This is a genomic window from Micromonospora sp. DT44, from assembly GCF_049841635.1.
Taxonomy (GTDB): Bacteria; Actinomycetota; Actinomycetes; order Mycobacteriales; family Micromonosporaceae; genus Micromonospora.
Genome location: NZ_JBNCKS010000019.1, coordinates 56,105 through 104,872 on the forward strand (window position 1 = coordinate 56,105; position 48,768 = coordinate 104,872).

Annotated in this window: 39 protein-coding genes and 4 pseudogenes (1 of these 43 running past the window's edge); 17 read left to right on the top strand and 26 right to left on the bottom strand. The window is 73.0% G+C overall.

Annotated features, from left to right (window positions below):
* The 12 genes and pseudogenes from ftsZ to mraZ all read right to left on the bottom strand — a co-directional run.
* Positions 1–1,079, bottom strand: the 5' portion of a protein-coding gene (gene ftsZ / locus ACLQ25_RS13515) for a cell division protein FtsZ (RefSeq protein WP_425731221.1). It extends 37 nt beyond the left edge of the window; 1,079 of the gene's 1,116 nt are visible here — the first part of the coding sequence; it begins with the start codon at positions 1,077–1,079; its stop codon lies off the left edge, out of view.
* A 246-nt stretch (positions 1,080–1,325) separates the two neighbouring features.
* Positions 1,326–2,144 (bottom strand): cell division protein FtsQ/DivIB, encoded by an 819-nt coding sequence (locus ACLQ25_RS13520; protein WP_425731222.1) that lies wholly within the window; start codon positions 2,142–2,144, stop codon positions 1,326–1,328.
* A complete protein-coding gene (murC, locus tag ACLQ25_RS13525; protein ID WP_425731223.1) occupies positions 2,141–3,703 on the bottom strand; it encodes a UDP-N-acetylmuramate--L-alanine ligase in 1,563 nt (520 codons plus the stop codon). Before murC ends, ACLQ25_RS13520 begins: the two co-directional genes overlap by 4 nt.
* Positions 3,700–4,806 carry an undecaprenyldiphospho-muramoylpentapeptide beta-N-acetylglucosaminyltransferase gene (murG, locus tag ACLQ25_RS13530; RefSeq protein WP_425731224.1) on the bottom strand — a complete coding sequence of 369 codons (1,107 nt, stop codon included), beginning with the start codon at positions 4,804–4,806 and terminating at the stop codon, positions 3,700–3,702. Before murG ends, murC begins: the two co-directional genes overlap by 4 nt.
* A complete protein-coding gene (locus ACLQ25_RS13535; protein WP_425731252.1) occupies positions 4,806–6,218 on the bottom strand; it encodes an FtsW/RodA/SpoVE family cell cycle protein in 1,413 nt (470 codons plus the stop codon). The genes murG and ACLQ25_RS13535 overlap by 1 nt, the downstream gene beginning before the upstream one ends.
* 278 nt (positions 6,219–6,496) lie before the next feature.
* Positions 6,497–7,621: a phospho-N-acetylmuramoyl-pentapeptide-transferase gene (mraY, locus tag ACLQ25_RS13540; protein ID WP_425731225.1), complete on the bottom strand. Its 1,125-nt coding sequence runs from the start codon at positions 7,619–7,621 to the stop codon at positions 6,497–6,499.
* The gene (locus ACLQ25_RS13545; protein WP_425731226.1) at positions 7,618–9,015 is read right to left on the bottom strand and encodes a UDP-N-acetylmuramoyl-tripeptide--D-alanyl-D-alanine ligase; all 1,398 of its coding nucleotides are present in this window, start codon (positions 9,013–9,015) and stop codon (positions 7,618–7,620) included. Before ACLQ25_RS13545 ends, mraY begins: the two co-directional genes overlap by 4 nt.
* Positions 9,012–10,574, bottom strand: a complete 1,563-nt coding sequence (locus ACLQ25_RS13550) for a UDP-N-acetylmuramoyl-L-alanyl-D-glutamate--2,6-diaminopimelate ligase (protein WP_425731227.1) — start codon at positions 10,572–10,574, stop codon at positions 9,012–9,014. Before ACLQ25_RS13550 ends, ACLQ25_RS13545 begins: the two co-directional genes overlap by 4 nt.
* 52 nt (positions 10,575–10,626) lie before the next feature.
* Complete coding sequence (locus tag ACLQ25_RS13555) at positions 10,627–12,855, bottom strand: peptidoglycan D,D-transpeptidase FtsI family protein (RefSeq protein WP_425731228.1); 2,229 nt, start codon at positions 12,853–12,855, stop codon at positions 10,627–10,629.
* A 3-nt stretch (positions 12,856–12,858) separates the two neighbouring features.
* Entirely contained in the window at positions 12,859–13,464 is a 606-nt protein-coding gene (locus ACLQ25_RS13560; RefSeq protein ID WP_425731229.1) for a septum formation initiator family protein, read from the bottom strand.
* Positions 13,454–14,563, bottom strand: a pseudogene (rsmH, locus tag ACLQ25_RS13565) (16S rRNA (cytosine(1402)-N(4))-methyltransferase RsmH). Before rsmH ends, ACLQ25_RS13560 begins: the two are co-directional and overlap by 11 nt.
* A 205-nt stretch (positions 14,564–14,768) precedes the next feature.
* Positions 14,769–15,200, bottom strand: coding sequence for a division/cell wall cluster transcriptional repressor MraZ (mraZ, locus tag ACLQ25_RS13570; protein WP_355049459.1), 432 nt, complete (start codon positions 15,198–15,200; stop codon positions 14,769–14,771).
* 355 nt (positions 15,201–15,555) lie between these two features.
* Here mraZ and ACLQ25_RS13575 point away from each other — a divergent pair, with 355 nt between their 5' ends.
* The 3 genes from ACLQ25_RS13575 to ACLQ25_RS13585 are packed head-to-tail and all read left to right on the top strand — an operon-like array spanning position 15,556 to position 18,192.
* Complete coding sequence (locus tag ACLQ25_RS13575; RefSeq protein ID WP_425731253.1) at positions 15,556–16,803, top strand: MurT ligase domain-containing protein; 1,248 nt, start codon at positions 15,556–15,558, stop codon at positions 16,801–16,803.
* Positions 16,793–17,512: a type 1 glutamine amidotransferase gene (locus tag ACLQ25_RS13580; RefSeq protein ID WP_425731230.1), complete on the top strand. Its 720-nt coding sequence runs from the start codon at positions 16,793–16,795 to the stop codon at positions 17,510–17,512. The genes ACLQ25_RS13575 and ACLQ25_RS13580 overlap by 11 nt, the downstream gene beginning before the upstream one ends.
* Positions 17,509–18,192, top strand: coding sequence for a TVP38/TMEM64 family protein (locus ACLQ25_RS13585; protein WP_425731231.1), 684 nt, complete (start codon positions 17,509–17,511; stop codon positions 18,190–18,192). Before ACLQ25_RS13580 ends, ACLQ25_RS13585 begins: the two co-directional genes overlap by 4 nt.
* Positions 18,193–18,306: 114 nt before the next feature.
* Here the strand turns inward: ACLQ25_RS13585 and leuS are convergent, their stop codons facing one another.
* Positions 18,307–21,147, bottom strand: coding sequence for a leucine--tRNA ligase (gene leuS / locus ACLQ25_RS13590; RefSeq protein WP_425731232.1), 2,841 nt, complete (start codon positions 21,145–21,147; stop codon positions 18,307–18,309).
* 401 nt (positions 21,148–21,548) lie between these two features.
* Here leuS and ACLQ25_RS13595 point away from each other — a divergent pair, with 401 nt between their 5' ends.
* Genes ACLQ25_RS13595 through ACLQ25_RS13605 form a run of 3 tightly spaced genes read left to right on the top strand, consistent with a single transcriptional unit; the run spans position 21,549 to position 26,398 of the window.
* Positions 21,549–22,607, top strand: a complete 1,059-nt coding sequence (locus ACLQ25_RS13595; protein WP_425731233.1) for an AAA family ATPase — start codon at positions 21,549–21,551, stop codon at positions 22,605–22,607.
* A 1-nt stretch (position 22,608) separates the two neighbouring features.
* Positions 22,609–23,907 (top strand): DUF58 domain-containing protein, encoded by a 1,299-nt coding sequence (locus ACLQ25_RS13600; RefSeq protein WP_425731234.1) that lies wholly within the window; start codon positions 22,609–22,611, stop codon positions 23,905–23,907.
* Positions 23,908–23,923: 16 nt separating this feature from the next.
* On the top strand, positions 23,924–26,398 hold the full coding sequence (locus ACLQ25_RS13605; protein ID WP_425731235.1) for a transglutaminase TgpA family protein: 2,475 nt from the start codon (positions 23,924–23,926) through the stop codon (positions 26,396–26,398).
* Positions 26,399–26,681: 283 nt separating this feature from the next.
* Here the strand turns inward: ACLQ25_RS13605 and ACLQ25_RS13610 are convergent, their stop codons facing one another.
* The 10 genes and pseudogenes from ACLQ25_RS13610 to ACLQ25_RS13655 all read right to left on the bottom strand — a co-directional run bounded on the left by ACLQ25_RS13610 (position 26,682) and on the right by ACLQ25_RS13655 (position 37,343).
* Positions 26,682–27,080 (bottom strand): DUF3040 domain-containing protein, encoded by a 399-nt coding sequence (locus ACLQ25_RS13610; protein WP_007463044.1) that lies wholly within the window; start codon positions 27,078–27,080, stop codon positions 26,682–26,684.
* Between the two features lie 115 nt (positions 27,081–27,195).
* Positions 27,196–28,455 carry a DNA polymerase IV gene (locus tag ACLQ25_RS13615; RefSeq protein WP_425731236.1) on the bottom strand — a complete coding sequence of 420 codons (1,260 nt, stop codon included), beginning with the start codon at positions 28,453–28,455 and terminating at the stop codon, positions 27,196–27,198.
* Between the two features lie 62 nt (positions 28,456–28,517).
* Positions 28,518–29,764: pseudogene (locus ACLQ25_RS13620) on the bottom strand (alkaline phosphatase family protein); the annotation flags it as partial.
* A 9-nt stretch (positions 29,765–29,773) separates the two neighbouring features.
* Positions 29,774–30,544: a methyltransferase domain-containing protein gene (locus ACLQ25_RS13625; RefSeq protein WP_425731254.1), complete on the bottom strand. Its 771-nt coding sequence runs from the start codon at positions 30,542–30,544 to the stop codon at positions 29,774–29,776.
* Positions 30,541–30,720, bottom strand: a complete 180-nt coding sequence (locus ACLQ25_RS13630; protein ID WP_425731255.1) for a hypothetical protein — start codon at positions 30,718–30,720, stop codon at positions 30,541–30,543. Before ACLQ25_RS13630 ends, ACLQ25_RS13625 begins: the two co-directional genes overlap by 4 nt.
* Positions 30,721–30,813: 93 nt before the next feature.
* Positions 30,814–34,179, bottom strand: coding sequence for an error-prone DNA polymerase (locus ACLQ25_RS13635; protein WP_425731237.1), 3,366 nt, complete (start codon positions 34,177–34,179; stop codon positions 30,814–30,816).
* Between the two features lie 123 nt (positions 34,180–34,302).
* A pseudogene (locus tag ACLQ25_RS13640) lies at positions 34,303–34,635 on the bottom strand (DNA polymerase Y family protein); the annotation flags it as partial.
* A gap of 192 nt (positions 34,636–34,827) precedes the next feature.
* A pseudogene (locus tag ACLQ25_RS13645) lies at positions 34,828–36,075 on the bottom strand (DNA polymerase Y family protein); the annotation flags it as partial.
* Positions 36,072–36,797 carry a hypothetical protein gene (locus ACLQ25_RS13650; RefSeq protein ID WP_425731238.1) on the bottom strand — a complete coding sequence of 242 codons (726 nt, stop codon included), beginning with the start codon at positions 36,795–36,797 and terminating at the stop codon, positions 36,072–36,074. The gene ACLQ25_RS13650 and the pseudogene ACLQ25_RS13645, both read right to left, overlap by 4 nt.
* 96 nt (positions 36,798–36,893) lie before the next feature.
* Entirely contained in the window at positions 36,894–37,343 is a 450-nt protein-coding gene (locus ACLQ25_RS13655) for an SAV_6107 family HEPN domain-containing protein (protein WP_234589090.1), read from the bottom strand.
* Between the two features lie 453 nt (positions 37,344–37,796).
* On the opposite strand from ACLQ25_RS13655, the gene ACLQ25_RS13660 reads away from it, so the two are divergent.
* From ACLQ25_RS13660 to ACLQ25_RS13685, 6 genes are all read left to right on the top strand, one after another.
* On the top strand, positions 37,797–38,285 hold the full coding sequence (locus ACLQ25_RS13660; RefSeq protein ID WP_425731239.1) for a YbaK/EbsC family protein: 489 nt from the start codon (positions 37,797–37,799) through the stop codon (positions 38,283–38,285).
* A 65-nt stretch (positions 38,286–38,350) separates the two neighbouring features.
* A complete protein-coding gene (locus tag ACLQ25_RS13665; RefSeq protein ID WP_425731240.1) occupies positions 38,351–39,121 on the top strand; it encodes a monooxygenase in 771 nt (256 codons plus the stop codon).
* Positions 39,118–39,669 carry a GNAT family N-acetyltransferase gene (locus ACLQ25_RS13670; protein WP_355049443.1) on the top strand — a complete coding sequence of 184 codons (552 nt, stop codon included), beginning with the start codon at positions 39,118–39,120 and terminating at the stop codon, positions 39,667–39,669. The genes ACLQ25_RS13665 and ACLQ25_RS13670 overlap by 4 nt, the downstream gene beginning before the upstream one ends.
* Positions 39,666–40,514, top strand: coding sequence for a carotenoid biosynthesis protein (locus ACLQ25_RS13675; RefSeq protein WP_425731241.1), 849 nt, complete (start codon positions 39,666–39,668; stop codon positions 40,512–40,514). Before ACLQ25_RS13670 ends, ACLQ25_RS13675 begins: the two co-directional genes overlap by 4 nt.
* Positions 40,511–41,635, top strand: a complete 1,125-nt coding sequence (locus ACLQ25_RS13680; protein WP_425731242.1) for a glycosyltransferase — start codon at positions 40,511–40,513, stop codon at positions 41,633–41,635. The genes ACLQ25_RS13675 and ACLQ25_RS13680 overlap by 4 nt, the downstream gene beginning before the upstream one ends.
* Before the next feature lie 12 nt (positions 41,636–41,647).
* The gene (locus ACLQ25_RS13685; RefSeq protein ID WP_425731243.1) at positions 41,648–43,135 is read left to right on the top strand and encodes a phytoene desaturase family protein; all 1,488 of its coding nucleotides are present in this window, start codon (positions 41,648–41,650) and stop codon (positions 43,133–43,135) included.
* A 98-nt stretch (positions 43,136–43,233) separates the two neighbouring features.
* Here ACLQ25_RS13685 and ACLQ25_RS13690 read toward each other — a convergent pair whose 3' ends face one another.
* Together ACLQ25_RS13690 and metF are read right to left on the bottom strand one after the other, a co-directional pair.
* The gene (locus tag ACLQ25_RS13690; protein WP_396799170.1) at positions 43,234–43,947 is read right to left on the bottom strand and encodes a CDP-alcohol phosphatidyltransferase family protein; all 714 of its coding nucleotides are present in this window, start codon (positions 43,945–43,947) and stop codon (positions 43,234–43,236) included.
* A gap of 21 nt (positions 43,948–43,968) precedes the next feature.
* The gene (metF, locus tag ACLQ25_RS13695; RefSeq protein WP_355049438.1) at positions 43,969–44,886 is read right to left on the bottom strand and encodes a methylenetetrahydrofolate reductase [NAD(P)H]; all 918 of its coding nucleotides are present in this window, start codon (positions 44,884–44,886) and stop codon (positions 43,969–43,971) included.
* Positions 44,887–44,913: 27 nt separating this feature from the next.
* Between metF and ACLQ25_RS13700 the strand changes: the two genes are divergently transcribed.
* Positions 44,914–45,069 carry a hypothetical protein gene (locus tag ACLQ25_RS13700; RefSeq protein WP_425731244.1) on the top strand — a complete coding sequence of 52 codons (156 nt, stop codon included), beginning with the start codon at positions 44,914–44,916 and terminating at the stop codon, positions 45,067–45,069.
* Positions 45,070–45,112: 43 nt separating this feature from the next.
* Here the strand turns inward: ACLQ25_RS13700 and ACLQ25_RS13705 are convergent, their stop codons facing one another.
* Positions 45,113–45,370, bottom strand: a complete 258-nt coding sequence (locus ACLQ25_RS13705) for a hypothetical protein (RefSeq protein ID WP_425731245.1) — start codon at positions 45,368–45,370, stop codon at positions 45,113–45,115.
* A gap of 445 nt (positions 45,371–45,815) precedes the next feature.
* On the opposite strand from ACLQ25_RS13705, the gene ACLQ25_RS13710 reads away from it, so the two are divergent.
* The 4 genes from ACLQ25_RS13710 (at position 45,816) to ACLQ25_RS13725 (ending at position 48,579) form a co-directional block, all read left to right on the top strand.
* Positions 45,816–46,589 carry a DUF5753 domain-containing protein gene (locus tag ACLQ25_RS13710; protein WP_425731246.1) on the top strand — a complete coding sequence of 258 codons (774 nt, stop codon included), beginning with the start codon at positions 45,816–45,818 and terminating at the stop codon, positions 46,587–46,589.
* Complete coding sequence (locus tag ACLQ25_RS13715) at positions 46,580–46,777, top strand: DUF397 domain-containing protein (RefSeq protein ID WP_425731247.1); 198 nt, start codon at positions 46,580–46,582, stop codon at positions 46,775–46,777. Before ACLQ25_RS13710 ends, ACLQ25_RS13715 begins: the two co-directional genes overlap by 10 nt.
* Before the next feature lie 308 nt (positions 46,778–47,085).
* Entirely contained in the window at positions 47,086–47,487 is a 402-nt protein-coding gene (locus ACLQ25_RS13720; RefSeq protein ID WP_425731248.1) for a helix-turn-helix domain-containing protein, read from the top strand.
* Positions 47,488–47,496: 9 nt separating this feature from the next.
* Positions 47,497–48,579: a polyprenyl synthetase family protein gene (locus tag ACLQ25_RS13725; protein WP_425731249.1), complete on the top strand. Its 1,083-nt coding sequence runs from the start codon at positions 47,497–47,499 to the stop codon at positions 48,577–48,579.
* Positions 48,580–48,768 lie beyond the last annotated feature (189 nt).

The window sequence follows — 48,768 nt, forward strand, 5'->3', positions numbered from 1 at the left end:
TCGTCGAAGAGCACCCGGCGGGGCGACTGCGTCGGGGCCGGCAGGGTGGCCGGCGGCGGCACCGGGGTGGTCTGCGGCGCCGGCTGGTTGGTGTTGGTCTTGCGGGTCGGCTCGGCCGCCTTGTAGGCCGGCGTGCCACCGTCGAAGCCGGCCGCGATGACCGTCACCCGCACCTCGTCACCGAGCGCGTCGTCGATGACCGCGCCGAAGATGATGTTGGCGTCCGGGTGGGCCGCGTCGGTGACCAGCTGCGCCGCGTCGTTGATCTCGAAGAGGCCCAGGTCGGAGCCGCCGGCGATGGAGAGCAGCACGCCGCGCGCGCCGTCCATGCTCTGCTCCAGCAGCGGGCTCGAGATGGCCGCCTCGGCCGCCTCGACCGCGCGGTTCTCCCCGCGGGCGCTGCCGATGCCCATCAACGCGCTGCCCGCGCCGCTCATCACGCTCTTGACGTCGGCGAAGTCCAGGTTGATCAGACCCGGGGTCGTGATCAGGTCGGTGATGCCCTGCACACCGGAGAGCAGCACCTGGTCGGCGGTGCGGAACGCATCCATCATGCTGATGTTGCGGTCGCCGAGCGCCAGCAGCCGGTCGTTCGGGATGACGATCAGCGTGTCGCACTGGTTGCGAAGTTCGTCTATTCCGGTCTCGGCCTGCACCTGGCGGCGCTTGCCCTCGAACGAGAACGGCCGGGTCACCACACCGATGGTCAGTGCCCCGAGCTTGCGGGCGATGTTGGCCACCACGGGCGCGCCACCGGTGCCGGTGCCGCCGCCCTCGCCGCACGTCACGAAGACCATGTCGGCGCCCTTGAGCACCTCCTCGATCTCGTCGCGGTGGTCCTCGGCGGCGTTCTTGCCGACGTCCGGGTTGGCGCCCGCGCCCAGTCCGCGGGTCAGCTCGCGGCCGACGTCGAGCTTGACGTCGGCGTCACTCATCAGCAGCGCCTGCGCATCGGTGTTGATCGCGATGAACTCGACGCCCTTGAGCCCAACCTCGATCATCCGGTTGACGGCGTTGACGCCGCCACCCCCGATGCCGACGACCTTGATGACCGCCAGGTAGTTGTGCGGAGGTGTCATCTCCGGTCCTTTCTTCGAGATTGGCTTCGACCGACCGGGTACGGCGTGGCCAGCCCAGCGGCCGACGACAGCGCCACCAGCGAGGATCAGAGGCGAACTCTCACCCTCTACTAGAGGCTTACAGTTATGTCAACCACTGATCCTCTTCGGGGCAACGTAAGCGCCACCGCGCGATGAGCCAAGGACCCGGTCGGCGTGTCGCCGGCCGGAGCGCGACTCGTCACGTCCACAGCCCCGCTGAGCCGGTCAGCGGAAGGTCACCACGTCCGGCGCGCTCACGTCGATCCGCTCGCTGTCCTCCCCGAGCAGCGCGGTGGCCACCCGGGCCTTGTCCGCGCTCCGCGTGGCGTCTCCCCAGACCACCGTGCGGTCCCCCCGCAGCCGCAGGCTGATCCGGGCCAGACCCGCCACGCTCACGTCCACCAGCTCGGCACGCAACTGCGGGGTGAGTGCGCCGAGCACCTCCAACGCGGCCCGGGTGTCCGGATCGGCGGCGGCGGGTCGGACCACTCGCACCAGCGGCAGCCCGGCCGGGCGGCGGGCCACCGTCTGGAACGCCACGCCGCTGCGGTCGATCACGGCGAACGCGTCCGCCTGCGGCACCACCGCCACCGGCGTCCGCTCGGTCACCTTCACCACCAGCGTGCCCGGCCAGTCCCGCGACACCGTGGCCCGCTCCACCGGCGCCAACCCACCGACCCGACGCGCGGCGGCCGCGAGGTCCACCCGCGCCAGCGGCACCCCGTCGGCAACCCCCACCGCGTCGCGTACCTGCACGTCCGTGACCAGCTTGGCGCCCTGAACGGTGACCGACCGGACACCGAACAGTCCGGTGCCGAGCACCGTCCAGGCGATCAGCCCGAGCAGCGCCAGCACACCGGCGGCCACCGCCCACGGCATCGCCGCCCGCATCCGGCGCTGCCGGGCGCGGGCCATGAACCGGCGGGTCGACGCCGGCACCGCGTCGCTGCTGGCCCGGACCAGCTGCCAACGCCGGACCGGACCGCGCCGAGGAGAGCCGCCGTCGGGAGGGCTGGTCCGCCCGCGGGCGGGGCCGGGGCTCATCCGGCCGTGGGCGTCGCGCCGTCCGGTGCGGCGGCGCCGAGGGCCGCCCCGTCGCCACCCGCCGTGGATCCACCCGGCACCGGCTGGCCGATCGCCGGGGTCGTCGCCAGCGGATCGACGGCCGCGGTCGCCGAGGAGCCGGCGGTACGCGCCCCCAGCGCCGCCAGCAGCTCGTCACCCATCAGCGAGATCGGCGGAGCGCCCATGGTGACCACGACGTCGCCCGTACCGGCCCGCCGGGCCACCTCGCCCGGCACGGCCTCCCACGAGTCGACGAACACCTTCCGGTCGGCCGGCAGGTCCACCGCCGCGATCAGCGCCGCCGAGCCCTCGCCGGGCTGGCGCAGCTCGCCCGGCCCGAAGACCTCCAGCAGCACCACCTCGTCGGCGATGGCCAGCGCCTCGGCGATCTCCGCCTGGTTGTCGCGGGTGCGGTACAGCCGGTACGGCTGGAAGACGACGATCAGCCGCCCGTCCCCGGCCACCTCGCGCAGCGTCTGCAACGCGAGGGTGATCGAGGTCGGGTGGTAGGCGTACTCGTCGTAGACCAGCACGCCGTCCGCGACACCCTTGCGCTCGAAGCGCCGCCGCACGCCGGGGAAGACCGCGAGCGCGGCCTCCGCCGCCTCCAGGGGCAGTTCGAGCAGGTACGCCGTCAGCACCGCTGCGGCGCTGTTGAGCCCCATGTGCCGCCCGGGCACCGGCAGCCGGAACTCGCCCAGCGACCGGCCGTCGATCGCGGCCAGGTAGCGCACGCCGCGCGCGGAGGAGACGATGTCGGTCAGCCGCAGGTCGGCGTCCTCGGCCGCCCCGTAGGTGAACACCTGCCGTCCCTCGGCGCGCAGGGTCTCGGCCAGCCGCCGACCGCCCGGGTCGTCGGCGCAGGTGATGATGAACCCGCTCGGGTCGGTGAGCCGCGCGAACTCCGCGAACGCCGCCTCCAGCGTCGCGAGGTCGCCGTAGGTGTTCAGGTGGTCCGGCTCGACGTTGGTGATGACCGAGACGTACGGGCGGTAGATGAGGAACGAGCGGTCGCTCTCGTCGGCCTCGACCACGAAGTGCTCGCCGGTGCCGTGGTGGGCGCCCGAGCCGACCTCGGAGATCTCCCCACCGATCACGAAGGACGGGTCCACACCGGCCTGCTGGAGCACCATCGTCACCATCGACGTGGTGGTGGTCTTGCCGTGCGTGCCGGCGACCGCGATCGCCCGGCGGCCGGTCATCGCCGCCGCGAGGGCCTCCGAGCGGTGCAGCACCCGCAAGCCGCGGCGACGGGCCTCGACCAACTCCAGGTGGTCCTTCGGAATGGCCGAGGAGTAGACGACCGTGTCCACCCCGTCCAGGTTGGACGCCTCGTGGCTGAGGTAGATGGTGCCGCCGAGCGCCCGCAGGCCCGCCAGCGACGGCCATTCGCGCAGGTCGCTACCGGAGACCTGGATGCCCCGGGTGAGCAGCAGCCGGGCCACGCCGAGCATGCCCACCCCGCCCACGCCGATCAGGTGCACGGCGCCCAGGTCCTCGGCGGTCAGCGTGCCGGCCGGGGTGAACTGCGCGGTCATCGGGCCACCGCCTCGAGGACGAACGAGCGCAGCGCCTCGTCACCGTCGCGCCGCCCGTACGCGGACGCCGCGGCGCCCATCGCGTACAGCCGCTGCGGGTCACGGATCAGCGGGATGACCGCACGCTCCAGCCAGTCCGGGGTCAGCTCCGCGTCGTCGACCAGCAGACCGCCGCCGGCCTCCACCACGGGCAGGGCGTTGCGCCTCTGCTCCTGGTTGCTGTGCGGGTACGGCACGAAGATCGTCGGCAGGCCGATCGCGGCCACCTCGGCGACCGTCATCGCCCCGCCCCGGGCCAGCATCAGGTCGGCGGCGGCGTAGCCCAGCTCCATCTCGGACAGGTACGGCAGCGTCACGTACGGGACCGGCAGGTCGGTGGGGATCGGCACCGGCTCGTTGCGGGCGCCCATCACGTGCAGCACCTGCACGCCGTTGCGGGCCAGCTCCTTGGCCGCGCCGGAGACCGCCAGGTTGACCGAGCGGGCGCCGGACGAGCCACCCGCTACGAAGAGCACCGGCAGATCCGGGCGGAGGCCGAACCGGGCGCGGGCGGCGTTGCGCATCGCGTACCGGTCCAGCGAGGCGATGCTGCGGCGCAGCGGCACACCCACCACGGTGGCGTCACGCAGCGACTCGGCCTGGCTCGGCTGGTGCGGGAAGCCGACGGCGATGTTCTTGGTGAACTTCATGCCGAGGCGGTTGGCCACGCCCGGCGGCACGTTCACCTCGTGGATCACCATGGGCAGCTCGCGCCGCCACGCGGCCAGGTAGGCCGGCACCGAGACGTACCCGCCGAAGCCGACCACCGCGTCGGCGCGCACCTCGTCGATCACCTTGCCCGCCGCGCGGGCCGCGGTCCACATCCGGCCCGGGGTACGGACCAGGTTCATGTTGACCGAGCGGGGCAGCTGGTACGCCGGGATCTGCCGCAGGTCGTAGCCGTGCGGCGGGATCAGCTCGTTCTCCATGCCCTTGGGTGTGCCGAGACAGGTGATCCGGACGCCCGGGTCGTGTCGGCGCAGGCAGTCGGCGAAGGCGAGCAGCGGGTAGATGTGCCCCCCGGTGCCACCTCCCGCGAGCACCACCGAACGCAGCGGACCCATCAGCGTCTCCTCTCGCTCGCCGTACCCTGACGGCTCCGGCCCTGCCGGACACCGCGCGGTGCGGCCTGGTCGTCCTTCCGCCGCTCCCGCGCCCGGGGCACTGGCCCTCGGGCCGCCGGTGGCGTCGCCGGTCGGCGACGCCGGCCGGGAAGCGGCGGCAACGGGGCCCAGAGTAGTCGGACCCACCGGGCCGGCGGACGGGCATGCAGTGCTCTGGCCGCATCGGGTTCGGCGCGGGCGAAGGACGCCAGCATCCCGATCGCCGCCAACGTCACGACCAGGGCACTTCCGCCGTCGGAGATGAACGGCAGCGGCAGACCGGTGATCGGCAGCAGCCCGACCACGCCGCCGATGTTGATCACCGCCTGGCTCACCAGCCAGGTCGTGACGGCGGCGGCGGCGAGCCTCCGGAACGGGTCGTCGACCCGCCGGGCGATCCGCAGACCGGTGTACGCGAGCACGGCGAACAGGGCGAGCAGCACGGCACAGCCGATCACGCCCAACTCCTCGGCGATGATCGCGAAGATGAAGTCGTTGTGGGCCTCGGGCAGCCAGTCCCACTTGACGCTGCCCTTGCCCAGCCCGACGCCGAACCAGCCACCGTGCTCGATGGCCAGCCGGCCCTGGTAGAGCTGGAGGCAGCCGTCGAGCTTGCACTCCTGCGGGTCGGGCGGGTTGATGAACGACGTCAGCCGCGCCAGCCGGTAGTTGTCCGCGCCGCGCTCGCCGGAACCGGCGCCCAGCGAAGCGACCGCGATGAGCAGGCCGACGCCGAGCAGACCGGCCACGGTCAGCGCGCCGAAGACCCGCATCCGCACGCCGGCGGCCCAGAGCAGGCCGACCACCAGGGCCAGCAGGCAGAGCATCGTGCCGGTGTCGTTGTAGCCGACCAGCACGAAGAGCAGACCCATCACCGGGAAGAGCGGGGTGGCCAGCTCCCGCAACCAGCCCAGCGCGGCCCCCTTGCGGGCGATCACGTGCGCGCCCCAGAGGACCAGCGCGAACTTGGCCAACTCGGATGGCTGGAGCTGGATCCCACCGACGAACAGCCAGTTCAGCCGCGCCTCGATCGGCCCGAGCGTGACCGACTTCAGGTTGGCGAGCCGGCCGTACGCGACCAGCAGGTTGAGCACCAGCAGCAGTGCCACCGCGGTGAACAGCAGCGGCCGGCCGAGGGAGCGGTAGGTGCTGGCGGGCAGCCGCTGGCACACCCAGAACGCCCCGATGCCGATCACCGCGAAGATGGCCTGCTTGGTCAGCGAGGCCGACGCGTTGCCGTCCTCGGCGTAGTCCTTCACGCTGGTCGCCGAGAAGACCATGGTCAACCCGATGAGCAGCAGCAGGCCGGCGCTGGACAGCAGCAGGTAGTAGGAGGCCAGCGGCCGGTCCAGCAGGCCCCGCAGCGCGGCCAGTCCACCGGCCGCGTCCAGCCCGCGCAGCGGCACGGGTGCCGGCGGCGCGGCCTCCCGTTGCGCGCCGCCGGGCTCCGGCCCACGTCCGTCGTCCGGCGGCGCGGCCGTCTGCGCGGTACGTGCCGCGCCCGGTGAACGTCGCGGTCGAGCGGCTGTCTTGTCGTCGGTGCCGAGTTCCTCCCCCACCCCGACATCATCACCGCTGAACACCCGGGAGCACTCCAGAACACCACCCCCGGCGTGTCGCCCCCGCTCGGGCCGGGGAGGGGCCCCGGGGATCAGGTCATGTTGGCGAGGAACTCGCTGTAGAACAGGCCCAGGGCGATGGCCACGCCGATGCCGGCGATGATCCAGAACCGGACCACGATGTTGACCTCACTCCAGCCGGCCAACTCGAAGTGGTGCTGCAACGGGGACATCCGGAACACACGTTTACCGGTGGTCCGGAAGGAGATGATCTGGATCACCACGGACATCGTGATGATCACGAAGAGCCCGCCGATGATCGGCAGCAGCAGGATCGTCCGGGTGGACATGGCCATGCCGGCGATCAGGCCGCCCAGCCCCAGCGCACCGGTGTCACCCATGAAGATCCGCGCCGGGGACGTGTTCCACCACAGGAAGCCCACACAGGCCCCGGCGGCGGCCCCGGCTATCAGCGCGATCTCCAACGGGTCACGGACCTCGTAGCAGTACGGCTGCTTGTAGCTCGGGTCGGCGCACCAGTGCCGGTACTGCCAGAACGCGATCAGCGCGTACGCGGCGAGCACCATCACCGACGCGCCGGTGGCCAGACCGTCCAGGCCGTCCGTGAGGTTGACGCCGTTCGTCGCGGCCATCACCACGAAGATGAAGATGATCACCGCGCCGACCTTGCTGACCTCCAGGAAGTCGATGTCCCGGATGAAGCTCAGCGTGGTGCTGCCCACCGTCTGGGTGTTCGTCGCGTTGCCCGTCGCGTCGGTCATCGTGCTCGGGAACCACAGGGCGATCACCCCGAAGACGGCGCCGACCAGGATCTGCCCGAGCAACTTGCCGCGCTTGTTCAGCCCGGCGCTGTTGCGCTTGCGCACCTTGAGGAAGTCGTCGAGGAAGCCCACGGCGCCGGAGAACACCATCAGCCCCAGCAGCACCAGCGCCGTGATGGTCGGCTCCACCTGCGCGATCTGCGCGTCCGGCAGCGTGGTCAGGGCCAGGTGGCCGGCCACGTACGCGATCACCGTGGCCAGGATGAAGACCACGCCGCCCATCGTCGGCGTGCCCTTCTTGCCCTGGTGCATGGCCGGACCGTCGGACCGGATCGGCTGGCCGGCCTTGAGCCGGGTGAACACCTTGATCGCGATCGGGGTGCAGAACAGCGAGACGACGAAGGCCACCCCGATGGCGACGATGATGGCCCTCATCGAGTGGCCTCCTCGGCGGCGTCGGCGCGCAGGGCGTCAGCCACCTCCCAGGTCCGGTACCGGGAGCCCTTGACCAGGACGACGTCGCCCGGCCGTAGCTCGCCCCGCAGCACCTCGACGGCCGCCGCCTGATCGGTGAGCAGCACCGACTCTCCTCCCCAGTTCGCTACCGCTGTCGCGCCTTCGTGGATCGGCGCGGCCGGCTCACCCACCACGAGCAGCCGGTCGACACCCAGCTCGGCCGCGAGCCGGCCGACCTCGGCGTGGCCGTCGCGCTCGAACGGGCCCAGCTCGGCCATGTAACCGAGCACCGCGACGGTACGCCTCTCACGTCCGAGGCTGCCAAGCGCCCGGAGCGCGACCGCCATCGAGGCCGGGTTGGCGTTGTACGAGTCGTCGATGACCGTCACCCCGTCGGGCCGGTCGAAGACGTCCATCCGCCGGGTGGACTTCAGCCCCAGCTCGCCGAGCGCCGTGGCCAGCTCGGCCAGCGGCATGCCCAGCTCCCGGGCGACCGCGGCGGCGGCGAGCGTGTTGCCGACCTGGTGCCGGCCGGTCAGCGCGAGCCGCACGGACGCGCGCCCCTCCGGCGTGACCAGGGTGTACGACGGGTGCCCCCGCTCGTCGAGCGTGACGTCCTCGGCGCGCAGGTCGGCGTCCGGCGCCTCGCCGTAGCGGACCACCCGCGCCCGCGTACGGCTCGCCATGGCGTCCACGCGGGGGTCGTCGGCGTTCAGCACGGCCAGACCGTCGGCCGGCAGCGCCTCGACCAGCTCGCCCTTGGCCTGGGCGATCGCCTCCTGTGAGCCGAACTCACCGATGTGCGACGTGCCGACGTTGAGCACCACCGAGATCCGCGGCGGCACCAGCTCACACAGGTAGCGCACGTGCCCGACGCCCCGCGCGCCCTTCTCCATGATCAGGTAGCGGGTGTCCGGCCCGGCCAGCAGAGCCGTGTACGGGTGACCCAGCTCGTTGTTGAACGAGCCGGGCGGCGCGACCGTGGCGCCGAGCCGGGCGGTGAGCTGACCGATCAGGTCCTTCGTGGTGGTCTTGCCGGACGAGCCGGTCACCCCGACCACGGTCAGCTCGGGCAGCCGGTCCACCGCCGCGCGGGCCAGTCGACCCATCGCGGTCAGGGCGTCGTCGACCAGCACCATCGGCACCCCGGGAACCGCACGGGTGCCGAGCACGGCCACCGCGCCGGCGTCGATGGCCGTCGCCGCGTAGTCGTGCCCGTCGACCTTCTCCCCCGGGAACGCCACGAAGAGCGAACCGGGCCCGAGCTTGCGCGAGTCGAACTCGACCGAACCGGTGACGGTGGCGGCCGGGTCGGCGGCGACGAGCCGCCCGTCGACGGCCGTGGCCACCTCGGCCAGGGTCAGGGCGATCACCGCTGACCCGCCCGGTCCGCGAAGCGGGCCCGCAGCGCGTCGGCCAGCTCGATGCTGTCGTCGAACGGGAACACCTCGCCCGCCACCTCCTGGCCCCGCTCGTGGCCCTTGCCGAGCAGAGCGATCACGTCGCCCGGCTCGGCCAGTCGGACCGCCTCGTCGATCGCGTCCCGCCGACCGGCCACCTCGATGATCCGGGCGGCGGTGTCGGCCCGGTACGCCCCGGCGAGCACCTCGGCGCGGATCTCGGCCGGGTCCTCGGTGCGCGGGTTGTCGTCGGTCACCAGCACCACGTCGGCCCCCTCGGCGGCGGCGGCCCCCATCACCGGCCGCTTGCCCCGGTCACGGTCCCCACCGGCGCCGATCACGCAGATCAGGCGGCCGACGCTCAGCTCCCGCAGCGCGGCCAGCGCCGCCACGATCGCGTCCGCCTTGTGCGCGTAGTCGACGACCCCACGCACCGGCCCGGCGACGTCGACGAGTTGCAGGCGACCGGGCACGCCACCGCAGGTGGCCACCCCGTCGGCGGCGGTCCGCGGGTCCACCCCGGCGCCCGCCAGCGCGGCGATGGCCAGCAACGCGTTCGCCACGTTGTGCCGGCCGGGCAGCGCCACCCCGGCGGACACGACCACGCCGTCCGGGCCGTGGGCGGTGAACCGCTGCGCGTACCCCTCGCCGTCGACGCCGTCGGCCCACCACGTCGCGGTGGGGTCGCCGGCCGCCGAGTAGCTGACCGTCGCCGGCTTGTAGAGCGGCGTGAGGGCCGGATCGTCGCGGTTGAGCACCTCGACCGCGCACCGGCCGTCGAAGAGCTGCGCCTTGGCGGCGAAGTAGTCGGCGCTGTCGGCGTGGAAGTCCAGGTGGTCGGAGCCGAAGTTCGTGTAGCCACCCACGGTGAAGCGCACCCCACCGACCCGGCCCATGGCCAGGGCATGGCTGGAGACCTCCATGACGACGGCGGTGACCCCCCGCTCGCGGGCGGTGGCGAGCATCGCGTGCAGGTCGGTCGCCTCCGGGGTGGTCCGCACGCTGTCGATCACGAGATCGCCGAGGCGGGTCTCCACGGTGCCGATCAGTCCGGTGGTGTGTCCGGCGGCGCGCAGCCCCGACTCCACCAGATAGGCCGTGGACGTCTTTCCGGCCGTGCCGGTGATGCCGATGACGGTCAGGTCGGCGGTCGGGTCGCCGTACACGGCCGACGCCAGTTCGCCGAGCACCGCGCGCGGGTCGGGGACCACCAGGGCGGGCAGGCCGCTCGCCGCCGCCAGCTCGGCGCCGGCCGGGTCGGTCAGCAGGGCCACCGCGCCGGCCTCGGCCGCGCCGACGACGAACTCCGCGCCGTGGCGGCGGGCACCGGGCAGGGCCGCGTACAGGTCGCCGGGGCGGACCTCCTGGCTCGCGTGGGTGGCACCCGTGACGACCACGTCGGCGGCGTCCGCCGGAAGGTCGACGGCGAGCCGGGCGGCGAGATCACCGAGCCGGACGCCGGTCACGGTACGTGGACGTGGATTGCCGGGCACGGCGTCAGACCCTACCCGGTCGTCCGGTTCCGGCCGCACAGCCGCCCCGGTGGTTCGTCGGCACTCACCGATGATGTCGCGCCCACGCCGCTCAGCGCGGATAGACCACGAACTTCGGTGCCGAACCAGTCGGGGACGGCGGCACCCGGTAGTGACGCAGCGTGAACTGCATCATCTCCCGGAACGCCGGGTTGGCGATCGCCGCGCCACCACCACCGGGGGCGTACACGAAGACCGCGATCACGTACCGGGGCTTCTCGGCGGGTGCCATGCCGATGAACGAGGACACCTCACCCGGCTGCCTCTTGCCGTCGATCCGACGCCACCCGGTGCCGGTCTTGCCGGCGACCCGGTAGCCGGAGACGGCGGCCGTGGTGCCGGTGGCGCCCTCGACGGTGGTGACCGCCTCCAGCATGGTGCGCAGCGCCGCCGCGTTCTGCGGGCTGAGCACGGAGCGGGTGACCGGCACGGGCGCCGGGGTCCGTTTGCCGTCCGGGCCGATCGTCTCCTTGACCAGGTGCGGCTGCACGTACGTGCCGTCGTTGGCGATCGCGGCGTACGCGGCGGCCATCTGCAACGGCGTGGCGTCGACGCTGTGCCCGATCGGCACCGAGCCGTACGACGAGTCGCTCCACTCGCCGGCCGGCAGCAGCCGGCCGCTGGCCTCGCCGGGCAGGCCCTCGCGGGTGGGCTGCCCCAGCCCGAACCGCTTCTGGTAGTCGATCAGCCGGTCCTTGCCGAGCTTGTCGGCGACGGTGATGGCGCCGACGTTCGACGAGAAGGCCAGCATTCCCGGAATGCTCATCTTCTTGCCGTTGGCGGGGTGCGTGTCCGAGAACCAGGTGTCGCCCATCTTGATGCTGTTCGCGATCGGCAGCGTGGTGTCCGGGGTGATCACCCCCTCCTGAAGGGCGGCGGCGTAGGTGATCGCCTTGTGCACGGAGCCCGGCTCGATCACGAAGCTGGTCGCGGCGTCCTCCCGGGCGACCGGGTCGCTCGGGGTCGGCTTGGCGGCGTTGTAGGTGGGATCGCTGGCCTGGGCCCGCACCTCGCCGGTGGCGACGTCGATGATCACGGCCGCGGCGGTCGCGCCCTTCTGCCCCGCCATCCCCGCGCTGAGGATCTGTTGGCAACGGAACTGCAGGTCCCGGTCGATGGTGAGCGCGATTGAGCTGCCCGGCTTGGCCGGAGTCGTCTTGCTGTAGCCGCCGGGGATCGGCGCGGCGAGGTCACCGAGGCCGGCCTCGTACACCCGCCGGCCGTCCTGCCCGGCGAGCAGGTCGTCGTAGCGGGCCTCCAACCCCTCCAGGCCGTCCATGTCCTGGCTGGTGAAGCCGATCAGGTTGGCCGCCAGGTCGCCACCGGGCACCTCCCGGCGCTCGTCGCGGTGCACGCCGATGCCGGGCAGGTCCAGGTCCAGCACCTGCTTGGCCGTCGGGATCTCCACGCCCCGGGCCAGGTACTCGAACCGGGACGGCTTGCCGTTCTCCAGCTTGCGGGGCTTCATCAGCTCGGTCAGCTTCGACGCGGGAATGCCGAGCAGCGGAGAGAGCGCCTTGGCGGTGGCGTCCGCGCCGATCCACCCGGGGCCGGATCGGTCCTCGATCAGCGTCGGGTCGGCGAACACGTACCGCGCCTCGACGCTGTGCGCCAGCGGCTCGCCCCGGAAGTCGTAGATCGCGCCGCGCGGCGCGGGCAGCTCCACGGTGCGCGTCCGGTCGGCGACGCCACCACCGGCGTAGGCGGGGGTGTCGACCGCCTGCAGGAAGATCAACCGCACCCCGATGGCGACGAAGAGCGCCAGGGTGAGCACGGTGCCCAGGCGCAGCCGCAGCCGCGGGTCGGCGAGCTTCGGCGGGCGGGGCGGCTTGCGGGACGGCCTGCGGGCCGTCGGACGGTCGCCGCGACCGGGCGCGCGAGGCGTGGTGCGGCGACGCGGTGGAGGGACGTCGCCGGGGGCGCCGCGCGGGGTCCGGGGCGCGACGGTGCGCACGACGCCGCTGCGGCCAGCCGCCGGAGCGTCACGCCGGCCGGCGCGGGCGGCGGCCCGGCCGCCGTCGAGCACCTGCAGCGCCGGCCGGAACGGGTCGCCGGACCGCGTGCTGCCCCGAGGGGTACGCCGCTGCTCGGCGTTCCCGCCGCGCGCGGGCGTGCCCTCGCGGACGGTCCGGCCTCTCGGGGTGTACGCGCGGGCACCGGAGATGCCCCCGATGCCCGGCTCGTCGGCCCGCGACTCCTCGTCGGCGGGCCCGGCAGCACGCGAAGAACCGCGCCGGGACCCCTGGGGGTTCCGGCGCGGCTCGTCCGACCTCGGTGGCACTTGTCAGCCTCCCGCGCCCTGGCTGGTGACCGACGGCTCGCCGGTCGCCGGCTTGGGCACGCCGATCGGCTTGCCGTCCGGCATCCGGATGTACGCCGGCTCACCGGCGTCCACCAGACCCAGCCGACGTGCCTCGGCGGTCAGGTTCCCCGGCGCCTTGGCGTCAGCGATCTCCTTGTCGAGCTGCTGCTTCTCCAGGTCCAGTCGGGCCTGCTGCTGCTGCAGCTTCTCCAACCGGAACGCGTTCTCATTGATCTTGGTGTTGACCGCCAGGATGCCGAACACCCCGCCGACCACCAGCAGCACGATCAGCGCCGCGAACGGCGCGCGCGGAACCGACACCGGCGGCGGAGGCGCCACCCGCAGCCGCGGCGAGCGGGCTGCCGCCGTGGCGGCCGCCTTCTCGGCCGGACGCAGCGCGGCACTGCCCTGGGTCGGGAACTCGCGCGCCCCCCGGGCGCGAGCCTCCCCCTGCCGACTCACTCGATCGATGCGTGGCGTACCGTTTTCCACGCGCGGAGCTCGCTGCGCCGCGGTCCGGCCCCCCGACCGCGGTGCGCGCTGCCCGCCGCCGGTGACGTCCCGGCGGTCGCGCTTGTCAATGCTCATGTCCCTCCCCCTCAACGTCCGTCCCTCGCCGGTCGCGGCGCCCCTGATCCCCCACGGATCAGGCGGACCCCGTGCCCGGTTGGTGCATTCCCTTCACCCGTCGGCGAGACCGTTCGCGGTCGGTCCGCCCCTGCTCTGTCGCGTTCGGGTCGAGTCGCTCCGCGGCCCGCAGCCGCACTGAAGCGGCGCGCGGGTTCGCGGCGACCTCCACCTCCCCGGGCAGTTCGGCGCCCCGGCTGAGCAGCCGGAACGTCGGACCGGACCCGGGCAGCTCGACCGGGAGGTCGATCGGGCCCTTACTGCGGACCCGGTCCGCGAGCGCCGCCTTGGTGAGCCGGTCCTCCAGCGAGTGGTAGGACAGGACCACCATGCGACCGCCCACGGTCAGTGCGTCGAGCGCGGACGGCAGCGCTGTCTCCAGCGCTGCCAGCTCTCTGTTTACCTCGATCCGTAAAGCCTGAAACGTTCTCTTTGCCGGGTGCCCGCCCGTTCGTCGGGCTGGTGCCGGAATCGACTCCCGGACCAGCTCGGCCAGCCGCGCGGACGAGGTGATCCGGCCGCGTTCGCGCTCCCGCAGGATCGCCGAGGCGATCCGCCCGGCGAACTTCTCCTCGCCGTACACCCGCAGCACCCGGGCCAGATCCGGATGGGCGTACGTGTTGACCACCTCTTCGGCGGTCGTCCCCCGCGTCTGGTCCATCCGCATGTCCAGCGGCGCGTCCTGCGCGTACGCGAACCCGCGGTCGGGCGCGTCCAGTTGCAGCGATGAGACACCCAGGTCGAACAGGATCCCGTCGATGCCCGGATAACCCAGCCGCTGGAGCACGTCGGGCAGCTCGTCGTAGACGGCGTGCTCCAGGTGCACCCGGTCGGCGAACCGCGCCAACCGCACCCGTGCGTGGGCGAGCGCCTCGGTGTCCCGGTCGAGCCCGATCAGGACCGTCTCCGGATGCGCTTCGAGCACCGCCTCCGCGTGCCCGGCCAGGCCGAGCGTCGCGTCAACGTGCACCGTCCGGCCGCCTCGACCCAGCGCGGGGGCCAGCAGCTCGAGACACCGCTCGAGCAGCACCGGCACGTGCGTGCCGCGCAACTCCCCCATGATGACCCCCACTGGTTGAAACGTCCGTTCTTCTCGCGCGCCTGCCGTGGAGACGGCGCTCCCGTCGTACCGCCAGATCCCCATCCGCTCCCGCCGGACACCGACTTCCGCCGGATTCCTGGATCGTGCGCCTGGCACCGGGGAAGTGATGCCAGGAACTCGAAAGCGGCTGGAGATCTCGCAGTACGTCAGGCGCCGTTCCGCCCTACAGACCGCCGGGCAGCACCCCCTCCTCGATGTCGGCGAAGTCGTCTTCGCTCTCGGCGAGGTAGGTCTCCCAGGCGACCTTGTCCCAGATCTCGACCCGTGTGCTCGCGCCGATGACCACCAGGTCCCGGTCGAGCGCCGCGTACTCACGAAGATGCGCGGGGATCGTCACGCGGCCCTGCTTGTCCGGCACCTCGTCGTGCGCGCTGGCGAAGAAGACCCGGCTGTAGGCCCGGGCCGCCTTGTGCGTCATCGGCTGCGCGCGCAACTGCTCCGCGATCCGTTGGAACTCGGGTGTCGGAAAGACATAGAGACAGCGATCCTGCCCTTTGGTGACCACGACACCCCCCGCCAGCTCATCCCGGAACTTGGCCGGAAGGATCAACCGGCCCTTCTCGTCCAGGCGCGGGGTATGGGTGCCGAGAAACATCGGCCCAACCCCCTCGCCCTTGAGCGGCGTTCGCGGCGCCGCTGACCCCCCGGGCCGGTGAGCCCTCCCGGCCTCACCATCGGGCCCCACTCTACTCCACTTCCCTCCACCTGCAACCAGATTCGCCCGCGTGGCGCGTCCGATCCGCGCGTGTAACCGCACGTCACAGGGGGTGGAGCGGAGTGGAGGGGCGGCGGGCCCGCCCGGTGTGGTCCGCTTTCCGACATTGATCGACTCCGTCCGGCCGAGCGCGGGCCGACCCTCCGCCGGGATGCCACCGCCGAACGGTTCACCGTCGGCGGCGATCTGGCGAGGTCGGCGGTCCGGTAACCTCGCTCGCGTGACGGACGCGAAAATGCCCCTACGGGCCAAGGTGGCCAGCTCCGTGTCACGGACCGCCGCGGCGCTCTCCCGGGCCGCCGGCCGTGGCGACGGTTCGGTGATCGGCGGGTGGATCGGGTTGAAGATCGACCCGGACCTGCTGGCGCACCTGTCGGCCGGCCGCGCCATCGCGCTGGTCTCCGGCACCAACGGCAAGACGACCACCACCCGGTTGACCGCCGCCGCGGTCGGCGTGCTCGGGCGGGTCGCCACCAACTCGTTCGGCGCCAACATGCCCAGCGGGCACACCTCGGCGCTGGCCAAGGCCGGCAGCACCCCGTACGCGGTGCTGGAGGTCGACGAGCACTATCTCGCCCAGGTTCTCGAGTCGACCGAGCCGCACGTGGTCGCGCTGCTCAACCTCTCCCGCGACCAGCTCGACCGCGCCAAGGAGGTCGCCATGATGGCGCAGCTCTGGCGCGCGGCCCTGGTCCGGCACACCGACGTACGGGTGGTGGCCAACGCCGACGACCCGATGGTGGTGTGGGCGGCCACCCCGCCGGCCGACCCGGCCCGCGGCATCAATCCGCCGCACGTGACCTGGTTCAGCGCCGGCCAGCGCTGGCACGACGACTCCTGGGTCTGCCCGGAGTGCGGCTCCACCATCGCCCGCTCCGGCGAGCAGTGGTGGTGCACCGGCTGCGCGCTGCGCCGCCCGGAGCCGCACTGGGTCGTCGAGGACGAGGGGGTACTCGACCCCAGCGGGGCCTGGCACAAGGTCTCCCTCCAGCTACCCGGCAAGGTCAACCTGGGCAACGCGGCGACCGCGCTGGCGGTGGCGGCCGAGTTCGGCGTACGCCCCGTCGACGCGGTGAGCCGTCTCGGCATCGTGACCTCGGTCGCCGGCCGGTACGCGCAGGTCGACCGGGACGGGCGCAACATCCGGCTGCTGCTGGCCAAGAACCCGGCCAGCTGGCTGGAGGCGTTCGACATGGCCGACGAGGCGCCCACCCTGCTCTCCATCAACGCGCGTGACCCCGACGGGTTGGACACCTCCTGGCTGTTCGACGTCGACTTCGCCCCGCTCCGCGGCCGGCAGGTGTTGATCACCGGTGACCGGGCATACGACCTGGCGGTTCGGCTGGGCGTCAACGACGTGCCCTTCCAGCACGTCCGCACGTTCGACGACGCCGTCCGGTCGGTCCCGCCCGGCCGGCTCGAGGTCATCGCGAACTACACCGCGTTCCAGGACATCCGAGCGGAGTTGGACCGTGTCAACTGAAAGCCTGCGTATCGTCTGGATCTACCCCGATCTGCTGTCCACCTACGGTGACCGGGGCAACGCGCTGATCCTGGCCCGGCGGGCCCGCCAGCGCGGCATGCCGGTCGAGGTGCTGGAGGTCCGCTCCGACCAGCAACTGCCGTCGACGGCCGACATCTACCTCGTCGGCGGCGGCGAGGACGGCCCGCAGACGCTCGGCGCGCAGCGGCTCATCGCGGACGGCGGTCTGCACCGGGCGGTCGCCCAGGGCTCGGTGGTTTTCGGTGTCTGCGCCGGTTACCAGCTGCTCGGGACGTCCTTCTTCGCCAAGGGCGTGCAGTGCCGCGGCCTGGAACTGCTGGACCTGCGGTCCGACCGGGGCGAGAGCCGGGCCGTCGGCGAGTTGGCCGGTGAGATCGATCCTCGGCTGGGCCTGCCGCCGCTGACCGGTTTCGAGAACCACGGTGGCCGTACCCACCTCGGCCCGGAGGTCGCCCCCCTGGCCCGGGTCACCGCCGGGATCGGCAACGACGGCGCCACCGAGGGCGCCTGGCGCGGCAAGCTGCTCGGCACCTACTCGCACGGTCCCGCGCTGGCGCGCAACCCGGCCCTGGCCGACCTGCTGCTGCGCTGGGCCACCGGGGCACACCAGCTCCCGCCACTGGACGACACCTGGCCCGACCGGCTCCGTACCGAGCGCCGTTCAGCGGTGGCCGCCGCCCGGGCATGATCCGCGCCGTCCGGCGGCTGCTCCGGCAGCCGTCGGCCGCCCGGTTCGCCCTGCTGGTCGCGCTCATCGGCGCCTGCGGGCTGCTGCTGCTCCTGGCGCCCCGCCCGGACCCGGCGCGGCTGCCGGCGCTCGCCGACCAGTTGGGCGACCTCGCCCCGGTAGCGGCGATCCTCGGCGGCGCGCTGCTCCTGGTCGCGCTGGTCCCCCGTACCTTCGTGACGCTCGCCGCGGGCGCCATCTTCGGCCCTCTGGAGGGCGCCGCGTACGCCCTGGGCGCCGCGTTGGTGGCCGCGGCGATCGGGTTCACCGTCGGCCGGCTGCTCGGCCGGGAGTTCGTCGCCGAACGGGTACGCGGTCGGCTGGCCCGCCTCGACGGTTGGTTCGCCCGGCAGAGCGTGTTCGGCGTGGTCACCGTCCGGCTGCTGCCGATCGCGGGGTTCGGCCTGGTCAGCTACGGCTACGGCACGACCGGCACGCGGGTGTTGCCGTTCCTGGCCGGCAGCGTGATCGCCTCCGCGCCGACCGCGTTCGGCTACGCGGCGATCGGCGCGGCGGTCAGCTCGCCCGGCCACATCAACTGGTACGCCGCCGCCCCCGCCAGCCTCGGCCTGATCGCCAGCGTCGTACTGGTCCACCAGTGGTGGCGCGCCAACCGCCCCCGCCGCCAAACCCCGGCCTAACCCCCCACGACCACCCCCGGGTCGATCATGGAGTTGTGGTGGGGATCAAACCCCTGACGAGGGGCGAACCAGGCACCACAACTCCATGATCGACGCCGGGACGGGCCAGCGGGTTTACGCGACCACCGAGACCATCCGGCCCTTGACCACGATGACCTTGCGGGGTTCCTTGCCGGCCAGCGTCCCGGCCACCGCCTCCAGGGCCGCCGCGCGGACGGTCTCGTCGGCGGCGTCGGAGGGCACCTCGACGCGTCCCCGGACCTTGCCGTTGACCTGCACCGGGTAGGTCACCGTGTCGGCCACCAGCAGCGCCGGATCGGCCACCGGGAAGTCCGCGTACGTCAGCGAGGTGTCGTGACCCAGCTTGCGCCACAGCTCCTCGGCCAGGTGCGGGGCGAACGGCGCCACCATCAGCACCAGCGGCTCGGCCACCTCGCGGGGCGTCGCCGACAACCCGGTCAGCCCGCTGGTCAGCTGGATCAGCTTGGCGATCGCGGTGTTGAACCGAATGCCGTCCATGTCGCCACGGACCCCGTCGATCACCGTGTGCAGCAGCCGGCGGGTCGCCTCGTCGGCCGGGTTGTCGGTGACGCGCAGCTCGCCGGTCTGCTCGTCGACGACCGCCCGCCAGACCCGCTGCAGGAACCGGTGCGAGCCGATGACCGCCCGGGTCTCCCAGGGGCGGGAGATGTCCAGCGGGCCCATCGACATCTCGTACACCCGGAAGGTGTCCGCGCCGTACGCCGCGCACATGTCGTCGGGGGTCACCACGTTCTTCAGCGACTTGCCCATCTTGCCGTACTCGCGGTTGACCACCAGGTCTCCCAGGTAGTACGCGCCGTCGCGCTCGACGACGTCCTCGGCCTGCACGTAGCTGCCCCGCGAGTCGGTGTACACGTACGCCTGGATCATGCCCTGGTTGAACAGCTTGCGGAACGGCTCGAACGACGACACGTGACCCAGGTCGAACAGCACCTTGTGCCAGAACCGCGCGTACAGCAGGTGCAGCACGGCGTGCTCGGCGCCACCGACGTACAGGTCGGTGCCGCCGCAGTCGCCCTCGCCGCGCGGACCCATCCAGTACCGCTCGTTCTCGGCGCTGACGAACCGCTCGGTGTTGGTCGGGTCCAGGTAGCGCAGCTCGTACCAGCAGGAGCCGGCCCACTGCGGCATCACGTTGGTCTCGCGGGTGTAGCGCTTCGGCCCGTCACCCAGGTCCAGCTCGACCTCGACCCAGTCGCGGCGACGCGACAGCGGCGTCTCCGGGTTGGAGTCGGCGTCGTCCGGGTCGAACGTCTTCGGCGAGAAGTCGTCCACTTCCGGCAGCTCGACCGGCAGCATCTCCTCCGGCAGGGCGATGGCCGCGCCGGTGGAGTCGTAGACGATGGGGAACGGCTCACCCCAGTAGCGCTGCCGGGAGAACAGCCAGTCCCGCAGCCGGTAGGTGACCGCGCCGGTGCCGTGCCCGATCGCCTCCAGCCAGGCGATGATCGCCGCCTTGGCGTCGGCGACCCCCAGGCCGTTCAGGTCCAGGCCGCGTTCGGGCGCGGCGCTGTTGATGGCCGGGCCGTCGCCGGTGTACGCCCTGCCGTCGAAGCCCTCCGCCGGCTGCACGGTCCGCACGATGGGCAGCTCGAAGACCTCGGCGAACGCCCAGTCCCGCTCGTCCTGCGCCGGCACCGCCATGATCGCGCCGGTGCCGTAGCCGGCCAGCACGTAGTCCGCGATGAAGATCGGGATCTGCCCGCCGGTGACCGGGTTCGTGGCGTACGCGCCGACGAAGACGCCGGTCTTCTCCCTGGAGTCGGACTGCCGCTCGACGTCGGTCTTCCCGGCCGCGGCCCTGCGGTACGCCTCGACGGCCTCGGCGGGGCTGGCGTGCCCGCCGGTCCAGGCGTCCCGGGTGTCTCGCGGCCAGGCGGCCGGCACCAGGGCGTCGACCAGCTCGTGCTCGGGCGCCAGCACCACGTAGGTGGCCCCGAAGATGGTGTCCGGACGGGTGGTGAACACCCGGATCGGCTCCCCCGCCGTGGCGAAGTCGATGTGCGCGCCCTGCGACCGGCCGATCCAGTTACGCTGCATCAGCTTGATCGGCTCGGGCCAGTCCAGGCTGTCCAGGTCATCCAGCAGCCGGTCACCGTACGCGGTGATCCGCATCATCCACTGCTTCAGGTTGCGCTTGAAGACCGGGAAGTTGCCCCGGTCGGAGCGGCCGTCGGCGGTGACCTCCTCGTTGGCCAGCACGGTGCCCAGCCCTGGGCACCAGTTCACCGGCGCTTCCGAGACGTACGCCAGCCGGTGGTCGTCGACGACCTGGCGACGCTCGGCGACGCTCAGCTCGGCCCAGGACCGGCCGTCCGGGGTCGCCCGGTTGCCACCCTCGAACTCGGCGATCAGCTCGGCGATCGGACGGGCCCGGCCGGCGTCCCGGTCGTACCAGGAGTTGAAGATCTGCAGGAAGATCCACTGCGTCCAGCGGTAAAAGTCGGCGTCAATGGTCGACACCGAGCGCCGCTCGTCGTGCGCCAGCCCCAGGCGGCGCATCTGCGCCTTGTACCGCTGAATATTCTGCTCGGTAGTGGTCCTGGGGTGGGTGCCGGTCTGCACGGCGTACTGCTCGGCGGGCAGCCCGAACGCGTCGAACCCCATCGCGTGCAGCACGTTGTGCCCGGCCATCCGCTGGTAACGGGCGTAGCAGTCGGTGCCGATGTAGCCCAGCGGGTGGCCGACGTGCAGGCCGGCGCCCGACGGGTACGGGAACATGTCCAGCACGTACAGCTTCTCCGCGTCGAAGCGCGGGTGGCTCGGATCGGCCAGCGGGCCGGTCGGGTTGGGCGCGTGGAAGGTGCCCTCGCGTGCCCAGGTGTCCTGCCAACGAGTCTCGATCTCGTCGGCCATGGCCGCGGTGTACCGGAACGGGGGGATGTCGCCCGCCGGTGCGGCTGCCTTGCTCATCGTCTCTCCTCGCTTCGCTTCGCTTCGTCTCGGCACCGCCGGGCCGGACCGGCGGCGGGCACAAAAAAAGCCCCTCGCGCAGGAGGGGGCCGCCGTGCTGTCGCGCGCTCAGCGCATCAGCACGGCCCGATAAGAAGCAGGAAGACTCCGGCCATATCCGGCAGTCTACCCCCTCACCTGCGGCATTAATGCGGCCAGTCATCACGCCCGCACCGATCCCCCGACTCGGCAAATATCCATCCGTAACCGACGGACTACCTGCGGGGGTCGGCGATAACGACAAACATGGTTAGCCTGAGAGGCCAGTGAGCTCCCTGCGGCAAACGAGGCTCGGCGTCGCATACCCAACGGCGGGTCCAGGTGCTCTCGACAGAGCTGCCGTGACGACGAGGAGGAGGCCCGTGACACAACAGACCTGGGACGAGGTGGGCGGCCTGTTGCCGCACGACGAGTTCCGCGCCGCCAGCGAGGCCATCGTGGCCAACATCGAGCAGGTCATCGAGGGCAAGACCGCCACCGTGCGGCTGGCCCTGGCCGTGCTGCTCGCCGAGGGCCACCTCCTCATCGAAGACGTCCCCGGTGTCGGCAAGACCAAGCTGGCCAAGGCCCTCGCGCGGTCCATCGACTGCACGGTCCGCCGGATCCAGTTCACCCCCGACCTGCTGCCCAGCGATGTCACCGGCGTCAGCGTCTACAACCAGGAGACCCACGACTTCGAGTTCCGGCCGGGCGCCGTCTTCGCCAACCTGGTGGTCGGCGACGAGATCAACCGGGCCTCGCCGAAGACCCAGTCGGCGTTGCTGGAGTGCATGGAGGAACGGCAAGTCACCGTCGACGGCGTGACCTACCAGCTGCAGACCCCGTTCATGGTCATCGCCACCCAGAACCCGATCGAGATGGAGGGGACGTACCCGCTGCCCGAGGCGCAGCGCGACCGGTTCACCGCCCGGATCGCGATGGGTTACCCGGACGCCGGCGCGGAGCTGGCGATGCTCGACGGCCACGGCGCCACCGACCCGCTGCACGAGCTGCGTCCCGTCTCCGACGCCGACATGGTCCGGCAGCTCATCGCCACCGTCCGGCAGGTGCACGTCGCGGACGCGGTCAAGCAGTACGCGGTCGACCTGGTCACCGCCACCCGGGAGGCCCACGACCTGCGCCTCGGCGCGTCCCCCCGGGCGACGCTGCAACTCCTGCGCACGGCCCGGGCGGTCGCCGCGCTGGAGGGCCGCGACTACGTCCTCCCCGACGACCTGCAGGCCCTGGCGGTGCCGGTGCTGGCGCACCGGATCATCCCGACGGCCGACGCGCAGCTCGCCCGGCGCACCACCGACGCGATCGTCTCCGAGCTGGTGCACCGGCTGCCCCTGCCGCACGACCGTCAGCGCAACCCGTACGACACCCGGCCCGCCACCGGCAACGGCAACGGCCGCGCGCCCTACGAGCCGCGGAGGCCGTGACGTGCGTGCCGGGCTGCGCGGGCTGACCACCCGCGGGCGCTCGTTCCTGGCCGCCGCGGTCGCCGCGGCGGTCTCGGCCGTCATCCTGGGCGAGAAGGACCTGCTCCGGGTGGCCCTGCTGTTGGCCATCCTGCCGTTGCTGGCCGCCGCCTACGTGGGCCGCAGCCGCTACAAGCTGGCCTGCAACCGCTCGCTGGACCCGCACCGGGTCCCGGTCGGGGCCAACTCGAGGATCGTGCTGCGCCTGCAGAACCTCTCCCGGCTGCCCACCGGCACCCTGCTGCTGGAGGACCGGCTGCCCTACGCGCTGGGCAGCCGGCCCCGCGTCGTGCTGGAACGGCTCGGCGCACACCAGGCCAGCTCCGTGGCGTACACGGTCCGCGCGGACGTGCGCGGTCGCTACGACGTGGGTCCACTGGTGGTCCGGATGACCGACCCGTTCGGTCTCTGCGAACTCACCCGCTCCTTCCCCAGCACCGACCACCTCACGGTCATCCCGCAGGTCACCCCCCTGCCGTCGGTCCGACTCCCTGGGGAGTACGCGGGCAGCGGCGACAGCCGGGCGCGTTCGGTGGCGGTCCACGGCGAGGACGACGCGGCGACCCGGGAGTACCGCCGGGGCGACGACCTGCGCCGGGTGCACTGGAAGTCCACGGCGCGCACCGGCGAGCTGATGGTGCGCCGGGAGGAGCAGCCCTGGGAGAGCCGCGCCACCGTCGTGCTGGACACCCGGGCGTACGGCCACCGGGGTGACGGGCCGACGGCGAGTTTCGAGTGGGCGGTCTCGGCCGCCGCGAGCATCGCCGTACACCTGCGCCAGGCCGGCTACAAGCTGCGCCTGGTCACCGGCTCGGGGGTCGACGTGGACGCCTCGGAGGGCGGTGGCGACGGCGTGCTGCTCGACCATCTGGCCGAGGTGCGGTTGGACCAGCGGGCCGACGTCACCGGGCTGGTGCAGCAGGTGCGGCAGCGCGCCGACGGCGGGCTGATCATCGGGCTGTTCGGCGCGGTGAGCGTCGCCGAGGCGGAGCTGCTGGCCGGGCTGCGCGGCAACGGCGCGACGTGTGTCGGTTTCCTGTTGGACAGCTCCACCTGGCTGAGCCTCCCCGAGAAGGCTCGCGCCGAGGCGGAGCACGCGCACGGCGCCGCCGTGCTCACCATGGTGCGCAGCGGCTGGCGCGTGGTCGGCGCCGACCACGGCAGCCGACTGCCGGCGCTGTGGCCGCAGGCGGGTCGCGGTTCCCAGGGCTTCGCCCTGCGGGCCGCGCTGGCCGAGACGGTCGCTGGCCGCGTGCGATGAACGGAAGGTCCCCCTCATGATCGCCAGCCGGAACACCGGTCTGGTCGCGGCCGCCGCGACGCTGCTCGCCGCCGCGCCGCTGTCGGCCATCTTCCAGACCTGGACGTGGCTGATCCAGTGCGCGATAGCGGTCGCCGTGGTGGCCGGGGTCGCCGCGCTGACCCGGCTCGTCCGCGCGCCGCTCTGGGGCCAGGTGCTCGGCATGCTGGCCGCCCTGCTGCTCGCGCTGACCTGGCTGTTCCCGAGCGGCAGCGAGCTGTTGGCTCTCCTGCCCACGCCGAGCACGATCGGGCACTTCGCCGATCTGCTCGCCGGTTCAGCGCAGGACATGCGCTCGTACGGCGTCGAGGTCCCGGACACCGATCCGCTGCTGTTCATCACCGTGCTCGGCGTCGGCGGGGTGGCCGTGCTGGTGGACGTACTGGCCGTGGGACTGCGCCGGCCGGCGCTGGCCGGGCTGCCGATGCTCGCGATCTACTCGGTGCCGGTCGCCGTCTACGTGGACAGCGTTCCCCCACTGCCGTTCGTGGTGGGCGCCGCCGGTTACCTGTGGCTGCTGGTGACCGACAACATCGACCGGGTGCGTCGGTTCGGGCGGCGGTTCACCGGCGACGGCCGGGACGTGGACGTGTGGGAGGCGTCGCCGCTGGCGTCCGCCGGACGTCGGCTCGCCGTGGTCGGCGTGGTGCTGGCCGTGGTGCTGCCGCTGGCGGTGCCCGGCCTGAGCGGTGGGCTGCTCGACCGGATCACCGAGGGCACGGGTAACGGCACCGGCAACGGCCGGGGTGTGGGTGGCTCGTCCGGCCGGATCGACCTGTTCGCGTCGCTCGCCGGCCAGCTCAACCAATCCGAGGTGGTGGCCCTGGTCAAGGTGACCACGTCGGAGCAGACCCCGTTCTACCTGCGCTACGCGGTCGCCGACGAGCTGCGCCCGAACGGTTTCCAGGCCCGCGCCGCGAGTGGCCGCCCCGCCAACCGCGATCTGCCCGACCCCGGCGAGCGGGTCGGGCCGGGGGTGCAGCAGGCCGAGTACCGGGCGACCGTCGAGGTGACCAAGAGCCTCAGCATGTCCCTGATGCCGGTGTACGCCGAGCCGGTGCGCACCCAGGACCTGAACGGCAACTGGCTGTACGACCCCAACCAGCAGATCGTGTTCTCCAACCGGGAGAGCTCGCGGGGGCGTAAGTACTCGTTCGACTACATCCGCTCGACGTACACCCCGGCGGTTCTGCGGGCCGCGAAGACGCTGCCGGCCGAACACCCGCTCCGCCGGCAGCAGACCGCCACCCCCGGGCCGGTGCCCGAGGTGGAGGAGCTGGTCCGGGGGCTGATCCAGGGCAAGCGGACCGACTACGACCGGGTGCTGGCCATCTACCAGCACTTCTCCGCGAGCAACGGGTTCACGTACCGGTTGAGCACCGCGAGCGGCAGCAGCGGCCAGGACATCGTGAACTTCCTGACCAACAAGGTCGGTTACTGCCAGCAGTACGCCGCCGCGATGGCCTGGCTGGTCCGGTCGGCCGGCATCCCGGCGCGGGTCGCGTTCGGGTTCACCAACGGCAGCAGGCGCGACGGCGACACGTACACGTTGACCAACCTCAACCTGCACGCCTGGACCGAGGTCTTCTTCGACGGGATCGGCTGGGTGCCGTTCGACGCCACCCCGGCGTCCGGCGTTCCCGGCTCCACCCGATCGGCCTGGGCCCCGGACACGGACGCCCCCGAGCCGTCCACTCCGGAGGCCGGTGCCACGGACAGCCCGAGCGACGCGGACTCGTCGGCCGGACCGACCGGCCCGGACAACGCCGACCGGGACACCGACTCCGGGCTCTCCCTGGAGGATTCGCGGCCGACTGAGCAGGCGCCGGTGTGGCCGTGGTGGGTGGCGGCCGTACTCGCGCTGGTGGCGCTGCTGGCGGTGCCGGCGCTTCGTCGGGGGGCGCTGCGTCGGCGGCGGGCCGGCCGGGCGGACGTCGCGGCTGCCGCCACCGCTCTGGGCGACGGGGCGCCGACCGACGACGCGCGCGTGATGGTGGTCGAGGCGGACCCGGGTCGCGCTCGCGCCGACGCCCACGCCGCCTGGGCCGAGCTGCTCGACACGCTCGTCGACTACAAGGTACGGGTGGACCTGACCGAGACGCCCCGGGCGACCGCGGACCGGCTGGTCCGGGACGCTCTCCCCGACGACGCCGAGGCCATCGGGGCGGCGCGGCTGCTCGGCCGCGCCGAGGAGCGGGCCCGGTACGCGCGTGCTCCGCTGACCGGTGAACCGTTGCCGTCGGCGCTCCGCGCGGTCCGTGGGGCGCTCTCGTCCCGGGCGGATCGACGGACCCGGGTGCTCGCCGCCGTGTTGCCGCCCTCGGTGCTGCTGCGCTGGCGGATCGCACTGGCGGACTCCTCCGGCCGCCTGGTGGCGCTGACCACTCGGATGCGTTACCGGCTGCTGCGCTGGAACCCGCGCCGGTTGCTGGCCGATCGAGCGGCCCGCTGACCGACGCCCGCAAGCGCGCTGGGGCGGCGCCCCGGCCCAACGCCGGGCGCCGCCCAGCCCCAGCGATCTTGCACTTTCTGTCGCAACATAGGGGCAATTACACTCATACGGACGACAGAAACTGCAAGATCGGCGCGAGCACGGAGGGACGCGGGGCGCGAGCACGGCCGGTGCGGCCCGGGTGAGCACGGTGTTCGGGGCATGGGGAAGCGACGGCGGCCACCGGAGTGTCCCGATGGCCCGCTCGTCGCGGTGGTCGGCCCGCCTCAGCGGCGGGACGCGCTCAGCGGTGCCCCTCCGGGCGCTGCCGCCATCGGTCTTCCATCCGGTCCAGGATCGACCGTCGGCGACCGGACCGGCCACCGCGGGGACGACGACGACTCGTCGTGCCACCCACCACGTGCAGGTCGGGTGACTGCGCCCGCCGGTGCGACTGCACCGCGAACGCGGCCGACGCCAGCATGACGACGAAGCCCGCCACCGCCAGCGGTGGAGTCTTGATCACCGCGCCATAGACCAGTAGGGCCAAGCCAGCGATGATCACGCCGGCTGCGACGAGCAGGCGACGCCGCGCGTGGAAGCGCGGATCGCTGGCGCGCACGGCCGAGGCGAATTTGGGGTCCTCGGCAAGCGACCGCTCGATCTGCTCGAACAGCCGCTGCTCGTGCTCCGAGAGCGGCACGGCACTCCTCCCCGGTCACGTTGGTCGGCCCACTCGGGCCGACAGACCGTGGCAGCCAACCGGCTGCTTACCCGCAAGTCTACGAGGGGGGTCGCGCGTCGGAAAGCGGGACGACCTACGGGTGGGGTGGATTTTCCTTTCGATGAGCGTCACGGTCGGCTAACAGACTGGCCGGACCTATGACGGACCGCCCGAATCGGGCAGCGGCGGCGTCGGCGGCAGCTTCCGCCTCCCGCCAACCACGCTCGGGCGCGCCGAGGGTGAGCTGCCGGGGCGCGCCCTGCGCCGAGGTGAGCCCTTCCACCCGGACACCGACGAGGCGGATCCGCTCAGTCGGGTCCAGCGCGGTGTAGAGCGCCCAGACCGTGTCGAACATCTCCCGGGCCGTGTCGGTGGGTACGTCGAGGGTGCGGGAGCGGTTGACGGTGCGGAAGTCGGCCAGTCGTACCTTCAGGGTCACCGTGCGCCCGAGGTGGCCGGCGCTCCGCAGCCGGACGCCGACCTTCGCGCTGAGTGCGAGCAGGGCACGGCGGATCTCCATCGGGTCTGCCACGTCGGCGTCGAAGGTCACCTCGGCGCCGATCGACTTGTCGACGTGTTCGGGGCTGACCCGGCGCGGGTCACGCCCCCACGCCAACTCGTGCAGGTGCGCCGCGGACGCCGCGCCCACCGCTCGGCGCAGCATGCCCACCGGGGCCTCGGCGAGGTCCCCCACGGTGGCCAGACCGAGCCGACGCAGCGTCTCGGCGGCCCGCTCCCCCACCCCCCAGAGCGCGTCCACCGGAAGCGGGTGCAGGAAGTCGAGGACCTGCCCGGCGGGTACGACCAGCAGGCCGTCGGGCTTGGCCCGGGTGGAGCCGAGTTTGGCCACGAACTTGCTCGGCGCCACCCCGACCGAACACGTCAGCCCCTGCTCGTCGGCGACCCGCTGGCGGATCAGCCGGGCAATGGTGGCCGGCGGGCCGAACAGCTTGCGGGCGCCCCTGACGTCGAGGAACGCCTCGTCGAGGGAGAGCGGCTCGACCAGCGGGGTGACGTCCCGGAAGATCTGCATGACCGCCCGCGAGGCGGCCGAGTACGCCGCGAAGTTCGGCGGAAGGTAGACGGCGTGCGGGCAGAGGGCCCGGGCCCGGGAGGTCGGCATGGCGCTGCGCACGCCGTAGCGGCGAGCCTCGTAGCTGGCCGAGCTGACCACGCCACGCGGACCCACGCCACCCACCACGACCGCGCGGCCGCGCAGCTCGGGTCGGGCGCGCACCTCCACCGAGGCGAAGAACGCGTCCATGTCGACGTGCAGGATGCCACTGGCGGAGTCGTCGGCATCCGGCCCGAAGCGCGGATCACCGCCTCGGGGCAACGACTGACTGCGGCCCATCGGTGCAGGTTATCCCCGAGGTACGACACCAGCGCCGACCGGCTGGCCGGACCGCGCCCCGGTCAGCCCCGCACGACCAGCAGCGGCACGGTCAGCTCGGCGGCGGTGTCCGCCCCGTGGTACGCGACCAGCTTCGACGCCTTCGGCGGTTCGGTGCGGCTGGCCAGGACGGCGTACGTGTCGTTGCAGGTCACCACGACGTCACCGATCCGGCCCAGGTGTTCCTCGGGCACCGGCCCGAACCAGCCGGTGGCGACCATCTCCGCGCGGGTACGCACCCGGGCCGCGTCGCCGAGCACCGCCGACCAGGCGGCCACCACGTCGTCCACCGCTCCCGGCTCGGTGTGCAGGTAGCGCACCCGGGCCTCGCCGGCAACCACCCGCAGGCCGTCGCGCAGCCGCGGATCGGTGTCCAGGTCGAAGCGGTGCGCGACGGGAATGTCGAGTTGCCCGTGGTCGGCCGTGACCAGCAGCGCCGCGTCCGGCGGCAGCCCGTCCACCAGCCGGGCAAGCAGCAGGTCCACCTCGGCGGCGGCGCTTCGCCACGGCGCCGAGTCGACCCCGCTGAGGTGCCCCTGCCGGTCGAGGTCGGGGTGGTAGCCGAAGACCAGGGTTGGCCCGTCGCCGGCGGACAGTGCGGCACGCATGGCGGTGGCCAGCTGATCCGCGCCGGCGGCGCCCCGGAAGTCGCCGCCCCGGTTGGCGGCCAGGGTCAACCCGCTGCCGCCGTACTCCGGCCGGCTCACCACCGTCGTCGTCACACCGGCGGCCCGGGCCCGTTGGAGCTGGGTGGGCACCGGCTGCCAGCGCAGCGGCGACGGGTCGGCGGCCCAGTCGGTGTGGGTGAGCACCCGGTCGGTGCCGGGCACCCGCACCGTGAAGCCGAGCACCCCGTGCGCGCCGGGCGCGACGCCGGTGCCCAGCGTCACGAGGCTCGTCGGGGTGGTGGACGGGAAGCCGGCGACGAGGGGCCGACCCACCGTCGCGGCCAGCCCGGCGAGCGTCGGCGCGTACGGCGCGGCGGTCGGCACCTGGTACCAGCCGAGCCCGTCGACGAGCAGGACGGCGATCCGGCGTACCCCGGCCAGCGCGGGCGTCAGGCCGAGCGGGTCGGGCGAGCCGGGCACGCCCAGTACGGCGAGCGCGCTGGGCAGCACGTCGGCGAGCCGTCCGCCGGCCCGATCGGGTGCGAGGACCGCCAGCGGCGGGTCGAGGCCGGTCACCGGACCGCTGGCAGGCGGCGTACCCCCGTCGGCGGTCAGCTCGGGGCCGGACGAGCCGGCCGACGTACCCCCGTCGGCGGGCCGGACCGGACGGGTCATGCCGGTCGGCGGGCGAACAGGTGCAGTTGGGCGGCCAGATCCCGGTAGGGGGGCTGGGCGGCCAGGGCCAGTTCCAGCTCGACCAGGGCCGCGGGCTGCCCGTCGGAGACGGCGGCCGGCAGCAGGTCGGCGAGCACGCGTACCCCGTGGATGTCCTCGACCTCCAGCCCGGCGGCGGTGAGCAGCGCGACGGCCTCGGGGGCGTCGTAGCGGCGGCGCAGGGTGTCGCGCGGCCCGGCGCTGCCGGCCGGGTCGGCGGCCAACGACGCCGCGACGTCCAGGTGCCCGTTCATGGCGCGGCCCAGCACGGCCGCCGCCCGGCCGGCTACCAGCACGCTCGCCGCGCCGCCGGGGCGCAGCGCGGTGGCCAGCGCGGCGACCACCGGCGCCGGGTCGTCGACGACCTCCAGGACGGCGTGGCAGAGCACCAGGTCGACCCCGGCCGGCTCGACCAGTCCGGCGAGGGCGTCGCCGTCGCCCTGCACGGCGACGACCCGATCGGCGACTCCGGCCTCGGCGGCCCGGCGGGTGAGCGCGGCGAGCGCGTCGGGGCTGGCGTCGACGACGGTGACGCGGTGCCCGGCCCGGGCCAGCGGGACGGCGAAGCCGCCGGTGCCCCCGCCGATGTCCAGCACGGTCAGCGCGGCGTCGCCGCGCCGGTCCAGTTCGGCGCGCAGCACCGACCAGATCACGGCGGTACGGGGGGTCAGCGGCGGCGCGGCGAACCGGCCTCGGGTCTGCTCCACCCGGTCGAGCCTAGTGGTCAGGACTGGGTGCCCTCGACCGCGTCCTCAGCCCGGGATCGACGCTCGTTGGCGACCGGACCGTTTGTCACCTCGTACTCGCGGGGGTCGGTGAGGTGCGACGGCATCCAGCCGGTACCCAGCCGGGTCCGCCGGGCGTTGGCGATTCCGCCACCGGTGTACGCGTGGTTACCCATCACTTGTCAGTCCCCCTCACGGATCACGGGCCGCTCTGCCCGCTCAGGACGAGTCTCCCGCTCCGGGGCGACAGAAACCGTAATGTGGATCACTGTTCAGCGGAAGTCGCGGGAGGCGGGACTGACCGGTGGCTCAATGGCGTCCAGCCGGTCGGCGACCAGGTTGGTCACTCCCTCGTGGCGCTGCAGTCGTCCCCGGACCACCAGCGCGGCGCTGGTGCGGGCCACCCGCCGATAGCGCTGCCACAGACCCGGTGAACAGGTGACGTTCAACATCCCGGTCTCGTCCTCCAGGTTGAGGAAGGTCACCCCACCCGCGGTCGCCGGGCGCTGCCGGTGGGTGACGATGCCGCCGACCCGGATCCGCTGGCCCGGCTCCACCCGACCGAGCCGGGCGATCGGCACCGCGCCCAGCACGTCGAGCTGCCCCCGGATGAACCGGGCCGGGTGGCTCTCCGGCGACAACCCGGTGGCCCACACGTCGGCTACCAGCCGATCCACGGCCTCCATGCCGGGCAGCGTGGGCGCCGCCGCGCCGGTCACCGTGCCGGGCAGCCGGCCCGGTCGGTCCTGGGCCGCCGCGCCGGCGGCCCACAGCGCCTCCCGCCGGGTCAGCCCGAAACAGGCGAAGGCGTCCGCGGTGGCCAGGGCCTCCAGCTGGGTCGCGGTGAGACCGACCCGCCGGGCCAGATCCGGCATGTCACGGTACGCCCCACCGGCCGTCCGCTCGGCCTTGATCCGCTCGGCCACGTCCGACCCGAGGGTACGTACGCTGGACAGCCCCAGCCGGACGGCCGGGCCACCCAGCCCCCAGGCGTGCGGCGGCTCCCCCGGCCCGCTGCCCCATCGCGTGTCCGGGGTGGACTCGAGCACCGCCAGAGCACCGCTGGCGTTGATGTCCGGACGGCGGACCTCCACCCCGTGCCGGCGGGCGTCGTCGACCAGGGTCTGCGGCGAGTAGAAGCCCATCGGCTGGGCGTTGAGCAGCGCCGCCAGGAACGGGGCCGGGTGGTAGCGCTTGAGCCACGAGCTGGCGTACACCAGGTAGGCGAAGCTCATCGCGTGGCTCTCCGGGAAGCCGTAGCTGGCGAACGCGGTGAGCTTGCGGTAGACGTCGTCGGCCAGCTCGCCGGTGATGCCCCGCTCGGCCATCCCGGCGTAGAGCCGGTCGGCGATGCGGGTCATCCGCTCGACCGACCGTTTCGCGCCCATCGCCCGGCGCAACTGGTCGGCCTCGGCCGCGTCGAAACCGGCCAGGTCGATGGCGAGCTGCATCAACTGCTCCTGGAACAGCGGCACCCCCAGGGTCTTCTCCAGCGCGTTACGCATCAACGGGTGCGCGTACGTCACCGGCTCCTGACCGTTCTTACGCCGGATGAACGGGTGCACCGAACCGCCCTGGATCGGGCCGGGACGGATCAACGCCACCTCGACCACCAGGTCGTAGAACTCGCGGGGCTTGAGCCGGGGCAGGGTGGCCATCTGGGCGCGGCTCTCCACCTGGAACACCCCGACCGAGTCGGCCCGGCAGAGCATGTCGTAGACCTCGGGATCGTCAAGCGTCATGTCGCCCAGGTCGAGGCTCTGGCCGATCATGTCGTAGCCGTAGTGCAGGGCGGAGAGCATGCCCAGGCCGAGCAGGTCGAACTTCACCAGGCCCACGGCGGCGCAGTCGTCCTTGTCCCACTGCAGGACGCTGCGGCCGGGCATCCGCCCCCACTCCACCGGGCAGACCTCGATCACCGGCCGGTCACAGATCACCATGCCGCCGGAGTGGATGCCCAGGTGCCGGGGGAACGTCTGCAACTCGTTGGCGTACTCCACCACCTGCTCGGGGATGCCCTCGACGTCGACCGTGGCGACCGAACCCCACCTGTCGATCTGCTTGCTCCAGGCGTCCTGCTGACCGGGTGAGAAGCCGAACGCCTTGGCCACATCCCGCACCGCGGACCGGGGTCGGTAGGAGATGACGTTGGCGACCTGCGCGGCGTGTTCCCGGCCGTAGCGGGTGTAGACGTGCTGGATCACCTCCTCCCGACGGTCGGACTCGATGTCCACGTCAATGTCCGGCGGACCGTCCCGCTCCGGGGCGAGGAAACGCTCGAAGAGCAGCCGGTGCCGGACGGCGTCCACGTTGGTGATCCGCAGCGCGTAGCAGACCGCCGAGTTGGCCGCCGAACCCCGACCCTGGCAGTAGATGTCCTGCTCGCGGCAGAACGAGACGATGTCGTAGACCACCAGGAAGTAACCGGGGAAGCCCAACTCCTCGATCATGTTCAGCTCGTGGTCGAGCTGCGCGTACGCCGCCGGGTGCGCCTGCGGCGGCCCGTAACGCTCGTGTGCCCCGTCGGCGGTCAGCTTGCGCAGCCAACTCATCTCGGTGTGCCCCGGCGGCACCGGGTACGCCGGTAGCTGCGGCGCGACGAGCTGGAGGTCGAAGGCCAGCTCCGCGCCGAATTCGGCGGCCCGCGCCACCGCGCCCGGGTACGCGGCGAACCGCGCCGCCATCTCCGCGCCGCTGCGCAGGTGGGCGGTGGCCGCCGCGGGCAACCAGCCGTCGATCTCGTCGAGACTGCGCCGGGCCCGCACTGCGGCGACCGTGGTGGCCAACCGCCTCCGGCCGGGACTGGCGTAGTGCACGTTGTTGCTGGCCACCGTCGGCAGCCCGGCCGCGGCGGCCAGCTCGGCGAGCGCGTCGTTGCGGTCGGCGTCGACCGGATGACCGTGGTCGGTCAGCTCCACGGCCACCGTCTCCGCGCCGAAGAGCGCGGTCAACCGGTCCAGCTCGCGGGCCGCCGCGTCCACCCCCTCGGTGAGCAGCGCCCCCGGCACGTGCCCCTTGCGGCAGCCGGTCAGCACCAGCACATGGTCGCGCAGCTCGGCGGCGACCTCCTCCAGCTCCCCGTAGACCGGACGGCCCTTCTCCCCACCCCGTAGTTGGGCGCGGGCGATGGTGGTGGCCAGCCGGGCGTACCCCTCGTGGCCGTGCGCCAGCACCAGCAGGTGCGCGCTGTGCGGGTCGGGTTCGCCGTTCTGCGGGCCGGGCAGCCCGAGGGACAGCTCCGCGCCGAAGATGGTCGGCAGGCCCAGCGTACGGGCCGCCTCGGCGAAGCGGACCACCCCGTAGAAGCCGTCGTGGTCGGTGACGGCCAGCGCGGTGAGCCCCAACCGGGCCGCCTCCTCGGCCAGCTCCTCGGGGTGGCTCGCGCCGTCGAGGAAGCTGAAGTTGGTGTGCGCGTGCAGCTCCGCGTAGGGCACCACGCCGTCGGGGCGGGTCAGCTCCGGTGGCTGGTACCGCTCGCGGTGGCGACTCCAGGCCGGCGAGTCACCGCCGTCGGCGTCCACGGCGAGCGGATCCACCACGTGCAGGTGCCGCTCGGCGCGTGGCCGTCCGCCGCCGGCCCGGCCGGAGAGCACGCTCTCCAGCTCCGACCAGGGCATCTTCGGGTTGTGAAAACTCATCCGGCCGCCCCCAGACCGACCACAACCGGATTGATCCACTCGACATCACGGAAATCGGGCTGTCCGAAGAGGTGGGACACCCCGACTTCCGGGAAGTCGAGTCGATCATGGCCGGCTGAACGCTCAGTCATAGATCGCCTCCACCAGCCACTGCCCCGACTCCACGGCGAGCAGCAGAGCGGCACCGTCGGCGAGGCTGACCTGGAACCGGGCCCGGCGGCGCGCCTCGGCCGGCGCCCACCAGCGCTCGTCCACCGGCCACGGCCCGGCCCAACCCACGATCTCCGCCGGCTGACCGGTGCCGACCACCAATCGGGCCGGCGGGGCGCTCACCGCCAACCGCGCGCTGATCACCACCGGCTCGCCGGCGGCGTCGTGCACGGTCGCGGCGAGTGGGCTGGGCAGCACCACGGCGGGCGCGGGCGGCGGCAACCGACCCGGCCACGGCGGAATGCCCCCACCCCGGCCGGCCGCGGGACCAACACCGCCACCGCCACCGCCACCAGCACCTGCACGCATGCCCGCGCCCGCGCCGGCGCCCGCGCCCATGCCTGCGCCTGCGCCCATGCCTGCGCCCGCACCCGCGCCTGCGCCTGCGCCTGCGCCGGTGTCCACACGGGCACCGGCACCGGCACCCATGCCCACGCCGGCAACGGCCGGTGGGCCGGGTCGGGTCGGGAGCCGCTCGTCGCCCCACGGCACGAGGCGCACCTGGTCGGCCGGGGAACGCCCGCCACCGAGCACCGCCGTGACCACCGCCTCCGGGCCGAGGATGCCCTGAACCCGGTTCAATGCCCGGTGCGCCCGCTCCCGTTCCTCGCCGGTCTCCCCCCAGAGGCCGGTCTGCAGGCCGGCCTGGGCGACCACCCCGTCCGGGATCAACCGCAGTCGGATGATGCCGGCCGTCGGGCGGGCCGGGCGGGCGCCGGCGCGACCGTTGCTGCCGGAGAGCCAGCCGTCGAGCTGCCAACGCACCCGGTCGGCGATGGCGGCGGCGGTGAGCAGACCGTCGTGCCGCCACACCCGGTGCAGCTCCTGCCCGTGCTCGGTAACCGCCTCGATGCCGAGTCGGGTGCAGGCCAGCCCGTGCCCGGCGAGCCGGTCGTGCAACTGCTCGGCCAGGGCACGAGCGGCGAACGCTGCCGCGTCGACCCGGTCGATCGGATCGTCGTACCCGGCGGTCACCGTCAGGTCGGCCGGCGGCTGCCGGACGGCGAGCGGGCGGTGGTCCCGGCCGGCGGCCAGCCGGTGGGCCAGCGCGCCGTCGAACCCGAAGCGGGCCAGCACGTCGCCGGCCGGTAGCGCGGCGAAGTCACCGAGGGTCCGCACCCCCAGCCGGCGCAGCAGGTCAGCCAGCGCGGACCGACCGAGCGCCTCGACCGGCATCCCGGCCAGGAACGCCGGCGTCCCACCCGGCGTCACCACCCGGCCGGTGCGGGCGGCCAGCCCCGCGGCGAACACCCCGTCGGCGATGCCCACCTGGCTCTCCACCAGACACGACTGGGCGACGTGCTCGATGAGCCGTTCGGCGGCCGCCTCCTCACCGCCGAGGTAGCGACTCGGGCCTCGGGCGGCAACCGCACAGGCGCCCGGCCGGACCACCTCGATACCCGCCACCAGTTCCTCCAACGCGGCGACCACCGGCTCGAACGCCCGGGCGTCCCGGCCAGGGTCGTAGTCCACGACGGTGAGCTGCGGGCAACGACCCTGCGCCTCCCGCTTGCGCAGCCCTCGGCGTACGCCTTCGGCGCGGGCCCGCTCGGAGCAGGCGACCACCCGGTTGGCGTGCAGTACGGTGACCGGGCCGGTGGCCGGCACCCCGTCGACGATCTCGGCGGCGAGCACCGGCCAGTCCGGGCACCACAGCAGCAGGGTCCGGGTCGGCGAGCCGGTCACCCCGACCCGACCAGAGCGAGCGGCCCGGACGATCGGCCCACGGTCGACCGCACCGTCCGGGGAATGACGCGGGTGAGCTCGGCGTCGGGGAGCCAGACCTTGATCTCCTTGGGGCGGGCGGCTGCTCCCCGCCCGCGCGCCGACACGGTGACCTCCCGGCGGCGCAGCCGCCCCCGACCCTGACCGAGCCCTTCCCAGACCCCGCGGACCACCTGCAGCGTCACGTCCGCGCCGTCCCACCGGCCGTACGGGACGAGCACGCTGCCGCGCTGCCGGGCCCGGGCGGCCAGCCGGGTGGCGACCGAGGCGGAGACCGCAGCCGGTACGGCGGTGACCACGACGTCCACCCCGTCGATCAACGCGGCGACCACAGTGGCCCACTCGGGACCCGGATTCGGCACCAGGGCGAGCCGGTCCAGGGAGATGCCCAGCTCGGCCGCCGCGCCCGCGCCGAACGTCGGCACCCCGACCACCGCACACCACGAGCCGGCGCGGGACGCCTCGGCCAGCAGTGCGAGCACCAGCGAGGTGCCCCCACTGCGGCGGGGCTGACCGGCGGCGACAGCGATCGTGCTGCCCCGGCGTAGACCCCGGTTGGGCAACAGGCCGATCAGCTCAGGCGTCACCGGTAGCACGCGGTGGCCGCCCACCGGATCGGGCGCGCTCGCCGGGCGTACCAGATCGGCCAGCGCGGCGGAACCCACCACCATGCGGCCCGCCATTGGACCAACCCCCCGTCGTTGCTGTGGAACAGATCAGGCCGCACCGTGACGCCGGCCGCCCGGCTTCCCTTCCAGGCGGCCGGCGTCACGGCGGTCTCACGCCGCGAGGCCGTCCAGGGCTGGTTGGTGTGCCACGCCGAGCGCGGTCTCCACCACCGTGACGAACTGTTCGGCGGCGCGGAGCAGGTCATCGGCCTCCCGGGCGCTGACCACCCGGGGGATGCCGGCCTCGGCGGCGGCTCGCTTGCTGGCCCCGGCGGCGAAGAAGCGGGCCCACTCGTCGAGCTCGGGGGCGACGGCGCAGAGCAGGACCCAGACGCTGGTGATCCGGTTGCGCCGGCTCGGGGCGGGGCGGGCCCGGGCGGCGAGCAGGGCGGCCGCCGCGCGCAGCGCCGCCAGGTGGGCGGCCGCGTAGCGCAGGCCGTCGGGTCGGGTCTGGCCGGCTTCGACCAGCCCACGGCGGGCCAGGGTGAGGAGCTGGGCAGGGGTGCGGTGCGGCAGCACGTGCGCCGGCACCGTCGGTGCCTGAGCCGGGTTGGTCGGCATGGACTGTCTCCTCCACATGGCCGGGGCGTCGGTCGGGGCGGTGATGCCGCCGACGAGACGCCGAGGTCGGGTGGGTGCGGAGGAAGACGCACCGGGGGTGGCCGGCCGGGTGTGGATGCTTCCCCACACCACACCCGGCCGGCGTACCGGCGGGTTCGTCGCCCGCCGCCCGGGGGTCGTGGGCGGCGGGCGACGCTCCTGCCTGATGGGACCGGGCTCGCGACTGCCCGGAAACCCAGGTGCGGCCCGCGGAGCCGCACCGGCCGGAACTGGCGCCGCGAAACGCCGCGCTCCGGCTGGTTGGAACGAACGTTCGAGGCAATCGAACACTCGTTCTAACTGCTGCTGACAGTACACCTCCCCTCCGACGAAAATGCAACGTGTGACGCGCCAGGACTCGCCGTGACCTGTGCCGAGGTGAACCGGCGCACCCAGACCGGGAAGAATGACGGGATGCAGCCACACCCGAACGTACGGGCGGTGCAGGACGCGCTGGACGGCGCCGGCGCGCTCGACGGCGCCGGTCAGCCCAGCACGGTCCGACTCCTGCCCGACGCGGTGCACACCGCGGCGGCCGCCGCCGAGGCGCTCGGCGTCGAGGTGGGCCAGATCGCCAACTCGCTGATCTTCGACGCGGACGACGCGCCGCTGCTCGTGCTCACCTCCGGCGCGCACCGGGTGGACACCGCCGGTCTGGCCGCGTCCATCGGTGTCACCCGGCTGCGCCGGGCCACCCCGGAGTTCGTCCGCGAGCACACCGGCCAGCCGATCGGCGGGGTCGCCCCGCTCGGGCACCCTCGGGCGCTGCGCACCCTGGTGGACACGGCGCTGGCGACGTACCCACAGATCTGGGCGGCGGGCGGCGTACCGCAGGCGGTCTTCCCGACCACCTACGCCGAACTGCTGCGCGTCACCGCCGGCACCCCGGCCGAGGTGGCGTGAGCGAGCGGAGCGAGCGAACCAGCCGGCACAGCAGCGATGCGCTCGCGCCGCCGCGAAGCGGTGGCGTGAGCGAGCGGAGCGAGCGAACCGGCCGGCACAGCAGCGACGTACCGGAGCTGGTCACCCTGCACGTGTGGCGGATCGCCCGGAGCGCGCTGCCCCGGGCGCTGACCCGGATGGCGGTGGATCCGCGTCGGCTGCGCGCCCTGCCCGGCGTCCGGTTCGGCAAGCTGCTGGGCACCGGGACGGGCACCGGCTTCGGCCCTGGTGACGCCGACCTCACCAGGTGGGCGGCGCTGACCGTCTGGGACTCCCCCGCCGCGGCGGCCGGCTTCGACGACTCGCCGGTCGGGCGGGCCTGGGCGCGCATCGCCCAGGCGCAGGTCCGGGTCGACCTGCGTCCGCTGAGCAGCCGTGGCGAGTGGTCGGGCGAGCGGCCGTTCGGCGAACCACCGGGCGGGCGGGTGGCCGGGCCGGTGTTGGCGTTGACGCGGGCCCGACTGCGGGCACGTCGGGCGGCCACCTTCTGGCGGGCTATCCCGCCGGTGGCGGCGGCCCTGCGGGACGCGCCGGGGTTGCTCGCCCGGTTCGGCGTGGGCGAGGCCCCGTTGGGCTGGCAGGGCACGGTCAGCGTGTGGCGCGACCCGACGGACCTGGTGGCGTTCGCGTACCGTCACCCGGAGCATCGGGCGGCGATCATGCGAACCCCCACCGCGGGTTGGTACGCCGAGGAGCTGTTCGCCCGGTTCGAGATACGCGACGTGGTCGGCGACCGGACGGTCCTCGGGTGGGTCGCCGACGGCGACCAGGCGACAGTGAAGGGTGGACGGGCATGAGGTTGGTGCGCTGGACGCCGGACGACCTCGTCCGACGACTGGACGATGTGGTGGCCGTCTACGGCGAGGCGATGGGTTACCGCACCGATCTGTTGGAGGCCCGGCGCGGCTACATCGCCACCCACGTGCGCCGGCCGGGGTTCCGGGCCGTGGCCAGCCTGACCAGCGAGGGTCACCTCGCCGGCTTCGGGTACGGCTATCTGGGCAGCGCCGGCCAGTGGTGGCACGACCAGGTGCACCGGGCGCTGGACGGCCCGACCCGCAAGCGCTGGCTCACCCACTGCTTCGAGGTGGTCGAGCTGCACGTCCGCCCGCCCGCGCAGGGGCACGGCCTGGGCGCCGGCCAGTTGCGGGCGCTGCTCACGATGGCCGAGGGCGACACCACGCTGCTGTCCACCCCGGAGGCGGAGGAGCAGACCTCGCGGGCCTGGCGGCTGTACCGGCGCTTCGGCTTCGTCGACGTGTTGCGCGACTTCCACTTTCCGGGTGACGAGCGGCCGTTCGGCGTACTCGGTCGGGACCTGCCGCTCGATCCCCCCGCGTCATGACCCGACGGATCTCCTGGACGCTGCTCGGCGTCCTGGTGTTCGCCCAGATCTGCTACCCGCTGACCACCGGCACGACCCGGGCCGGGCTGACCGTGGCCACCGTCGTGCTCGGCTGGCTGCTCTCGGTCGGTCACGCGCTGCTCAGTCGGGGCCCCCGGGTGGCGGCGGCGCTGGTCGCGGTGGCCACCGGCGGTGGGTTCGCGATCGAGGCGATCGGGGTGGCCACCGGTGTGCCGTTCGGCAGCTACGACTACTCGGGTGAGCTGGGTCCCAAGCTGGCCGGGGTGCCGTTGATCATCCCGCTGGCGTGGACCTGGATGGCCTGGCCGGCCTGGCTGGCCGCGGTCCGCCTGACCGGCGGCGGCACGGCAGGTGGTGGCACGACGGCCGGGCGGTGGGTGGGCAGGATCGCGCTGGCCACGCTGGGGCTGGCCGCCTGGGACCTCTTCCTCGACCCGCAGATGGTCGCCGAAGGCTACTGGGTCTGGCGCGACGCCACCCCCGCGTTGCCCGGCCTGACCGGCATCCCGGTCAGCAACTACCTGGGCTGGCTGCTCTTCGCCGTGCTGCTGATGAGCGCGCTGCGCCCGCTGGCCGGTCCGACCGCCGAACGCACCGACCGGCGGGACCACCCGATGGTCGCGCTCTACCTGTGGACGTACTTCTCCAGCATCCTGGCCCACGCCGTCTTTCTGGACCTGCCCGCCTCGGCGCTCTGGGGCGCCGCCGGCATGGGGGTCACCGCCGTGCCGCTGACGGTGACGCTGCTGCGTGCCCGCCGGCACGGCGAGACCCGCCAGGAGGATCACCGGCCGGACCGCACCGGCGTCGACGCGACCCGATGACCGTCCTGTCCGTCCTGCTGGTCGCCGTCGCCGCGTTGACCGCGCACACCTGGGTCAACGCCACCCGCTGGCTGCGCCGGCCCACCGACGCACCGGACGAGGTCGGCGAGTCGGTGGCCGTGCTGCTGCCGCTGCGCGACGAGGCCACCCGCGTCACGCCCTGCCTGCGCGCCCTGCTCGCCCAGCGCGGCGTTCCCGGGCTGCGCGTCGTCATCCTCGACGACGGGTCCACCGACGGCACCGCCGACGTGGTCCGCGCGGTGGCCGGCGACGATCCCCGGGTCACCGTGCTCACCGGGGTCGCCCCGCCACCGGGCTGGCTGGGCAAACCGCACGCCTGCTGGCAGCTCGCCACCCGGGCCGCCCCGGAGGCCACCGCGCTGGTCTTCGTCGACGCCGACGTGGTGCTCGCCCCGCACGCCGTCGCAGCCGCCGTCACCGAGCTGCGCGCCGCCCGCGCGACGTTGCTGTCGCCGTACCCCCGAATTGTGGTGGCGACGGCGGCGGACCGGCTGGTCCAGCCGTTGTTGCAGTGGCTCTGGCTGACCTTCCTGCCGCTGCGCGCGATGGAACGCTCGCCGCGGCCGTCGCTGGCCGCGGCGGGCGGCCAGTTCCTGGTGGTGGACCGGGCCGGTTACACCGCCGCCGGCGGGCACGCCGCGGTCGCCGACAAGATCCTGGAGGACGTCGAGCTGGCCCGCGCGGTCAAGCGGGCCGGTGGTCGGATCGCCCTGGCCGACGGCTCGCGGCTGGCCACCTGCCGGATGTACGACGACTGGCCGCAACTGCGCGACGGGTACTCGAAGTCGCTGTGGGCGTCGTTCGGGCACCCGGGCGCGGCGGCGGCCGTGGTGGCGGCGCTGCTGCTGCTCTACACCGCCCCGCCGCTGGTCGCGCTGGGGTTCGCCTGGACTGCTCCCCGGGTGTCAATGGTTGCGCTCATCGCATATCTGCTGGGGGTGGCCGGGCGGGTGCTCACCGCCCGCGCGACCGGCGGCCGGTGGTGGCCCGACGCGCTCGCACACCCCGTGTCGGTCGTGGTCCTCGGCTGGTTGACCCTGCGGTCGTACCATCTGCGGAAGCGACGCCGCCTCACCTGGCGGGGCCGTCCGGTCAGCTAGGGAGGGCACGGCATGGCGCGGATCGTGGTCGTCGGCGCCGGGGTGGGTGGCCTCGCCACCGCCGCCCGGCTGGCCGCCACCGGGCACCAGGTGACCGTCTTCGAGGCGGCCGACACGGTCGGCGGCAAGCTCGGCCGGTACGCGCACGACACCCCGGCCGGGTCGTTCCACTTCGACACCGGACCGAGCCTGCTCACGCTGCCCGAGGTCTTCCACGATCTGTTCGAGGCGACCGGGGCGAAGCTCGACGAGTACCTGGACCTGGTCCCGCTGGACCCGATCGTCCGGCACGTCTTTCCCGGCGGCGGCCCGACCCTGGACTCGTGCGCCGACCCGACGGAGTTCGCCACCCGGATCGGGGCCGCCCTCGGTGACCGGGCGGCGGCCGACTGGCAGCGGCTGTGGCGCCGGGCCGCGCGGGTGTGGGAGGCGTCCTCGCGGGACATCCTGCGCCGTACCGTCGACTCCCCCCGCGACCTCGCGTCGCTGGCCTGGCGGCTGGGCGACCTGGCCGCCATCGCGCCGGGCCGCAGCCTGCGCGGGCTGGGCCGCCGGCACCTGTCCGACCCGCGGCTGCGGATGCTGCTGGACCGGTACGCCACCTACACCGGCGCCGACCCACGCCGGGCGCCGGCGGCGCTGGTCGCGGTGCCCTACGCCGAGCTGGCCTTCGGCGGTTGGTACCTGCGCGGCGGGCTGGGCACGCTCGCCGACGCGCTGCTGACCCGCTGCCTGGACCTCGGCGTGGTCGTGCAGACCGACACCCGGGTCACCCGGATCGACGCGACCGGCGGCCGGGTGCACGGGGTACGCCTCGCCGGTGTCGCCGCGCCGGTGCCCGCCGACGTGGTGGTGGCCAACGTGGACGCCCTCACCGTCTACCGTGACCTGTTGCCGCACCCGCGTCGGCTGGCCGGCCTGGCCGACCGCAGCCTCGCCGGTTTCGTGCTGCTGCTCGGCGTCTCCGGCGACTCCGGGCTGGCCCACCACAACGTCTTCTTCCCGCGCGACTACGACGCCGAGTTCGACGCGGTCTTCGGCGACCCGGGTCGGGGCGTACGGGCCCGGCCAGCGGCCGACCCGACGGTGTTCGTCACCGTGGCCGACGACCCGATGACCCGACCGGCCGGGCACGAAGCGTGGTTCGTGCTGGTCAACGCTGCCCGGCAGGGTGTCGCCGGTGGGGCGGTCGACTGGCGACGCCCAGGGCTCGCCGACGCGTACGCCGACCGGATCCTGGACGTTCTGGCCGAGCGCGGCGTGGACGTGCGGGACCGGCTGCTGTTCCGTGAGGTGCGCACTCCGGCCGACCTGGACACCGCGACCGGGGCGCCGGGCGGCGCGATCTACGGCACCGCCGGCGGTCTGCTCCGCCCGGCCAACCGGGGCCCGGCGCACGGACTGTGGCTGGTGGGCGGCTCCAGCCACCCCGGCGGCGGGCTGCCGATGGTGACCCTCTCCGCGCAGATCGTCGCCGAGGAGATCGGCCCCGCCTGGTAGCCGGGTGGGACGCTGCTCAGCCGGCGTGGTCGGTCAGCGGCGTGGTCGGTCAGCCGGCGTGGTCGTTCAGCGGCGTGGTCGGTCAGCGGCATGGTCGGTCAGCCGGCGTCGAGGAGCGCGCGGCGGACGGTGGAGAGCAACTGCCCCAGCCCAAAGCCGGCGAGCAGCACCCAGACCGCGGTCGCCATGGTGATGGTGCCGGCGGCCAGGTCCGGCTCGATCAGACCGGCCAGCCCGGCGACCACCAGACCCGCCAGCGCGACCGAGACCCGGGTGGGTCGTTCGCCGACGGTCACCGCGCCGATCTCACGCATGCCGGCCAGGGCCGCGCGGGCCCGGACGTACTCGTGCAGCCAGGACAGCGCACCGGCCGCGACGACCAGCCCGCCCGGCGCGCCGACCAGCCAGAACGCCAGCAGCCAGGCCACCTCGCCGAGCCGGTCGGCCAGCGAGTCGTAGACGTAGCCCAGCCGGGTGGTGCGGTCGGTGGCGACGGCGACGGCGCCGTCCACACTGTCGGCCACGGCGGCGAGCAGCACGAACAACGCGCCGAGGAACGGGCCGTCGCCCGGCCGGGTCGCCAGCAACGGTACGCAGAAGCAGAGCAGCACCCCGACGACGGTGACCGGGGTGGGGCCGACCCGCAGCCGGCCCAGCACGTACCCGACGTGGTAGGCGAACCGCAGCCAGGCGCGTACCACCGGCGCGGCGACCCGTGGGTCGAACCCGCCGTGCAGCCGCGCCCACGCCGTGGCGTACTGGTCCCAGTTCAGCTGTGTGCCCACCTGGGGATCAACCGTCGTGCCGGGCATCAGGTGTCGCCGACTCCCTGTTCACACCCGCGCGCCGGCCTTGAGGTTCTGCCAGACCTCCCGCGTGGCGGTGGACCGGTTCAGGGTGATGAAGTGGATTCCGGGGACGCCCTCGTCCAGCAGCCGGCGACACATCTCGCTGGCCTGCTCGATGCCGAGCTGGCGCACCGCCTCCGGATCGTCGGCCACCCGCTCGAAACGCGCCGCCAGCGCGGGCGGGAAGGGCGCCCCGGAGAGCTGCACCGACCGCTCGATGGTGCCGATCTGGGTCACCGGCATCACCCCGGCCAGGATCGGGGTGGCGCAGCCGGCGGCGGCCACCCGGTCACGCAGGCGCAGGTAGTCGTCGGCCTCGAAGAACATCTGGGTGATCGCGAACTCGGCGCCGGCCCGGCACTTGCGGACGAACTGCGCGGTGTCGCTGGCCACGTCGGGTGAACGGGGGTGCTTGTACGGGAAGGCCGCCACGCCGACGCTGAAGTCGCCGGAGTCACGGACCAGCCGGACCAGGTCCTCGGCGTAGTCGACGCCCTCGGGATGCCGGACCCACTCGCCGCCCGGGTTGCCGGGCGGGTCGCCGCGTACGGCCAGCACGTTGCGCACCCCGACGCCGGCAAGCCGCCCGATGACGTGTCGCAGCTCGGCCACGGAGTGGTTGACGGCGGTCAGGTGGGCCATCGGCAGCAGGGTGGTGTCGGTGGCGATCCGCTCCGTCACCGCCACGGTGGTGTCCCTGGTCGAACCGCCCGCGCCGTAGGTGATCGACACGAACGACGGACGCAGCGACTCCAGCTCGCGGATCGCCTGCCAGAGCAGCCGCTCCCCCGCCTCGGTCTTGGGCGGGAAGAACTCGAACGAGAACGTCGGCTGCCGGTCACGGATGAGCGCCCCGATCGCCGGCTGCGGATTGGGGAGTACCGAGGGAAGACCGAGCGCCACGACCCGACTCTAGCGGGCGGCGCCACCGTGACCCAGAAGCTTCCCACCGTCGTGGACGAGTCGTCCGCTCCCGGCGGGCCGCGTGTCATGGTGAGCAAGCAACGAGCGAGCGGCCGGGAGGATCGGGAGTACGGCTCAGGTGAGGTCGATCCAGTAGTCCAGATCAACCAGATGCGCGCCTGACGATGTGCGCCACCTCGACCACGCGCTCACCGACGCGTGTGGTTCATCGTCGTTGTGGACGCTTGATCCTTCCGTCGCCTACCGCTGCCACAAGAACCCGCAAGCCTGCCAACCGGACAAAGATCCGCCGCTTTTCCACTGCGTCGCCCTTTTTGTCAAGCTTATAACCATCCAACCAAACCCAACCGTCATAGGTAATCCAGTCCGTCACGACCCCGATCACCCTGAACGTAATTGGCCTTGTGAACTGAACGCTTGCCTCCTTGGTGAGAAGCAGAATGTCACCCGGATTGGGCTTCATCGACATTCCTCCTCTCCCGCCAACTCTTCAGGTGAGCGCTGGCCTCCACCAGCCGAGGGCACGAACCGTCCGGCCCGCACTTCGAGCAGACGTTGCGGTGGTGAAAGTCGATCACGTAGCTGGCCATGATCACGAGGAACGGGGGTTCCGGTCGAGGCTCCTCACGCATCATGACGGCTGGCCTGCTGGTTGCGACGCTTCGCGGCTTGGCGCTTCGTCTCACTCCGCCCGAGTGCCCCAGCGGTGCGGCACGCACCTACCTGCCCGGGGGAGCTCGTCCGCTGAACAACGTCTATGGGCCTGCCTGGCCTCTGGAACCACTTCCAACGGCGCATCTGTCCTCCGCATCGTCGTTTCCTGCACGATGCCGAATGGCGACGGGACCCCTACACAGCGTTGATGTATGTTCATTGAGCGTCACGGACGTCCAATGAGGAGAGCGGCTGTGAACCATGGACTCATTGCAGCGATGACCGAGGCTGGCGAGACTGCTGAGAGTCTCGCAGCCCAGACCGGTGTAGACCCCAAGACGGCACAGCGATGGGTGAGCCGTGGGCGCATCCCTCGACCGGTAGCACGCTCACGAGTAGCAGCGATTCTCGGCAGGGACGTAAAGGACCTTTGGCCGGACGTACTCAAGAGACGCGAGCCATCTTGGTTCCGTCAATGGGTCGACCTTGAGCGGGAGGCGCTGGGGCTTCGATGGTTCGAGCTGGCGTGGGTCCCAGGGCTGTTGCAGACGGAGGCGTATGCCAGGGCCACGCTGGAGATGGAGTCACTGACTCCGGAGGAGATAGACGCATTCGCCTCAGCTCGCATTGAACGGCAGTCAATCCTTCACCGCTCACGGCCTCCGTTGCTGGTGGCAGTCATGGACGAAGCAGTCCTTCGCCGTCCAGCCAGCGCCAAGGATGACGGCAGTCTGATGCGTGCTCAGTGCGAGCACATCATTGCCTGCGCCGAGCTGTCCTGCGTGCGGGTTCATGTCGTCCCGTTGGGTACGCCGATGCACCCGGGGCTGGGTGGGCCCTTCATCATGGCCGAGCTGCCGGATGGAACCCGGGCAGCCCACATCGACGGGCAGGTCCGAGCGCAGATCATCGAGGATCGAGCGGAAGTCGCTACCCTGGAGGGACGGTGGTCGCGCATAGTTGGCGAAGCGCTCCCCCGAGCGCAGTCTCTCAACCTCATCAGGGAAGCGGCAGCATCATGGACCTGACCAGCGCACAGTGGCGCAAGAGCACGAAGAGTGGCAACAACGGCGGGGCGTGCGTTGAGGTTGCTGGCAACCTCCCGGAAATCGTTGCCATCCGGGACAGCAAGGACCAGCACGGGCCAGCGCTGGTTGTCGGCCGGAACCAGTGGCAAGCCTTCGTTGCAATCGTCAAGACCGATGCCCTGAGCTGACTGCGTCGCGGAGGGAAAACCCCTCAAAGGATGTTCGTGCCGGCAATTTCAGACAAATAAGGTCCTCTACCCAATGGATAGAGGACCTTATTTCTTGGAGGAGAATCCTCGACTATCGACCAGACCTACGTTGGCCTGCTCGCGGGGTTCCGGCAGGGGAAGTCGTCGTACCCCGGGGGTAGGAATGGGGGGCGCGGAAGGGGCGGTGGGGGCGGCCGGTTCCGGCGCGGGGGTCACGCAGCCGAGGTGTGCCCGGGCCGTTCCGCGCGGGTGGGCGTCACCGCGTCGACGTCCCGCCGGGAGGACCCATGATCTCGCCCGCACCGCCGTACCGCACGCAGCTCGGGCCCCTGCTGGTCCGGCATCGGCTGGCCCGGGGGTGGAGTCAGCGGCGGGCCGCCGCCGAGTTGTGCGCCGCGGCGGGCGTCGCCACGTTGAGCCGCCACGAGGTGTCCCGGTGGGAGCGGCAGCGACGCGTACCCGGCGGGTTCTGGCTCGGCTGGCTCGCCGTCGTGCTGGACGTACCGCCGATGGTGCTCGCCGAGGCGGCCGCGCGCACCCGGCGGACCGGACCGTCAGCGGTCGGTGGGTCGGGCCGGCGCGGCGCGCCGGCTGCGCGGCCGGCCGGGCGGGCCGGTGGGGGTCGTGCCCGCCCGCGGCCCGGCGGGACTACGCGTGGCGGTGGGGCGCGGGCCGCGGCGAACCGCTAGCGTCGTGGCGTGACCCATGCTGCTCCCGTGTCCCCCGTCGACCGCGCCGGCCTGCGGCAGCGGGTCGACGAGGCGCTCACCGAGTTCCTGGCCGGCCAGCGGACCCGGTTGACCCTGGTTGACCAGGCCCTCGTTCCGGTGGCGGAGGCGATCGAGGCGTTCGTGCTCGGTGGCGGCAAGCGCCTACGCCCGGCGTTCGCGTACTGGGGATTCCGAGGCGCGGGCGGGGTGGACGGCGACGAGGTGCTCACCGCGCTCGCGGCGCTGGAGTTCGTGCAGGCCAGCGCCCTGATCCACGACGACCTGATGGACCGTTCCGACACCCGGCGGGGCGAACCGGCGGTGCACCGGCGGTTCGCCAGTCGGCACCGGGCGGCCGGCTGGGGTGGCGACGCGGACGGGTTCGGCGACGCCGCCGCGATCCTGCTCGGCGACCTGTGCCTGGTGTGGTCCGACGAGCTGCTGCACTCCGCCGGTCTGGACCTGCGGGCGCTGGCCCGGGCCCGGCCGGTCTTCGACGAGATGCGCACCGAGGTCACCGTCGGGCAGTACCTCGACGTGCTGACCCAGGCCACCGGGGACACCTCGCTGGAGCGGGCCGGCAAGGTGGCCCGGTACAAGTCGGCGAAGTACACCGTCGAGCGTCCGCTGCTGCTCGGCGCCGCGCTGGCCGACGCGGGCGAGGAGATCCGGACGACCTACTCGGCGTACGGGTTGCCGTTGGGTGAGGCGTTCCAGCTCCGCGATGACGTGCTGGGGGTCTTCGGCGACCCGGCGCAGACCGGCAAACCGGCCGGGGACGACCTGCGCGAGGGCAAGCGCACCTATCTGGTGGCGGCGGCCGTGGAGACCACCGACGACGCGGGCCGGGAGCTGCTGCTCGGTCAGCTCGGCAACCCGGACCTGGACGAGCAGGGTGTGGCCCGCCTGCGCGAGCTGATCCAGGCGAGCGGGGCCCTGACCCGCACCGAACAGCGCATCGTGACGCTCACCGACACGGCCCTGGCCGCCCTCGCCGCCGTCGATCTGGACACCGAAGCCCGCCAGGCCCTGGTAGACCTGGCCATAGCCGCCACCCGCCGAGCCGACTAACCCCCCACCCCCTCCCCCGCGCGCGCCCGCCCTTTCGCCGGGTTGATCACGAAGTTATTGCCGCGACACGCCGCGCCGGCCGGCAACAACTTCATGATCAACGAAATAGGGAGGGGTTAGTCCTTGTCGCCTCTGGCGAGGTGGCCCGTTCCGGGCTGAAAATCGTGTTGGTCGCTCGCTGACGTCGTT

Excerpts from the sequence above, each read along its gene's own strand:
- ACLQ25_RS13520 (WP_425731222.1), bottom strand. The coding sequence starts at position 2,144 with ATGAGCCCCGGCCCCGCCCGCGGGCGGACCAGCCCTCCCGACGGCGGC.
- murC (WP_425731223.1), bottom strand. The coding sequence starts at position 3,703 with ATGACCGCGCAGTTCACCCCGGCCGGCACGCTGACCGCCGAGGACCTG.
- murG (WP_425731224.1), bottom strand. The coding sequence starts at position 4,806 with ATGGGTCCGCTGCGTTCGGTGGTGCTCGCGGGAGGTGGCACCGGGGGG.
- mraY (WP_425731225.1), bottom strand. The coding sequence starts at position 7,621 with ATGAGGGCCATCATCGTCGCCATCGGGGTGGCCTTCGTCGTCTCGCTG.
- ACLQ25_RS13560 (WP_425731229.1), bottom strand. The coding sequence starts at position 13,464 with ATGAGCATTGACAAGCGCGACCGCCGGGACGTCACCGGCGGCGGGCAG.
- mraZ (WP_355049459.1), bottom strand. The coding sequence starts at position 15,200 with ATGTTTCTCGGCACCCATACCCCGCGCCTGGACGAGAAGGGCCGGTTG.
- ACLQ25_RS13575 (WP_425731253.1), top strand. The coding sequence starts at position 15,556 with ATGCCCCTACGGGCCAAGGTGGCCAGCTCCGTGTCACGGACCGCCGCG.
- ACLQ25_RS13585 (WP_425731231.1), top strand. The coding sequence starts at position 17,509 with ATGATCCGCGCCGTCCGGCGGCTGCTCCGGCAGCCGTCGGCCGCCCGG.
- leuS (WP_425731232.1), bottom strand. The coding sequence starts at position 21,147 with ATGAGCAAGGCAGCCGCACCGGCGGGCGACATCCCCCCGTTCCGGTAC.
- ACLQ25_RS13605 (WP_425731235.1), top strand. The coding sequence starts at position 23,924 with ATGATCGCCAGCCGGAACACCGGTCTGGTCGCGGCCGCCGCGACGCTG.
- ACLQ25_RS13615 (WP_425731236.1), bottom strand. The coding sequence starts at position 28,455 with ATGGGCCGCAGTCAGTCGTTGCCCCGAGGCGGTGATCCGCGCTTCGGG.
- ACLQ25_RS13635 (WP_425731237.1), bottom strand. The coding sequence starts at position 34,179 with ATGAGTTTTCACAACCCGAAGATGCCCTGGTCGGAGCTGGAGAGCGTG.
- ACLQ25_RS13650 (WP_425731238.1), bottom strand. The coding sequence starts at position 36,797 with ATGGCGGGCCGCATGGTGGTGGGTTCCGCCGCGCTGGCCGATCTGGTA.
- ACLQ25_RS13655 (WP_234589090.1), bottom strand. The coding sequence starts at position 37,343 with ATGCCGACCAACCCGGCTCAGGCACCGACGGTGCCGGCGCACGTGCTG.
- ACLQ25_RS13660 (WP_425731239.1), top strand. The coding sequence starts at position 37,797 with ATGCAGCCACACCCGAACGTACGGGCGGTGCAGGACGCGCTGGACGGC.
- ACLQ25_RS13670 (WP_355049443.1), top strand. The coding sequence starts at position 39,118 with ATGAGGTTGGTGCGCTGGACGCCGGACGACCTCGTCCGACGACTGGAC.
- ACLQ25_RS13675 (WP_425731241.1), top strand. The coding sequence starts at position 39,666 with ATGACCCGACGGATCTCCTGGACGCTGCTCGGCGTCCTGGTGTTCGCC.
- ACLQ25_RS13680 (WP_425731242.1), top strand. The coding sequence starts at position 40,511 with ATGACCGTCCTGTCCGTCCTGCTGGTCGCCGTCGCCGCGTTGACCGCG.
- ACLQ25_RS13685 (WP_425731243.1), top strand. The coding sequence starts at position 41,648 with ATGGCGCGGATCGTGGTCGTCGGCGCCGGGGTGGGTGGCCTCGCCACC.
- ACLQ25_RS13690 (WP_396799170.1), bottom strand. The coding sequence starts at position 43,947 with ATGCCCGGCACGACGGTTGATCCCCAGGTGGGCACACAGCTGAACTGG.
- ACLQ25_RS13705 (WP_425731245.1), bottom strand. The coding sequence starts at position 45,370 with ATGAAGCCCAATCCGGGTGACATTCTGCTTCTCACCAAGGAGGCAAGC.
- ACLQ25_RS13715 (WP_425731247.1), top strand. The coding sequence starts at position 46,580 with ATGGACCTGACCAGCGCACAGTGGCGCAAGAGCACGAAGAGTGGCAAC.
- ACLQ25_RS13720 (WP_425731248.1), top strand. The coding sequence starts at position 47,086 with ATGATCTCGCCCGCACCGCCGTACCGCACGCAGCTCGGGCCCCTGCTG.